The organism is Gilliamella intestini (assembly GCF_900094935.1).
In the GTDB taxonomy this organism is placed as follows: Bacteria; Pseudomonadota; Gammaproteobacteria; order Enterobacterales; family Orbaceae; genus Gilliamella; species Gilliamella intestini.
This window is the reverse complement of the sequence record NZ_FMBA01000008.1, coordinates 1-57,671: the sequence shown is the minus strand read 5'-3', so window position 1 is coordinate 57,671 and position 57,671 is coordinate 1. Positions and strand designations below refer to the sequence as shown.

Genomic DNA, 57,671 nt, shown 5'->3' with positions numbered 1-57,671 from the left:
ATTGTTGGCGGTTAAATTGATGTGATCGGTGATAAGCATTAAATCACCTGGTTTGAATCCAGTATTTACTGCACCACAAGCATTGGTAATAATCAGTTTTTCAACGCCAAGCATTTTCATGACACGCACAGGAAAGGTAACTTGATCTAAAGTAAATCCTTCGTAGTAGTGAAAACGTCCTTTCATCGCAACAATGGTTTTATTGCTACTTTTTCCTATTACTAATTCATTAGCATGACCAACAGCCGCTGATTTGGCAAAATGAGGGATATTGTCGTAACTGATATGCACAGCATCTTCAAGAGTGTCGGCAAAAGGACCTAAACCTGAACCCAAAATAATCCCAATTGTTGGTTTTTTGTCTGTTTGTTGTTGAATATAGTTAACGGCTTGTTGAATGTCTGATATTTGATGCATGATAGTACCCTTTTAAAAATTAGATGCTAAGATGAAACTAGATAATAAAAAATAATAACCAGTTGCTTAATTTTATTGAGCAATGGTTTATAAAATAATTAAAAAACAAAGCAATTGCTGTTTTTCGCATATATTATGATGATATTTGTCCAATAATGAAAGGTGTGAATTGCGATATCTTAGAGTGAACTAAATAAAAAATTGTTTTTTATTTATTATTCAATTTGTTATATTTAAAATTAATTTATTTTCCCAAATTATTCAAAACAAGAATAGTGATTAAACTAAACGATCATCACCAGAATAAATAACGCTGTTATTTCCTCTAAAGAATCCAACCAAAGTTAAATTACACTGTTTAGCCAAATCAACCGCCATTGAAGTTGCGGCCGAAACAGCTAATAAAAATTCCACGCCACAATTAGCTGTTTTTTGCACCATCTCGTAGCTAGCGCGGCTTGATACTAACACTACACCATGTTGATAATTGGGATGATTAGATAATTGTATGGCTCTAAATCCAAGTAATTTATCTAAAGCTACATGTCGACCGATATCTTCAAATCCAGCGATAAATTTTCCTTGTAAATCGAGCCATACCGCTGCGTGAGTGCATCCAGTTTGATTACCAACATGTTGAACTTGCGATAAATCATTTAGGCTATTGCTAAAATCAGCTAAATTAATTTGGTTCATTAGTGGCAAAGCAGGAATGGTTTGGCAGACTTGGTCTATCTGCTCACTACCACAAATACCGCAGCCTGTGCGTCCAGTTAAATTACGACGCTTTTCTTTTAGCTCACTAAAACGCCGTGATGAAAGTTCAATTTGTACTTCTATGCCTTTTGGGTTTTCAATAATATCAATACCATAAATATCAGTAACTGACTGAATAATATTTTCAGTTAACGAAAACCCAACTGCAAAATAATGCAAATCTTTTGGTGTTGCCATCATCACAACATGCGAAATTCCGTTATAAATTAAAGCAACAGGCTTTTCAACAGCTAGTTTATCAAGCTGAGGAACTTTAAATTCGCCGTTTTTAAATTTCCGTACTAGGATTGATTCAATGCCAACTGTCATGATTTGTCTCTTATTAATTGGAGTATTTTTATTAGGACTACGATAAACATAATCTTAAACGTTAATAAAACTAAAAAAATGTTAACACCTTGTAATGTTCTATCAATAAGTACCGTGCTGAGTCCTAAACGATTAGTATTATGGTAAAATAGCACGCCATAATCAATTAATAATTTACACACATAAACTTATGTCGCTACACGAAATCACAATAGCAATTATGCAATTTATTGAGCATCATCAAGTTTGGGCATTACCAATTATATTTCTATTGGCATTTGGCGAATCTTTGGCTGTTATTTCACTTTTAGTTCCTGCAACGGCGATTTTATTCGGTGTGGGAGCTTTGATAGGTAGCGGAGCGATATCATTTGTACCAGTGTTAATTACTGCTTCAGTGGGGGCTATTTTGGGGGATTTAGTCTCTTACTGGTTGGGTAAACACTATCACCAACAAGTTATTGCTTCATGGCCACTTAATAAGCACCCTAAATTAGTTTATCGTGCCGAGCAATTCTTTCAGCGTTATGGAACGTTAGGAGTATTTATAGGTCGATTTTTTGGACCATTACGAGCCATAGTACCTTTAATTGCTGGCACAATGCATATGCCAACCACCAAATTTAATCTAGCAAACATTGCTTCAGCGCCAGTTTGGGCTTTTGTATTGCTTGCGCCAGGAGCATTTGGTGTGCCTTGGTTAGAAACTCTTTTGGGTTAAAGCGTGCCAATGGTATAACTACGACGCCCACTCTTGCGACCTAAAGCTTCTAAATTGGTTTGCAATGGTGGGAATGGTAGTGTTAAATGATGCTTGCGATAAGCTTCAAGTATTAGTTTATGTATAGCGCTTCGTAGCAACATTCGGTGCCCCATTTCAGCAGCAAAAACACGTAATTCAAATAATTGAATTCCTTCTTGAATATCCACTAAAAATACTTGCGGTTCAGGATCATTAAGCACATATTCGCATTCATCTGACGCTTGTTGTAAAAGCTTGATAACTAAATCACTATCAGCATCAATAGTTGCAGGAATGGTTAATACAATTCGAGTGATCGAATCAGATAACGACCAATTCACCAATTGTTCAGTAATAAAGGCTTTATTGGGCATTACAATTTCTTTACGATCCCAATCAACAATGGTAATAGCTCGAGTATTAATTTTGGTGATGTTGCCAGTTAAATCACGAATTGTCACGGTATCACCAATGCGCACTGGTCTTTCAAATAAAATAATTAAACCAGAAATAAAATTCGCAAAAATTTCTTGTAAGCCAAATCCTAATCCCACACCTAGTGCAGCAATTAGCCATTGAATTTTTGACCAGTCGATACCAATAAATGAAAATGCAATCATACAACCAATCATCAAAATAATGTATTTTGAAACCGTTGAAATTGCATAACCTGTTCCAGGGGCTAAATCTAAATGTTGTAAAATACCTAGTTCTAATAAAGCAGGTAGATTTTTAACCAACTGGACGGTAATTGTCATCACTAAAATAGCAATACATACCGCACCAAGAGTAATATATTGCTCAATTTCAGTACCATTGACAATAACACTGGTTCCCCACAGTTTAATATTATTCATAAATGCAAAAGCTGAATGTAACTCGGACCAGAGTAAAATCATACTGATGAGTGCAATCATCATAATTATTGATCTGACTAAATGTAAAGATTGAGCGCTGATAGCATCTAAATCAATAACAGGCTCATCGACATTTTCATTCAGTGAATTAGAATCGTCTTCATGCGATTTAGCACGTTGTATACGCTCTAGACGGCGTTGTTTTGTGCGTTCAAATTCAATACGACGCTTTTGGATCCACATCCAACGGCGAATCATAAAATAAACGACTAACAGGGCAAACCAAATGATAACTGATGCCTCAAGGCGTCCTAGTAATACTTGGGCTGTTGATAAATAACCTAAACAAGCAGCAATAATGGCTAGCCATGGTGCACTTAATAAAATAAACCACAAGATGTGACTTAATAAATTATCACCTGATCCTTTTTTATCGATATAAAGTGGAACGCCAGCACGATGGATCGAATTAGTCATAAATACAAGTGCAAAGCAAAGAAAAATAAACGCAGTACGACCAATGGTGGCTGCAAATTGACGATTATTATATTCGTCAAAACTCATTACAATCATTGCCAAAGGAATTACAAGCCAAATTGAAAGACGATAATATTTCATTGCTGATCGCACACTACCTTCTGACCAACCAAAATGGGTAATAAAAAGCCCATTAGATGATGCAAAATGAGCTGAAATAATGAATACCCATAAAATTGGCGCGGCTGCATTCACACCATAACCTAAAGCAAATGCGACAGGATAATCGGAATTAATCTGTAAAGCATAACCAAACACAGCCCACAAAATTGGTATAGGTAATGCCATAATTAATGAAAATATAATTACTTTTAAAGTTAAAGAATAACTATCTTGCGTTACTTTACCCACACGGCTAGCTGATTTAATTAAAAAGGTATTATATTTAGTGCGCATCTTAAAATGTGCAAAAACAAACATTAACGATAAAATGATTAAAAACAGCGGTTTGGGTGCGCTTAATACTTCAATGCTAGCATTATAAAGCTGTGAAAGAGTATCGATCGAAAAAATCACATAAACAACATCTTTAGTTAAATCGATCGGATAACTCAATGATATAGGATTTACATTTGCTACCCAAAAAAAGTATCTATGAGCCGCATCGTTTACTTCGTCAATTGCATTGGTTAATTGTTTATTGGCAATTTTTAGTTTGGTCAATTCTAAAATAGTGGTATCTGTTCCTGAAATAAGCGTTTTAAGCAATTCAGTTTGTTCACGCAACAAGCGACGATATTGCGTTGCATCTTTAACGCTATTAAGTGGGCTTGTTAATGTTGGGTAATCATCTAAAGAAGTTAAAATATTACTATAATTAAGTTGCTGAGCTTTTGCTTCGGCAATTTCGGCATCAAGTGCTTGTGATTTTGGTTTTTCGGGTAAGCGCAATAATTGCTGACGTAGGGTTTCGCCCAATGTGGTCGAAAAGCTCAACCACTCGCCTTGCTCAGAAAGCGTTGCCAATGTATTTTGTACATGAGAAATCTGAGTGGTGATATTGTTTTGTTCATTAACAATATTAGTTAAATGATTCTTTTGCAGATCCATATTTTGGCGAAGCTCATCATTTTTATCACTTAACTGATGAACAACTTGTGAAAGATCATCTTCATTATTAATGATTGGTGCAGACTCTTCAGCAAAAGCTAATGAAGAAAACAACACAGCGACAAAACAAAAAACACCACGCATCCACATAACGTTATATCCTATCTGCTAATTTTTGACCTACGCGAGCAATATTACCCACTTTAAGGTGACGATCAAACTCAATTGCATTTGATGCAAATAAAGTAATTACGGTTGAACCCAGTTTAAAGCAGCCCATATCTTGCCCTTTAGTTAATTTTATTTCGTTGCCATAAGTCCAGCGTTTCATAACGCCTTCCCGTGGTGGGGTGATGATACCTTCCCATGGAACTTCAATACTTCCCACAATGGTTGCGCCCACTAAAATTTGAGCCATTGGGCCAAATTCAGTTTCAAATAAACAAATTACACGCTCATTACGAGCAAAGATATTAGGTATGCTTTCGGTTGTGGCTTTATTGACTGAAAATAACGAGCCGGGAACATAAATCATCTCGCGCAAAACACCATCACAAGGCATATGAAAACGGTGATAGTTTTTAGGTGACAAATAAGTGGTTACATAAGAGCCATTTTTAAAAAACTTAATCATCTCAGGATGACAAGCAAGTAATGATTCTAAAGAATAAAAATGTCCTTTAGCTTGTAACAACTGCGTATCTTGAACAGTACCAAACTGACTGATGATTCCATCGGCAGGCATTACAACGACATTATCGGCAACATCAACAGGGCGCGCATCCTCATTTAATTCGCGAGCAAAAAAGTCATTAAAGGTTTTAAACTCTTTTACATCACTAATTTTTGCTTCACTCAAATCCACTTTATACACTTTACAAAAAAACATAATCATCCATGTGGTCACTTTTCCAAACTGTTTTTTTGCCAGCCAACCAAAAATAATGGTTAATGCCTGTTTAGGTAGAAGATACTGAACAATTGCTTTTAATTGATTTAACATATATCACTCTCAAAATTATGGTACAAACGTTGCATTATACCAAGTTTTATATACAAAGTGTAAAATCAACACAAATCTATCATTTGTGCGTTTAATTACATATGCTTTTAAAATTTTGCTAATTTTACTTAATAACGGCAATCGCTTAAGCTATGCTTACCCTAGCCGTTGGTGACAATTACAATTTCTTTAAAGTTATAATATTTGTATCATGGTGAACCTTACTTTTTTTAAGCCACTTCGTTTAAAAAATCATTGATATCTAAATAAACACTAAACAACTTAATCTTTACAAAATAAAAATCCCAAAATTTTATCTTGTTGTAAATTATTATTTATGCTATTTTTTATCATTTTAATTGATTTATATCAAAAAATAAGGTGCTTATATGGAATTTTTACTTATTATTTTGCTACTTTGTGGGTCATTACTTATACGATACAATAGAGAAGTTTTGCTTCTCATTAAAATTTTAAGACACAAACCTTTTTCTCAAAATTTGAAAAAAAACGAACAACTGACAATTGAACAGCAAAATGCACTATCAGCCGGACTTATTATTGCTGAACAACATATGTTTTGTTGGGATAGCTTAGAAAGCGATGCTAGAAACTCCGGTAAAAGAGAACAGAAATATCGCTTGCGCACCGCTTGGGGTGTTTTTTCTTCAGAAAGTGCTACTGAATGTTTATCCTCTTTTGGAACACTTCACAAACTTATTGATGTGGCAATTGACATTTACCTTAACGTTCCTAAAGAACAGTGGCAAAGTTGTATTAATGAGCAAGTTCCAGAGGGTTACCGTGAGATTATTATGAGCTATTGCGCAAGCTTAGATCAAGCATCTTCATTGTTAATTGAAAACAAAGTAGCCGAAAACCAAGACGAATTGCATCAAATCTTACTTCGAGGCTCTATCGCATGGGATTTAGGTCGTCTTGTTTATATAGCCAGAGCAAGTTATGTGGCGGGCTATATCGATAAAGATCAAGCATGGCAATCGATTAACTCAGTTTTACCAACAGTAAAACAATATTTTGCCAACTGGAAAGAGTTCGGTCAAAGTTATATGCTAGGTCGTGCAGTGAGTCAGCCTGATGATGCCAATTATGGGTTATTTGATATTTACACACAATGTACCACTTCTGAAGAAAGTCCATGGCTGAAATACCCGTTAAATAATTAATTTAGTGCTTGTAACAATGTAAATTGTCACAAGCACTTAAACAAAAACATCCAATCTGTAGGAAAACCCGGGGTTATTTACACGTCATAATTAAAATAATTCTCTAAAAACTCATAAGGCGTTTTTCCTACAGTTAAGTTTATAAATTATTGTTTATCATTTTAATTAATGTAGTATTTTCAAACATTTGTTTATTAATTGACGTTTTTCAATTGCTTGATCTTTATAATTATAATGAATTATTTCCCCTTTATTTTTGAGGTAATTAAAGCTAAATTTATAAAAATTAGTTTGATAAGAAATTAATTTTTCATAAAAAACAACATCCATTATGAGATTGAGCTATTAATACTTTATTTCATATAACACCTTTGGGTTAATAATATTTATTAGACAATTGTTTAGAATAATGGTAAATGGATTTTTGGGGATCATAGAGAAAATAAGAGTAACTTATGTAAACATCGCCTATGAAGATCATGTCAATACATTAGTGGCTAAAATTTGTAAACCATACTTAAAAATAAAGAAATTTCGTAAATATACGGTAGAAGAGATGGAAAATTTAGCCGAAAATTTTATTAATGATTTAGATGATTTAAGTCAGGCACTATTTCGAGAGCTTATTTTGTTTAATTGGCACTCACCTCCGACGGTTTTGATTATAAACCTGGCGGCATCGGCTGCTGCAGGCAAAAGAACCTGCCCGATAAAAGAGCTTTTTAAACAAGCCGACCCAAGCCTAAAATCGATGAATGTTCGCGAACTGATGCTTGCCATATATTCCAACAGCCAAAAGGCAGACGAAATCAGAACTAAATTACAAGATAAAAAATGCATGGCCGGAAGCATACAACATGCCGGCGTGATAACAAACAACCACCGAAACTATTTTATCGAAAGAAAAAACTTACAACCCTTTACATTTAAATAAAACATGGAAAATTATTATTTTATACGAAGAAAATCAGATCAGGCATATCCGCTTATTAAAGAAGTAGGATATGAACCAGAAAACGACGACAGAAACGCAACATTAGTCTATTTAGAATTTAATGATCCGATCCCGCGAAGACCCGTAATGGCAGATTTTTTATCCGGCCCGGAAATTTATATAACCGATAAGATCGTTGAGGTGATTAAAACCTTTTCATCCAAAGTGGTGAGATTTATCGACACAGAACTCATCACTCCTAAAGGCGATCTGATTGAGGATTATTTTTGTTTAAAAACAGAACATAGATACCATGCGATGGATAAAGAAAAATCGGAATTTAAAAAAACCAGAAGAGTATATTTAATTAAAAAACTCGTTTTAGATAGAAAGGTATTAAGCAGATTCCGTTGGAAGAACGATTAATTTTTGTGTTAAGAGAATCTCCTTCAAAAAAACTATTCCATGAAAGCGTCGCGAAAGCCATCATGGCGGTAAACCCTACCGGTATGGTGTTTATTAATATAGAAACCGGTGGCAAACCGTTGTAGTAAGAGATTATGTTAGACCATGACAATATACGAACTTAGTATAGACGCGATAATGCCACAAGCTTAGACTTTCCCATACAAGAGGAGCAGGAACAATTCCTGCTCCTTGCTGAAGAAAAAATCACCAATAACCTATCGGTAAAAGCACAGTGGCAAGAATTTTTAGTATTAAAAAAGAGCCTAAAATAGATATGGATTTTAATGATATAAATGATATTGGCGTTCATATCATTAGCCCACGTGCCTATGAGCTACTCCAACCTTTATTCGATGATTCGGCCGAAGTGTTACCTTTAAAAAGTGATGACGGTACTTATTTTCTGCTCAACATCATTTAAACTATCGATTGCCTGGATAAAGAAAACTCAGTATGTAGAGATTTACCATTTGGTGTTTAAAATCATCATTAAATGTTCGTCTTTTGCGTTTAATCTGATTCATATTTGATCCTTTTTAGTTGTGATTAATTTACCTTGCCCCTTAAAAAAGTTGTATGAATTAGTGTAGCCGCTCCAGTTTATATCTTTTTAATAACCTAGAGCAAGCTAGGAGAATGGCTAACCATTTATAATACAGAAAGACTACATGAGGCATTAAATAATATGACGCTCATTGAATTTAAAATACAAAACAGGCAACGTTATTTTCTATGTGGTTTTGTACTAAAAATGGGGTATTTACAAACCATGATATATCCCCATAATACCAACTTTATGGGGAAAATAGTGACTTTGTCTATTAACGTCAATTACAAGCTATTTTAAATCAATTGTACTTAAATAGCCGTTGACGAATATAACACAGCAAGGCCCTCATTAAATAAGGCCTTGCTTTAAGCTTATTATTTTAATGGCTTGGCTAATCATGTATTTTTTCCGCTTATGCCAATTCATTAAAAAATAATAAATGATTAATAATAAACAGCGGTATTAAGATAGTGACAGACCATTTCATATAACCAAAAAAACTTGGCATGTTGATTTTGTGTTGAGTTGCAATGCATTTAATCATAACGTTGGGAGCGTTACCAATATAACTTAATGCCCCCATAAATACTGACCCCATTGATATGGCGAGTAATGTTTTTGCCATTGTTATCATTAAGATATTGGCATCACCTGAAGCCAAATTAAAAAATACCAAATAAGTTGGCGCATTATCTAAAAATCCTGATAATAATCCCGATAACCAAAAATATCGGCCATTAATGGGATTACCTTGTTCTGAAGTCACAAAAGATACCAAAGGAGCTAAGGCACCATTGCTACCTGCTCGTAATATCGCGATAACTGGGACTATCGTAATGAAAATACCAATAAATAGCTTAGCAACTTCGATTATGGCATCCCAATTAAATTCGTTACCTGCTCGCACTTGTTTTGGGGTGATTACTATTGATATCAGGCTGATTAGCATAAACATTCCATCACGAACTAAATTTTGTAACGCAATATTTACCCCTAAAAAGCTAAAACTTACCGATGATTGCCAAATACCCGACAGCAACACACCTATGACAATGGCGATCAATAAAATAATATTAAACTTGCCATAAACCTTAACTGGGTGTGGTTTTGACATTAGAATGTTGGCCTGTATTTTTCCATATTGTTGGCGGAAATAATAGTTATCAATCACATAATAAATGGCTAATAACAATATAGCGTTTAGTAATACGGGTAATAGCATATGCCTTACTGTCCAAGTAAAATTAACTCCTTTTAAAAAGCCAATAAAGAGCGGTGGATCGCCTAATGGTGTTAATCCGCCACCTATGTTAGCCACTAAAAAAATGAAAAAGATAATAGTGTGCGTGGCGTGTTGGCGTTGGCGATTGGCCCTAATTAAAGGACGAATCATCAACATTGCTGCACCCGTTGTACCCATAATTGAGGCCAGTAAGGTGCCTATAGCTAATAAACCAACGTTTAATTTAGGTGTACTAATAACTTCACTTTTAATCAAAATTCCACCCGAAACGGTAAAAAGCGCCAGCAATAATAAAATAAAAGGAATATATTCAACAATAATGGCATGTACGGTTAAGTCGATAGTCGGTTGTAGACCAAAGAAGTAAAACGTAAAAAATAAAAACAGTAAGGTCCAAATAGCAATGATTTTTCCGTAGTGATAATGCCAAAGTCGCGATAAAAAAAGCGGCATTAATGCAATGGATAATAAAATTCCGATGAATGGAATTGAAAAATAAAGCGATAAATCATGGCCATTTAAACCAGTAGCAAAAGTCCCAGATGAAAAGAGAGATAAGGTAATAAAAGTAAAAAATGTTTTCATATCAGATTAAAGACTTTATGGTGATAATATTTTTATATAAGGAACAATTATAGCAAAGTGTTTAAAAAATTACATTAAAATCAATTAATAAAGAAGAGTAAAATTAATTGTTTATCTGAAATATTTTACAAAATCAATGGTGAGTGTGATGATGACTAAAAATACTGGCCAATTCAACACAATATTGCTATAGCATAGGCAATGGTTTTTTCGCATATTACAGATAAAAGCGTTATAATAGCGTGCTATTTGATTATAGAGAGTTTTTCATGCCGACACCGTCATCCATAAAAAAGTCCCAATTACATTGCCGAAACAAACATCAAGACGGTTATGATTTTGCAAAGCTTATCAATATACTACCCGAGCTATCTCACTATGTAAATCGAAATTCCTATGGTAATTTATCGATCGATTTTGCCGATCCGATGGCGGTTAAAATGTTAAACAAAGCTTTGTTGTTTAGCTATTATCAGATGAGTTATTGGGATATTCCAGACGGTTATTTATGCCCGCCTATTCCTGGTCGAGCGGATTATATTCACTATTTAGCTGACTTATTAGCACAAGACAATCAAAACCATGTCCCAACAGGTAAACAAATTCATGTATTGGATATTGGTGTTGGTGCTAATGTGATTTACCCTATTATTGGTTGTGCCGAATATGGTTGGTCATTTGTCGGGAGTGATATTAATTCAGTTGCGATCAAAGTTGCTTCGTTAATAACACAATCCAATGCGTTATTAAAAGGTGCTTTGCGGTGTCGATTACAAAAAGACAATAAAGCGATTTTTAGGCATATTATTAAGCCTAACGAGTTTTATACCTTAACGCTGTGTAATCCACCTTTTCATGCTTCGGCACAAGACGCGTTGGCAAGTACGCAAAACAAACTGAAGAAGTTAGGCAAGTTAACGTCTTCCACTCAAAAAACTGTGCTTAATTTTGGTGGGCAACATGCCGAACTTTGGTGTCAAGGTGGTGAAAGTACTTTTATTAGTAATATGATTAACGAAAGTACTCAATATAAAACTCAATGCTTGTGGTTTACTTCATTAGTGTCGAAAAAAGAGACCTTGTCGGTAATCAACAAAAAATTAAAACAAGCTAATGTTGTTGAAAGCCATATTGTTCCTATGGCTCAAGGGCAAAAAATCAGCCGATTTGTTGCATGGACTTTCTTTAATCAACATGAACGCCAACAACTTTTATCAAAAAACACCTTAAGAACAGAAGTTTAAAAATTATAACTAAATATTTTTAAATAATTTTTTAATGAAATATTACTTGAGTGCGTTTAGTTCATTTCTATAAATATTTCGATAGCTTATTGTCTTGCTTTTGGTTAAGATGGGTGATTATTTAATCACCACCGTTAACTCACCTAAATCTTCAATAAGCATAGGAAATACCGATATGAATAGTAATCAAACAGCTCAGCTCATTAAGCAGCTACAAGGTATTGTTGGACAAAAATACACGTTAACTAATCCTAACCATACGCTACCTTATCGCCAAGGTATTCGTTTTGGTGAAGGTGATGCATTGGCTGTTGTGTTGCCTGGAACGTTAGTTGAGCAGTGGCTGGTGTTAAAGGCATGTGTTGAAGCGGATGTTATTGTTATTACACAATCTGCAAATACAGGCTTAACAGGGGGCTCAACACCGGATGGTAATGATTATGATCGTCCTATTGTGATTGTCAGTACTCGCCGTTTGGATGGCATTAACGTGATTGAAAACGGCGAGCAAGTTGTTTGTTTGCCGGGTAGTACGTTATTTCGGTTAGAAAAAGAGTTAAAAAAATATCATCGTGGTCCTCACTCAGTTATTGGGTCATCTTGCATTGGTGCATCAGTGATGGGTGGTGTATGTAATAATTCAGGTGGGGCGCTTATTCAGCGTGGCCCGGCTTATACGCAAATGGCGGTGTTTGCACAATTAGATGCGCAAGGTCAGTTGCACTTAGTCAATCATTTAGGTATTGAATTAGGTGATGAACCAGAAACGATTTTGCAAAATCTGCAAAATCATGCTTATAGTGATAAAGACATTAAGCGTGATGCAGGCTTAGGTCATGATCATCATTATTGTGATCATGTTCGTGAAATTGATGCCGATACGCCTGCACGGTTTAATGCCGATCCAGCTCGTCATTATGAAGCTTCTGGCAGTGCAGGGCGTTTGATGGTTTTTGCTGTGCGGCTTGATACATTTCCGTTAGAGAAAAAATCAGCCGTATTTTACATAGGTACAAATGATATCAATGAATTAAATGGTATTCGTCGCCATATTTTAGGCCAATTTAAAACATTGCCTGTGTCGGGTGAATATATACACCGTGTGGCATTTGATATTGCCGCGGTTTATGGTAAACCGTCCTTTTTAGCTATTAAAAAGCTAGGTACGGATATGATGCCACGCATGTTTGTGTTTAAGAACTTTGTTGATCGTGTTACCGCTAAAATTCCATTTTTTCCAAAGAACTTTTCAGATCGGTTTTCTATCTTTGCTTGCAAATTTTTGCCAAATCATTTACCCAAGTCATTGCGTGATTATCGTGATCGTTATGAACATCATCTTATTTTAAAAATGGCCGATGATGGGATTGCAGAAGCCGAGGCTTTTTTAAAAGATTATTTTCAAAATAAAAATGGTAATTACTTTTTATGTGATGAAAAAGAAGCCGAAGCAGCAATGCTACACCGTTTTGCAGCAGCAGGTGCTGCAACAGCTTATCGTAATGTACATAGCAAAACGGTAGAAAACATCGTTGCATTAGATATTGCATTAAAGCGTAATGATACCGATTGGTTTGAAACACTGCCAGAAAGCGTTGATCAAAATTTCGTTTACAAAATGTACTATGGGCACTTTTTTTGTTATGTGTTTCATCAAGATTATATTGCTAAAAAAGGGGTAGATTGCGATAAAGTTAAGGAAGATATTTTAGCATTACTTGATCAGCGTGGTGCGCAATACCCAGCCGAGCACAATGTTGGGCATTTATATCATGCCAATGCGGATTTGAAAAAATTCTATCAAGAACTTGATCCAACAAACAGTCTTAACCCAGGTATAGGTAAAACTTCTAAGAAAAAAAATTGGGTTTAATTCTTTTTTGTTAGCATTAAATTTTAGGGTTATAAACAATAAAAAAACCGCTAGGAATCCATCTAGCAGTTTTTTATTTCAGTATCCTAATGTAATAAATCCACTATCACACTATTTAATTACAGTAATTTTTTTAATTGATATAACATTTCTAACGCTTGTTTTGGCGTTAATGCATCAGGGTCGATCTGTTTTAAGGCTTCTTCAACTTCTGATGGTTCACGATCGTCAATGAAGGAGAGTTGCGATTTGTCGACATGGCTGTTAGCCGATTGTTTTGAGATCACTTCTAACTCTTTTAGTTTTTGTTTAGCACGTTTTAAAATCGGTCTTGGTACACCAGCCAGCCCAGCAACGGCAATCCCAAAACTTTTACTAGCAGCGCCTTCTGAGACTTCGTGAATAAAAGCCACTGTGTTGTCATGTTCAATGGCATCAAAGTGGATGTTATAAACGCCTTGCATATGCTCAGGAAGTTGTGTCAGTTCGAAGTAGTGCGTGGCAAATAGTGTCATTGATTTGATCTCATTGGCAAGATTTTCAGCACAGGCCCAAGCAAGCGAAAGCCCATCATAGGTTGAAGTCCCTCGACCAATTTCGTCCATTAAAACAAGGCTTTGCGCTGTCGCGTTATGCATAATGTTGGCTGTTTCGGTCATTTCTACCATAAAGGTAGAGCGCCCCGAAGCTAAATCATCAGAAGCCCCAATACGGGTAAAAATACGATCAATTGGCCCAATTACTGCTTTCGATGCAGGAACAAAACTACCAATGTAAGCAAGTAAAACAATTAATGCTGCTTGGCGCATGTAAGTGCTCTTTCCGCCCATGTTAGGGCCAGTAATAATTAGCATTCGCCTTGCTGGTGAAAGGTGTAGCGAATTACGAATAAACGGTGTTTGTAGAACTTGTTCAATAACAACATGACGCCCGTCTTGGATTTTAATACCTGCCTGTGTTGATAATGTCGGGCGTTGATAATTAAGCGTTAGTGCTCGCTCAGCAAGGTTAGTTAAAACATCAAGCTCTGCAATTGCCTCGGCACTCGTTTGCATATCAGCCAAGTCTGGCATTAATTGATCAAATAGTTGTTCGTATAGCTGTTTTTCAAGTGCTAATGCTCGGCCTTTTGAGGTAAGTACTTTATCTTCGTACTCTTTGAGTTCAGGGATAATATAACGTTCTACATTTTTCAATGTTTGGCGTCTAGTATAATGAATCGGCGCAAGGTGGCTTTGTCCACGACTAATTTGGATGTAATAACCATGCACTGCATTAAATCCAACTTTTAATGTATCAATGCCGAGTGTTTCACGCTCTCTTATTTCAAGTTGTTCAAGGTAATTGGTTGCGCCATCAGCAAGATTACGCAGTTCGTCTAATTCACTATTGTAGCCTGTTGCAATCACACCACCATCACGAATAATAGCGGGTGGTGTTTCAACAATTGCACTGTTTAATAACGTGGCAATATGATCGAATTGGTTAATTTTGGTTCGTAAAGTTTGTAAATAAGGCGAACTAAATTGTCCTAATAAAAAATGTAATTGTGGCAATAAATTATAGGCATCACGCAAACGCGCAAAATCCCGTGGGCGAGCTGTGTGTAGCGCCAGTCTTGCTAAAACACGTTCAAGATCGCCCATTTGTTTTAATAATGGTAATGCGTCATCAATATGTTGTTGTAATTCAGCAATGGCATCTTGGCGGTTTTGCAAAGTTTCAATATGACGAATTGGCGAATGCAACCAGCGTTTAAGCATTCGACTACCCATTGGAGTTTGTGTTTTATCTAATACCTCGGCAACCGTATTTGATGTACTGCCCGATAAGTTTTCGGTGATTTCTAAGTTGTGACGAGTTGCGGCATCTAATACCACAAAGTCATAAGCTGACTGTTTAATAATTGAACGTATATGAGGTAGAGCTGTGCGTTGGGTATCTTTAACATATTGCAATAAGCAACCAGCGGCACAAAGTGCATATTGGCATGCTTCTACGCCAAAACCGACTAAATCATTCGTACCAAATTGTAAATTGAGTTGTTGTTTTGCTGTTTCTAGATCAAAATCCCATTGTGGGCGACGACGCAAACCATGGCGATGTTCAATTAAAGGCATTGATTCAAAATCTTCAGGATATAACAATTCAACAGGGCTTGTTCGTTGCAGTTCAGCTTGCATTGCTTCAAAGCTATCGCATTCAAAAACATAAAAGCGACCAGAACTCATATCAAGCGTGGCATAGCCATAATGTTTTTTATGTTGCCAAATTGAAGCCAGTAAATTATCTTTGCGATCTTCTAGTAATAATTCGTCACTGACTGTTCCGGGTGTCACAATACGGACAACTTTTCGTTCAACTGGTCCTTTACTTGTCGCAGGATCGCCAATTTGTTCACAAATAGCAACTGATTCGCCAAGTGAAATTAACTTAGCTAAATAACTTTCAACCGCATGATAGGGCACTCCTGCCATAGGAATTGGTTCACCATTTGACGAACCACGTTTAGTAAGTGAAATATCTAAAAGCTGAGATGCTCGTTTAGCATCATCATAAAACATCTCATAAAAATCACCCATACGATAAAACAATAAAATATCAGGGTTTTCAGCTTTAAGTTTTAAATACTGCTGCATCATTGGGGTGTGGTTGGCTAAATTGTTTTTATTAGTCATGGTGGTTTTTCTTTTTTTTATCTCTCAACGTAATAAGTAAATTCATTAGTCTAACAAAGAACCATTAAAATGCATAAATTTGCACTGGTTCTTATTTTTAGTTTAATCATAAATTATGATAAATGTAAGTTGTATAATGTAATCATCTATATAATAATTTTATTATAACTGATTATTGGTTTATTACAGAGGTTATTTGGGCTTAATATAAAATGGATACGCTTGCATTTAATTAAAGAATTGAACTCATTACGAGCACATTATTCTAAATTATATACTTTTTATGTGTTTTTTATATTCAACATATTAAAATCTATTATAATCGTATCGGTTGTTATTGGGCTAATGGTTGGGTATTGCTACAACAATGTGAACAACAATATTACCAAAACAGTAAAATGATAGATATAGGCACTGTCTAGTATTTTGGTCAGGAACAATCAGCTAAAAGAAAAATACGCCAATAAATTATTTTATACCAATGTGCCTTATAATTATGAGTTAATAAGTTTTATTTTTAAGGGAGTCAAGCATGTTTGAAAATCCTCGATGGGTACGAGATTTGTTACGTTTTTTACCACTTAAAAGTCAATTTGTCTTATCCGGTAATATCCGAGATTTACAAGCTTGCGAGATAGTCCCTTCTGTTATTACACCACAATCTTTTGAATTAACTGTTTATCGTTGCTTAAAACAAGTCGGTTATGAGCATGTTGTGATATGGGATCCCTTGTCGGGCTTTCGATGTTTACAAACAGCCGACTTTCCTGCCAATAATACCGATCAATTATTACAAAAGTTAGGTTTAACACCAGAAAATGGCAAAGCCGCAGGTGGTGTTGATTTATTGAGTTCTGTATTAGAACGGCTTGTTAATTTTGTTGGAGATCCCATTGCTTTATTGGTGGATTTTGCTTCTCAATTAAGTGTGCGCACCGATAATTTAACGCCAGCTGAACATCAATTATTTACACGAGCATTGATTTTGTCTCATCAGGCAAAAGTACGTCCTGCAGGGGAAAATCGCCAACCTTTTTTTAATACAGTGCTATGGGTCGTGGAAAAGGAGGGGGATTTACCGGATTGGTTCTTGGTGAATAATCCTAAAGTAAGATCTATTTCTGTCGCTAAACCAGATCATATTGCTCGCCGAGCTTTGGCAGGTGCATTAATTAAGGGAATTTCTCATGCCCAACAATTACCAGATGAGATTTTAACTCAAGCCGAAAAAACATTCGTAAATAGTACAGAAGGTATGCTGTTATTGGATATGAACGCAATTGCTACATTGGCACGAGTAGAAAATATAGGTGTTAACGTAATTGCTGATGCTGTACGGCGTTATAAGGTGGGGGTGACAGAGGATCCTTGGCAAAAAATAGATAGAGAAAAAATACAGCAGGCAGAAACCTTTATTTCGCAGCGCGTAAAAGGGCAAATGCATGCTGTGACACATATGTTAGATATTGTTAAGCGTGCAATTACGGGAATCGGTGTTAACCGTAAGGGGAATCGACCTCGAGGGGTAATGTTTTTAGCTGGGCCTACAGGGGTTGGTAAAACAGAGTTAGCAAAAACTATCACCAGTCTATTATTTAATGATGAGAGTGCATATATCCGATTCGACATGTCTGAGTTTAGCTCAGAGCATTCAGATCAACGTTTAATTGGTGCACCTCCTGGTTATGTGGGGTATGACGTAGGCGGCGAGCTGACTAATGCAATTCGAGAAAAACCTTTTAGTGTTGTGTTATTTGATGAAATTGAGAAAGCGCATCCCCGTATTTTGGATAAATTTTTGCAGATTTTAGATGATGGTGAGTTGACTTCAGGAAGAGGAGATAGAGTTTATTTTTCTGAAGCGCTGATTATTTTTACATCTAACTTAGGCATTTATAAAATGACAGAAACCGGAAAACGAGAGGTGAATGTTAGTGCCGATGATTCTTTTGATGTGGTACAACTAAGAGTAAAAAATGAGATAGATCATTATTTCAAGGTGGTACTAAATCGTCCTGAAATTTTGAACAGGATCGGGGAAAATATTGTGGTATTTGATTTTATCCGCCCAGAAATTGCTGAACAGATTTTTCAACAAATGGTGGCTAATATTTTAAATGATTTTAAGCAAACAGGACTGACATTAACCTTTAGCCCTAATGCCATGCATAGCCTAAAAATGTTAGCTTTAACTGATCTTTCTAATGGTGGGCGAGGTATTCGTAATCAATTAGAAGCACATCTTTTAAATCCACTGGCACGTGAGTTGTTTGCTTTAAATCCTCAAGCTGGGCAGCATGTAACTATTACCTCAGTGCAAGCTAATGCAATAACATTGGAGTTGTAGAATGGTAAAATTAGGTTTATCTCGTATCCATTTTCCGGTGACGACACTAGGACCAGGTAATAGAATAGGTATATGGTTTCAAGGATGTCGTTTAAGGTGTAAAGGTTGTATTTCAGCTGACACATGGGGCACTGCCAAAGAGTTTGTTGATGTTGATGAATTAGTCGATAAACTAACACCTTGGTTAGCACAAGCTGATGGCATTACTATTTCAGGTGGCGAGCCTTTTGATCAAGTGAATGCCTTATCTACCTTACTACAACAGCTTAAACAAAAAACGGCCATTGATATTTTAGTGTATACCGGTTATTCATTAGAGCAAATAACCGAACATTTAATTACGATTAAACCTTATATAGATGCATTGATAACCGATCCCTTTCAATACCAAACAGCACAAACGTTACAACTTAGAGGTAGTGATAATCAACGGCTACACTTTTTCACACCTTTAGGAGAAAAACGGTTTAGATCTTATCAAACCACCGTGAACGAACAAGAAAAAGCACTGGATGTAATGTTTGATGAAGATGGAACGGTTTGGTTGGCAGGCATTCCTAAAAGAAATGACATGCAGCTATTACAAGATATGTTAGCACAACAAGGCCACCGTATAGTATTAACAATCGATAAACCCCGAGATTAAGGAAAAACAATTATGGCAATGATGCGTTTTTGTCCTCATTGTGAAACAGAAAGATCACTTTATGAGATTTTTTGCGAAGGAACTACTGAGACAGGAGTTTGCGGTTGGGATTTGTCGAACGAACCGATTCGTGAATCAGGTTGGCGACCGTTGTCTATTGTTACAGCCGAGGAGTTAACCGAGCAAATAAGCTCATTGCCACATTGTGTTAATGGTCACCCGATGGATGAGGGGGATTTGATGTGCATGGTGTGTGGTGCAGATTTAGCCGAGTTAGATGTTATAGAACAAGAGGTAATATCTGCGACAACTCAAACATTAGAGCCTGCGTTACAAGCAGTGGAAACCACAATTGATAACTGGCGAATATTAAATACATTAAGTACCACAGATGGGACTAGAGAGCGCTATTTAGCCGAGAGAATAGAAGATAAAAAAAGAGCCGTCTTAACACTTTATCATGCTGGTGCCGAGCCTGACGTGGCGATTTATGATGTATTAAAACAACTACCTAAAGAGCACGTTCCTGAAATTATTACCGCAGGTCGTTGGAATGCTCAAGCTTATGTGGTGGCGGAAGAACTAACAGGAGGAAGCTTATCAGACCTTGGCATTGTTATGACAGATCTTGTTAGCATTAAGCATGTTATGGCAGAGTTAGGTCAAGCTTTAAAGGCGTTTACCGAGGTAGGATTAAGACACTGTGATTTAAGACCTGAAACATTGTTAGTAAGAACTAAAGATCCTTTAGATTTGGTGATTACAGGCTTTGGATCTGCTCGTTTATCAGAATTTGATTTAGAGGTTATATCGCCTTTAAAAACAACTCGCTATATGGCACCTGAAGTTATTGCTGGTGGCGTTAGTGTTGCATCGGATTGGTGGAGTCTGGGGATTATTCTATTAGAGCAATTAACCCAAGGGCAATGCTTTGCTGGTGTGAATGATCAAGCTTTTTTAATACAAATATTAACCAATGGAGTAACAATTCCTGATAACTTACCAACACAGTTACAACAATTATTAAAGGGGTTATTGGCTAAAAGTCATCATGAACGTTGGCAATGGCCACAAGTGCAGGCATGGCTACAAGGTCAAATGGTTGCCGTGCCAGAAGCCTTATCAAGCACTCAACACGAATTAGGTTCAACAATTCAGCTAGGAGAGCGACATTATTCCGATATTAAATTATTTGCCTTAGCTGCAGCTGATCCGCTTTATTGGCAAGAAGCATGTGATCACCTTGTAAGAGGTTTAGTCACAACATGGTTAGAAAAGGCTGAGTTTGATGAGCAAATACTAGCTAAAGTAAGAGAAGTTCTACGTCAACTTGATTTAAGCGACGACTTAAAGTTGATGTTAGTACTTAAGATATTAAATCCTGATATGCCATTGGTACTCAAAGGCGATATTATTACACCAAGTTGGCTATTACAGCATCCATTACAAGGGTGTCTATTTATTGAGGGATTTATCCCCCATGTTTTACAAGATTTGGAGATTTGGCTGTGGCGTTTACAAGAAAGAGCAAATACAGTTAGAAGACGAGCTGATAATTTGCAAATTCGCTTGGATGAAGAAACGCTAAAAATTCATCTGCTTTCTACCTCGCGCGCTCAATTAACTGCATTATGGGAGGAGCGATTAGCTATTTTTCCTGACGCCAATAATGTTGGAATTTTATCATTAATTGAGCGAAGAGCAATCAGTGAAGAAGATTTGATTGTATTGCTAAGCGCTCAGATCGGGCAATTCAAATCGATAGATAATGTAACACAAGAAGTTTTAAAATTAAGTGATCAACATTCAGTAGTAACGGTGGATGAGCAAGAATTAAAAGAATTAATGCGCCAACCTAGATTAGCACTTTATCAAATGCTTAATGAGCGTATTGAAGGTTTTGCTTGTATAGGACATGAGCAGCTAGATGCTTGGACTGAGCAATACCGATTAGAAAAAAGAATGCCTTTTCACCAGTTGTTACTGTTATTAAGTGTGCCGGCAGAGCAATGGATAAAACCGCATAAACAGCAATATATTTCACAGATTATTGATTTCTTCCATAAAAAAGTTTCTGCTTCAGTATTGCAAGGACCTTTAGTTCGAATGCATTTAGGGCTGTACATGCCACGAATCGATATTTATTTACTAGGTACAGAGCGTAAGCCAGCAGAAGCATTATTAGATCATCTTGTTGCACGTAATAGCCGTCAAATAAGTATCGATCTGATGGTATTTCAACAAGATCAATATTTAGAGCGTAGATTAAGTAATTTATATAGACAATCTTCTTTGTACAAAAGAGATACCGGCATTGATGATTTGTATATGGGGTTTCCTTTCTTAATTTATCAAGAACCCACAGCATATAGATTACCTCGCATTGCACCATTGCTATTATGGCCGATAAAACTTCATTACGAGCTTGGTGCAAGAAATCATATTGCCTTTTCTTTCGATCATGATCGGGAAGAAATTAGAATTAATCCTGCTTTGGAAGGAATATTAGGTAAGAGCTTATATCAAACATGGAAAAATGCATTAGATGAATTATTAACCCGTTCCGCTTTATCTACACAGGAAATTATTGATGCTCTTAGTATATTGGGGAACCCTTTATCAAGAAAAGTACAAGCCTTACCATTTAAGCAAGAGATAGAGCGAGGAAAGCTATACTTAAGTTGCTCAGCTGTGTTTTTTAATGTTAATTTTATGGGGCAATCGATAGGTGAAGAATTAAATAAACTGAAAAAAATATCTCCTATTGGCACTGCATTAGAAACCGCATTACGATTAAAATCTTACCAAACTTTAGCGGATATTCCTGAAAAAACACCCGAGCTAGAGCGCTATTTTACCGTTGCAAGCGATCCCTCTCAAGAAAATGCAGTACTTCAATCAAGACAATATCCTGGACTATTGATTGAAGGACCTCCAGGCACAGGAAAGAGCCAAACCATTGTCAATATGATAGCTGATGCGATTGGTCGTAATAAAACAATTTTGCTTGTCTGCCAGAAAAAAGCCGCGCTTGAAGTTGTTTATAAAAGACTTGTAGCTGAGGGGCTTAATAATCGCGCAATAATGATCAATGATGTGAATGCTGACCGCAATATAGTGATTAGTAGTATCCGAGAGCAACTTGATAGACTATTTAAGTCACCAGTAGATACTCAATGGGAAGCTAAAAGAGAACAAATTGCAAACCAAATTACTCAGTTAGAACATCAACTCGATAGTTATCATCAAGCTTTGCATCATGTAGATGAACAGACAGGATTAACTTATAGAGAATTAATAGCTGAATTGATCAGTTTAAATAAGCAGCTGAGTACATTTGTAGCACCACAACTTAGATCCGTATTAAGTGCATTAAATAAAGTACAATTAGCCGAGCTAGAAGATGAATGTGCATTACTGATACGTTATTGGCTACCAGCGAATTACGAGCATACGGCATTAAGTGAGTTGCGTGCTTTTTCGCATGAGCCAGCAACCCTCAGTGATTTTAATCATTTCTTTACTGATTTTATGGAAGCGGAACATAATCGTACAGTTGTATTAAACATTAACCAAGCACGATTTGATTTAAATGATCCTACCCCCTATCAACACTGGATAGAAACTGATGGACAGATGTTTTTAGCAATTTCTGACAGTATAAGAATACAACTAAATAAATGGTCTTCGCTTTTTAAAGTCGACGCTGCTAAACAACAAAGTTCATCAGAAGGTTATACACTGATAACAGAGCTAAAGTGGCTTGAAGAACAATTGGCCGTTATTAGTAATGCTTCGTGGTGCGATTTATCGCCTAAGCTATGTTTGTTAGAACAGCAACAGCTCGATAAATTAACAAAGCAAGCTAGCCGCATGATGACACCAACTTCTTGGTATAGCTTTTTAAGTATTACGCGATATTCTGCAAAGAAAAATTTAACACATTTCTTAATGCAGCAAGGTGAAATATGTGATGAAACACGCTTCCCAATGCTTTTTCATGCATTGATTTTAGAGCAACAATATCGCCCTATTCGTAATAAATTACAGTGTATTTTTAAACAATTACAATTACCGATACCTGATAATACAATTGGCATTAAAATGGCTGGACTCATTAATGAAACGATAGTTGCTTTAGAAGAAGTAATGCAACTATTTAACAAAATAATGATCGCCCCGAGAACCGAAGAGGTAGAAGCAGCGTTATTAAATAGCAAACCGGCCTTTGAACAACTTTTAGCTGATTATACAACGGCTTTTAATCGTTACTTTGCTCGAAAAGAAGCACTAGAAAAATTAGCTAGGATTGAACACTATTTAAGCCCTTCGCTTTATCAAAGCTGTAAAACAGCGATAGAAAACAATGTGTCAACGGAACCTAAACTATTAGACATCAAGCAAGCTTTACCTAGCTTGGCTGACTACCAATATTTTAGAAAAAGAGCCGAACAACTTTCAGCCACTTCCTTACAGTTGCTAGCTAAATTGCGTAGTTACCAAGAACCATTGAAACAAATAGCGGTAACCGATTTAGAAAAAGTATTTAGGCAATTGGTCAATGGAGAAGCTTATCAAGCATGGAAAGAAAGAATAGAATTAGCCTATCCAATCTTATTAATTAATGATGAAGAAACACAAAAACGAATTAAATTATTAGCCGCAGCTGACCTTGAAATGCGAGCTTTGAACCGCGTATTACTTGAACAAAATATTCCTATTAAAGAATTAGGATCATTAAGACAGTGGGAAGATATTACAAGGCTAACAGGTGTTAGAGCTAGGCGTTTAAGAGAATTTATAGAACAAGGTGAAAAATTAGGCTTAATGAAACTTAGATCTATCTGGTTGATGAATCCTGATGTGGCAAGTCGTTTATTACCTTTAAAAGCAGGCTTATTTGATACGGTTATTTATGATGAAGCTTCTCAAATGCCGATACAATACGCTATTCCAACCCTTTACCGAGGTAAAGTATTGGTAGTAAGTGGTGATGAAAAACAAATGCCACCTAGTAATTTTTTTGCAAATCAAATAGAAATAGAAGAAGCTGATTTAAATCTGTCTTATGATGAATTAAGCGATGAAGAACAAGAAGAATTACAAACCGGTCAATGGAATTGTAAAGAAATTATGGATTGCCCTGATTTATTGCAATTAGCACGTTCAGTATTACCAAGTACAAGCTTACAAATTCATTATCGTTCTGCTTATCGTGAATTAATTGCTTATTCTAATGCAGCTTTTTACAATAATCAGCTTAATGTGCCAGTACGTCATCCAAAATCGACAATAAAACAAGTTCAACCTATAGAATTTTTACAGGTTAATGGAATTTATCACAATCAAACAAACCTCATTGAGGCAGAACAAGTGGTGGAAAAGGTTGCAGAGATTTGGCAATTACCGAAAGAACAACGTCCTTCACTCGGTGTTGTTACATTTAATAAAAAGCAGGCTGATTTGATTGAAGACTTATTTAATAAAAAAGTCCGAGAAAATGAGATATTTCGAACCCTTTATCTCGAAGAGACTCAGCGTGTAGAGTCGGGTGAAAACATGTCTTTTTTTATTAAAAATGTAGAAAATGTACAAGGTGATGAGAGGGATATTATCATATTTTCTACGACATTTGGTCGAAACAAAGAGGGCGTGTTCCGTCGTAACTTTGGCGTGCTTGGACAATTGGGAGGAGAACGTCGACTCAATGTTGCCATCACACGGGCAAGAAAAAAAGTAATATTACTTTGCTCTATGCCAATTGAAGATATATCAGATATGTTAGCATCACAACATCAACCAATAAGCCCAAGAGATTACTTACAATGTTATCTGGCATATGCTAGAGCCTTGTCGGCTGGAGACTTCGTTACAGCACAAAGCCTTTTAAAAGGTATTATTGCCACTACTGAAACTCAAGCAACAAAATTAATCGAATCTCGACAAGATGCGCTTTTAAATGATGTAGAAATGTTTATACAATCACTAGGAGTGTCTTATACCAAAAATTCAGGAACAGGCGTTTTTGCTTTAGATTTCGCAATAGAAGATCCTAAAACACAACTTTATATAGTGGGCATTGAGTGCGATGCTCCAACACATCCTTTATTGGCTAATGCTAGGGCTAGAGATATTTGGCGTACGGCGGTGCTAAAAAGATCTATTCCTCATATCATTCGTATCACATCGCATGAATGGTATGAACAAAATGAACAAATTAAAGCCAAGCTTAGGCAATTAATAAATGAAACGCTTGCCACAGGAGAAACCCATGAGCGGTCCTAAAGTTGTACACATAGTGACACGAGAAGAAATAATAGCTACTTGCCAAGGAATATTAGCCCAACTTGATCAAGCCATTAACCAATGGCAGCATGCGATGCAAAACTTAGCAATTACCGATGATACGTTTTTGCAAGGCATCATCAACACACGAGAAAAATTTAATAAATTATTGGCTGAAGATAAATTTTCAGATATTCAACGACTAGTACCTATAGAAATTAAACAGCTGCAAGCGAATATTATTGAACGTAAGCAAGTCATAATAACAACATTAGCGAAGCAACGCGAAGAAGCAAGACAAACCAAAGAAAATGCTCAGCTGTTGATAAATGCAATAGCACAAAAAGGGCTGCACCTACCAAAAGCATTACACAATGAACTGACACAAATAATACAAGGAAACTACCAAGGCTCAGCAACAGCTGTACTTAACCAAGTCTTTGGTTATTTAGTACCTGAACAACAAACGAATGTGTTGACGGCAAAACAACAAGCAATCTTAAATAGCATGAATGTAGATAAATCAACACAAACTTATACGGATTGGCTAACTAAACATCAAACCTCACAAAGGGATCCGCGCTTTAACCAAATAGATCATTACTTAAGTGAACTCGCATTAGAAAATAAAAATGTTTATCAATCTTTTATACAACGATTAAACATAGCAGAAACAGAAACAATAAAACAACAACAAAATTTATTACTAGATAGTATTTTATTAGATTTATCAAAAACCGTACAAGAAGCTAAAAAGCGTACCCAATTATTGGCTAAATTAGAACTTATCGTAGCGGAGTTGAAACAAAAATCAGTAGAACCTTTAAAGTTAGATATTCAGCAATTCGATCAATTAACTATAGATGAATTAACAACATTAGTTGAAAATTGCGAGCAGCAACTTATAAAAGTAACCAACACCATAACCGCAACTTACAGGCAGCAAACTTTACTTCAATGCTTATCTAAACTAGGTTACGAAGTAAGGAGTGACATGCAAACTCAATGGATTAAAGACGGGCGATTAGTCATTCGCAATCCTGCCACACCAGGATATGGTATTGAATTTACAGGACAAGCTGAAAACCAACGGGTGCAAGTTAGAGCGGTCAGATTTACTCAACAAGAAGATCGACAACGAGATAAAGATATAGAAACACTATGGTGTAGCGATTTTGCTAAATTACAAGCATGGCTTGCTAAGCAAGGAGATTCATTAATACTAGAAAAATCACTCCCTATTGGACAAGTTGCTATAAAACAAGTTGAAGCAGAACAAAATAGTACAATAATAAAAGAAAACGTAAAAAAATATTTTTAGTAAATAAAATATATTATCTGTAGGAATTCCTTACGTTGTTTACAGTAATTTAAGAAACACCGTAATAAATATCCTTAAAAAACAAAATTAACGCCTTACCACAGACAGGTGATAGGGCGCTGATATCATAAAGAAAAATTATTATCACCAATTTAGCTAAACACTTTATAGTCAGTGGCTAAAGCATTTATAACATACTAAAAAAAGTCTGATAAAAGTTTTTATCCCTTAAGTTGTGAAAATGAATGTTATAAAACCATCAGTTAGGGTGTTAACCATCTGATTAAAATCTAAAAATCATTGAAGATAAATTAAAAAGGCAAGCTAAAGGTAATAACAAAACTTATCTGAGAAAAATACGACAGGTTGATACCAAAGGTTTACTTTTACTTAAAAATCAAACTAAACCGCAAATTAGAGAATATTCGTCTTTTTATATAATATTGATTTTTAATAATTTTATACATAAACGTAGTGCACTCCTGAAACTTTTTGACAAAAATGACGCTGTTTTTGATGGTATTAACTATCACTACGATATTAATAATGAAAAAAATATAATAATTCAATTAAAATCAATGTGTTGTTAAATTTAGTAACTATTTTATTTCATTTGTTATAGCTAGCTTAGTTAATTTTAATTTGCTACACTAAATCCAGTAAAAAATTATACAACGTTCATGGCTTTGACATGACTATTTTTACTGTTCTCACCAAGCCCACTCAAAGCCAGCTTTAATGAATTTTAGTTCTTATTTTTAATTTTTTTGAAAATTTAGAAGGTGTTACTAAGTAGCAAAATTCAGTTTTAAAAGTAAAAGTCTTTAAAAAAGTCCCAATCTTAAGCTATATAATTTATTGAATTGATTAAGTATTTTAAACATTGATATAAGTACACATAGGAACTTGTGAGTCTTAATCAATTTTTACTTAAATTATATTGGTAGTTTCGTAAAAATATAGATTAACTTAGGAGCAAATTATGCGTAAACAAATCAATAATCCACTTACCAAATATCATCATGATAAGTTCCCAAAACAAACACAAGTTGCACCAGCTTTACAATGCGAAATGACCCCTATTCCTGATTGTGGTGAAAAAAGTTATCAAGGTCATGGTCGATTAGAAGGACGTAAAATGCTTATTACTGGTGGCGATTCTGGTATCGGGCGGGCAGCAGCGATTGCTTATGCTAAAGAAGGTGCTGATGTAGCAATAAATTATCTTCCTTTCGAACAAAAAGATGCAGAAGAAGTTGCTAAAGTTATCGAAGCCTTGGGGCGTAAAGCCGTTTTAATTCCTGGTGATTTAAGTGACGAGGATTTCTGTAAAAAATTAGTTGATGAAGCACACAATAAATTAGGTGGATTAGATAATTTGACGCTAGTTGCAGGTAAGCAAACTGCAGTTGAAGATATTATGGAACTTACTACCGAGCAAATTAAAAAAACGTTTGAAGTGAATGTGTTTTCGCTCTTTTGGGTGACTAAAGCGGCTTTAGGATATTTAAAACCAGGTTCGACTATTATTACAACGTCATCTGTTCAAGCTTATCAACCTAGTGGTAATTTATTAGATTATGCTTCAACTAAAACAGCTATTATTGCCTTTACGCGTGGCTTATCTAAGCAGTTAGCCCCTAAAGGGATTCGGGTAAATTGCGTAGCACCAGGCCCAGTTTGGACACCACTGCAAATTTGTGGTGGTCAACCAAGTGATGTGATTCCTGAATTTGGAAAACAAACTCCATTACAACGAGCAGGACAACCGGTTGAACTTGCTGGTGTTTATGTGCATTTAGCATCAGAAGAGTCAAGCTATACAACGGGTGAAACGTATGGCATTACAGGTGGTATGCATATTAACTAATGGGTATTTGTCACTGTAAAAGTGCTTTTTATGCATTTTTACAGTGATTTATTGGTAATCAATTTTTAAAATCAATGGACTATTGCGAATTCATATCACTATAGCCAATATAAATTAAAAAATAGAAGGGAAATAATATGAAACTTTTTAAAGTAATCTCTTTAGTAGTATTAGGGCTTTTTTTAGTTAATTGTGATAATTCAAAACAAAAAGCCGATGATATCAAGCAACAAGCTGAGCAAACAAGTTCAGAAATGAGTGATAAGGCCAATCAAGTAGGGGCTCAAATTAGCGAACAAGTTAAGCAAGTAAGCTCAGCAGTTAGTGATAAAGTAAAAGATTTGTATGAACAAACCAAATCAGAAAAAGATGATATGCTTAATAAGGTTAAAGAAGGTAATTATAGTGTTGCCCAAAGTTTAATGATCAAGGCGATTAAAACAAAATTACCTGCATCTATTGATCCGAGCATAACTTTAGTTGATGTATCAACAGATAGTAATGCAATTGATTATAAATATGTCGTGAATAATATTACTAAAGACGCATTACTAGCTGAAACCAATCAAAAAAATTTACAAAACAAATTGGTTGCGTTTTATTGTGGTGATGATGCTAGTATGAAGACGCTAAGATTAGTATTCCCTAAAGGTGCTAATCATAATTATTATATCAATAATGATAAAGTTCTTTCAGTGGATGTAAAACCAACTGATTGTGATGATAATGATTAAATATATTTTTATTAATTTGAATAAATAACTAAATTTTATTAGTATAAAAGGGCTGATTGAAGCCCTTTTTATTTTGGACGCTTTTTCTTAATAGTGTTCATTTACAGCTCTTTAAAGGTTAATTAATATTTATTATTACTGTTTTTGTATTTTTATAGTTTATCTTTTATAAGATATCAGGTAGTGATGAATTAGCTTGGGTAGGAATAAACATGAAAGACATGAAAGTAACATTTGCGATGTTAATGGGAATAATATTATTTGGTTTTAACAGTTCAGATGCAAAAATTATAGATACTCAGCGAACTGATATTCAAGAGAATATGGATATTGTTGAAAGAGGACAAAATATTATTGCTCAATCGACACCTGAAAAAATCAAACAATTTAATGATCAAAAAGATGGTGATTATAGTTTTGCTCAAGATTCGGTTGTTGCAGGTATAAAAGAAAAGTTACCCATTGTGGTTGATAAATTTACGATGTTCGATGATATATCAAAAGATAACAATAAACTTATCTATAAATATATTATTAAAGGTATACCTAAAGAAATGATATTGCTAAAGCAAAATCAGCTTTCTGTATTAAACTCGCTAGTTACTTTATATTGTGGTAATGACCCAAATGTTAAAGCGTTGAAACTCTTGTTCCCAAATGGAGTAAGTCATAATTATTATTTTGCAAATGAAAAAATTATGTCGTTTGATTTGAAACCAAGTGATTGTGATTCTAAATAATCATTGATCAATTTAAAAAATAGTAGAAATCATCGGTACTAAATCGGGCTTATTAAAGCCTCTTTTTAGGGATGCTTTCCCAAATGGTGTTATTCATAATTATTATATTCATGATGAAAAATTGTTTAGTGTTCAATTGACGCTAGCTTCTTGTACTACTCACTAAAGGTAGTTTGATTTAGTTTTTTGATATAATTTATATGAGATAAAAAACAGGGCAATTACCCTGTTTTTTTGCGTAATTTTATTCGAGCTCTTTGCCTTTGCTTTCGGGTATTAAAAAGACAAATGCTGCAGCCGATAATAAATAAGCGGCTGATAGTAAAGCTAATGCGTAGCTAATTGAGTAAACGGTGGCTAAATAAGCAATTAGTACTTGTGATACACCGGCAATGCCTCGACCGACATTAAAAATGATATTTTCAGCACTTGAGCGAGCATCTGTTGGATAATGCTCAGCAAGTAGAGCGCCATATCCGCCCATCATGCCATTGACAAAAAAGCCAATCACCGAGCCAAATATGATGAGTATAACCATATCTGTTTGTTGAAAATAGAACCAAATAGAAACGGCCGAGACAAATAAAAATAGAATATAAGAAGGGCGACGACCAAATTTGTCGCATAACCAACCAAAAATTAGAATTCCTAATGACATACCTATAGTGGTTGAAATAGTCCAAAACATGGTATCTTTAAATGGCAATTTGAGCTCAGTTGCAATCATATTTGGCATCCAAACTATAAGTCCATGAAAACCGAAGTTTTGTACTGCACAAGCAATGGTTAATCCTATTGTTGTTGCTACTGTTCGGGGGTCTTTAAATAATTTGCCAATGGCAATTTTATTTTTGTTTTGGTTTTTAAGGTTTTGCCAAATTTCAGGTTCTTTTAGACCTTTACGAGTCCATGCAACAAATAGTGCTGGCAGTACGCCCACGGCAAAAACCCAACGCCAACCATAAATTTTACCAATAAAATAGACGGTTAATGCGGCTAAAATGATACCTACTTGAAAGCCTAATGCAACAATGGATGTTGCTCTTGAACGTTTATTTTTAGGCCAGCTTTCAGAAACTAAAGTCATGCCAATCCCAAATTCACCACCCAGGCCAAGTCCACTTAAAAAACGAAATATTAAAAAGCATTCGTAATTAGGTGAAATTGCACATAATCCAGTAAAAAGAGAGAATATCAAAATAGTCCATGAAAAGACTCTTACTCGACCATATTTATCGGCAAGGATACCAAATAAAATGCCACCTAATACGGCGCCAAGTAAGGTTACTGAGGTTAAAGTGCCTAAATCTGTTTTGGTTAGATTAAAACTACCCGAAATCAGGCTAAAACATACACCTAAAATCATCATATCCATGCCATCTAGTGCGTAACCAACGGTGGATGCAAATAGAGTTCTTTTTTGATATGGGGTTGTGCATTTGCTTTCACTTTCTGCTTGCAGGGCTGCGTTTGCTTCGGTTTTCATGTATACCTCTAGTTTTTAAAATTAGATAGTTACTTAAAATTTCCATTTTATGATGTTTAATTTGCGATTAAACGGCGGGTAAATTAAAGCGGGGCAAGTATATCCTTAAAAGTTAAAAAAAGCCAAGCTTAAAGCACTAAATAGTCGTTTTATCTGCCGACTTTATTATCGGCAGAGATGTTATGTTATTCTTCGGCAAAGTACCAACAGCCTTTGTTAACAAGATCAAGCATGACTTGAAGTGTGTCTTTATCTTGTAACTGCTCGTAATAGATTGTTTCAGTTTTACAAAGAAGATCAATGGCGGGCATTGGTAGATTAATTTGTTCGCCATGGATGTAGCCACAATCGCCCACCTTAAGGATTCGAATACTTGGTACTCGGTGTAGTTTTGCTCCAGTTTTTAGCAGTGATTCAAATTCGTTATAATCGTATGGTGGTTCAACTGGCACAATATTTAAATCGTGCATTGGTAGTGTAATGTGTTTCCCGAACCAATCGTTAAATAACTCAGGTGTTTTGATTAAATCGATGATTTGATCTTGTAGTTTTGCTAGTTCATAAGGTTGAACTTGGTATGGATCATTAGGTCGTTTTAAATCTGGATCTTGATAATAAATACCATTTGGCAGATTATCAATGACATAATCTGCAAAGCTACTTAATAGCTCTTGGGATGTTCGCGTCATAAAGCCCACAGAATAACTGAGTGATTCACCAATGGATGTGCCATTATGTGGGCAACCTAGTGGAATGTATAAGATGTCGCCAGTAGTGATTTCCTCGTCAATGATGGGTTGATATTCTTCAACATGCAATAATGCTTTGTGTGCATTAAATTGTTTATAATGTTGGTTACGATCGCCAACTTGCCAACGTCTGCTGCCCATACCTTGAATGATAAACACATCATAATTATCGATATGGGGCCCAACACCAGCACCTTGTGTTGCGTAAGAAATCATTAGATCATCAAATTGCCATTGTGGAAGGCATTTAAACGGTTTGAGTAAGGTCGCTGCTTGTTCATGCCAATGGTCAACGGCTTGTACTAGCAAACTCCAATGATCTTCACCTAAGTTATCGTATTGAGTAAATGGCCCGAATTTAGCATCCCAAACACCATCTTTATTAGAAACAATTCGGCTATCAATTTCGTCTTCCATTGCTAAACCAGCTAGTTCGTCTGGTGTTATAGGATCAATAAAATTAGCAAATGCTTTGCGTAAGATTACCGGTTTTTTTTGCCAATAGTTTGTTAAAAAATCATCCCAATCAATAGTTAATTTATAATTCATTTAATTTTCCTTGAAGATTAAATAATTGGCAAAAATTATGAGTGGTTTTTTTTGCTATCACATCTAAAGAAACACCTTTTAAAGCAGATAAATATTGCGCAACTTCACGAACATACGCTGGTTGATTTTCTTTACCTCGATATGGTACGGGAGCAAGATAAGGAGAGTCAGTTTCGACCAAGATACGATCAAGCGGAACATATTTCGCAACTTCCCGTAGCGCCTCGGCATTTTTAAAGGTTATAATCCCTGAAAAGGAAATATAAAAACCAATATCCAATAGTTGTTTGGCTGTTTCGATATCTTCTGTAAAACAGTGTAAAACACCTGAATGGACATGCTCATCTTTTAAGATTTTTAAAGTGTCTTGTTTGGCATTACGGGTATGGACAATAATTGGTTTATTTAATTTACGACCTAATCGAATATGCGCTTTAAAATTTTCTTGTTGCTGTTCCAAATTATCTTGTTGATAGTAGTAATCAAGGCCTGTTTCGCCTAGCGCTATAACGTTATCCTCTTGCGCTAAATTTTGAAAACGATCGGCATCATATTTTTCATCGTCTAAATTAAGTGGATGAATCCCACACGAAAAAGAACATTGATCTTTATAAGGAGTAAGTTGATGTTTCATCGATTCATAGCCCGACAGTGTTGTTGCTACACTTAAGCAATGTTTGACATCATTATTGGTAGCTTCTTGTAAAACATCTTTAATGGATTTAGTACTAAAGTCTAAACTATCTAAATGACAGTGAGAGTCAATTAAAAACATAGAAATCTCTTTTTATTTATCTTAATGTTGTTCAAAATCACGAACAGGTTTTATTGTTGACCACGAACGACAAGCAGGGCATAACCAGTAGAGCGAGTTAACTGTGAATCCACATTTTTTGCATCGATAATTGGGGACCGATTTTATTTGTTCGCCAACCATGTTGCGTAAAAGTAAAAGACTTTCTTTGGCTTTACCTTGTTCTGCATCAGCAACGTGATAGTTCATTAATCGATAAAATCCTTTTAAGTTAGGATGTTTCAGTAACTCACGGTACATGTAATGTTGTGCTGCGTCTAAACCTTTGTGTTTTTCAATAAGATCGGCAAGCATTAATTCAGCTACATTACCAGTATCTTGATCGACACATGTTTGTAGAAATTCCTGAAATTCATGCCGATTATTTAGTTTTAGGTAGCACTCTTTTAATGCAGGTAATGCTTCGCCAATAAAAGCTTTATCTTGTTGTAATATTTGTTGAAAAGATTTGATAGCTTGCTCAGTTTTACCTTGTATCATAAGAACCTGACCCAACATGAGCGAAGTACGAGCACATTTAGTATCTGCTGTTGCTGATTTTTGTAATAAGCTATTGGCTTTATCGAGATCGTCATTAGCAATCGCTAGTAACGCCAATTCACAATAAAATTGCGCAATATCGGTTTTATATTTTTCATTACCAAGTTTGACCAGTTTAATCGCCATGTTGATGGCATTTATCCATTCACTGGTTGATTGATATATGGTGATAAGCTGCTGTAATGCATGCTGTTGAAAGTCTTCTTCGTCAATTAATTGCAAAAATGTTTCTTCGGCACGATCGTAAAAGCCTGCTACCATGTAATCGCGACCTAGTTGTTGAATGGCTAATAATCGCTGTTCAAATGTTAAAGATGAGCTTTCTAACAATGCTTGGTGAATACGTATTGCTCTGTCAACTTCGCCTCGAGATCGAAATAAGTTACCTAATGTTAAGTGAGCTTCAAGTGTACCATCATCTTCTTTTAATAGATCTAAAAAAAGATCAACGGCTTTATCTTTTTGGTTGGATAAAAGAAAGTTTAAACCATCTACATATTCACGAGATAGCCGATTAGATTCATTTAAATATTTTTGTTTTGCATTTCTGTTACCCATATACCAACCATATCCAGCGGCGATAGGAAGTAACAGAAATAACAGCTCAAACATAATAAATTATCTTAATTGGTTTTAGTTAAGGTTGTTTGTTGATGATTTGCTACACCTTCATCGTATTTTTGTTGTAATTTGTTCAATTTACGTTTTGTTGATGAGTGTTGGAATTTAGCTTTTAAAAAGAAAATGCCCGTTAATACCCAACCAATAATAAAGCCTGAACCAAATAAAATGGCTAATAATACCGATAGGCGGATTTCAGTTTTTGCAACTAAATAATTAAATATTACAAGTTGATCATTTGCTGAGCCTATCGCTATTGAGATAGCAAAAACGATAATTATCAATAAAATTGATATAACAAATTTCATAATGTTGACCTTTTTGTTTTAGTTAAATATTTTTATTATATCCATCTGTTATAAATGAAACTTCTTTCATTTTCATTTAATAGCTATTTGTCTACTATATGCCATTTTTTAGCATAAAAATAGCATATTAATGAAATTATCCAAGCAATTAATATGCTTGTTATTAGATCAATAGGCCTGTGCATCCCTAGCAATAATCGACTAATTTCAATTAATATTGACCAAATAATGGCGCTTGTTATTATTATATAATGTTGTTTGAATTTTAGTAACATTAAAGCTAAAAATGCCCAAGTTATGGCAAATAAAGTATGGCCAGAAGGAAAGGAATATCCAGTTTCATGTTGCCAGTGCTTAGATAACCAACTTGGGATTTTTGTTGAATTATTTAATAGTTGGTGGATAAGTTCTTTTTTTTCTGAATCTGTTAGTGAATAAAACTGTTGGTCAGTAATATTAAATTCGCCTGCCATCCAAAGTACGTAAGGTCTTGATTCTGTTGTATGCGATTTTAAAATACTTTTAATTATTTGCCCACTTAATATTGTACTAACAAGTAGCAGCCATAATAAGATAATTTTTGTTTTGTTGGGTAATAACAAATAAAACACTAAAAATAAAATTGCCGATGTTATTATTGCCCAAGGAAAACTTGCCGTTTCGGTTACTAAGAATAAATATTTAGATGTATTATTTAATGATGTTGGCTGCCAATGCCAATTTATGGCTATAATAACTAAAGGCACAACTAAGAAAATAGCTAGTATAGCTATTGTTTTTTTTATTACTAACCCCATTTATGAGCTCAATTAAGTACATATTACTTAATATTTTAGCATAGAATATAATTTTATTTTTATAAAATATTATCTATGTTTTATTTAAAACGGAGAAAATAATGCAATTAAAACGTATTGCACAAGCAAAACTGCCAACGCCATGGGGATGTTTTACTATTGTTGGATTTGAAGAAATTGCAACAAAAAAAGATCATGTCGCATTAGTATTTGGTGATATATCTAGTGATACACCAGTTCTTACAAGAATTCATTCGGAATGTTTAACAGGTGATGCGCTTTTTAGTTTACGCTGTGATTGTGGTTTTCAGTTAGAAGCTGCCTTAAAACAAATTGCAAAAGAAGGTAGAGGGATTTTAATCTATCATCGTCAAGAAGGTCGTAATATTGGTTTATTGAATAAAATTAAAGCTTATGCATTACAAGATCAAGGATTAGATACAGTTGAAGCTAATGAACAATTAGGTTTTGCAGCCGATGAACGCGATTTTACTTTATGTGCTGATATGCTTAATTTATTAGGGGTATCTCAAATCCGTTTATTAACCAATAATCCAGAAAAAATAAGAGTACTTGAAAACTCAGGTATCAAAATTACGCAACGAGAGCCACTGGAAGTGGGTGAAAATCCAAATAATGAACATTATTTAGAAACAAAAGCGAATAAAATGGGTCATTTGCTTCATTTACATCACTGCAATTGTAAGCATTAAGTGATTTAGCTAAATTATGAGCAATTGATTTATGATTTAAGTTATCTAAAATAGTGAACCATGTTGGAAAATCTCAAAATAAATCTATTTTGAGATTTTTTATCAGGCTTGATATATAGTGAAAAAGATTTTAACTTGTTTAAGTAATTATTTTTATGTAAAAATCAATCTTTATCACTACTGTTTATCACTACGTAGCACGCCACCATTGGCTATCTGATCTTTTGATATTTCGTGCATGATGATTTGTACCGCTTCGGCTTTGCAGTTAAGCGTTTCGACAATTGCATCTGTTACACGTTTTGCCATTTCTCTTTTTTGCTCTATAGTGCGACCTTCTAAAAAGTCTATGACAACGTTTGGCATAGAGGACTCCTAGTGATTAATTTGGGCTAGCTGTTCATCAGTCAATGCGATTTCATCATTATGGCATACGCTAATACCTGATTTTATAATCTGTCTAGCAATAGCTTTGGCTTCATCTAATGAATGCATTTTGTAGGTACCACATTGATATTCGTTTAATTCTGGAATTTGATTTTGTGATTTGACATTTAATACATCATGCATTGATTTGAGCCATGCATCAACGATTAATACTTCGTTTGGCTTGCCAATTAAGCTCATGTAAAAACCTGTACGGCATCCCATGGGTGAAATATCAATTATTTCAACTTTATCGTTGTTTAGATGATCGCGCATAAAGCCGGCAAATAAATGCTCTAATGTATGAATTCCTTTTTCTGGTAGATTATCTTTGTTTGGAATAGTAAAGCGTAGATCAAACACTGTAATATCGTCTCCTTTTGGGGTTGCCATAGTTTTTGCAATTCGTACAAAAGGTGCTTTCATTTTGGTATGATCAACTTTAAAACTATCGAGTAAAGGCATAATGTCCTCCTGTTTTTGGTACTTGTTATTGTAATCAATCAACTAACAAGTACCAATAGATTTTTATTGCGTAAGTAAATTTAGCATTTCTTGTTCGTCAATAACTTTGATTCCCAATTCTTGGGCTTTGTTGAGTTTCGAGCCAGCGGCTTCTCCTGCAATGACTAGGTCGGTATTTTTTGATACGCTGCCAGTTACTTTTGCGCCTAATTGTTTTAATTTATTTTTGGCTTCATCTCGTGTTAAAACTGATAGAGTGCCAGTTAATACTACTTTTTTACCAAAAAAAGGTGAGTTAGTATCAACTGATTGTATTTGCGGATTAACATCTTGCCAGTGAATACCAATTTCATTGCTGGTTAGTTGTTCAATGATATGGCGATTATGAGGCTCTTGAAAAAAATCGATAATACTTTCTGCAATGACAGCACCGATATCTTTTACTGTTTGTAATTGCTCAAGTGAGGTGTTTTCAATTGCTGATAAGTTGCCTAATTGGTTAACTAGATTTTCGGCAGTAACTTCGCCGACATTTGGAATGCCAAGAGCAAATATAAATCGGCTTAATGTTGTATTTTTAGATGTCTCTAGTGCATTTAATAAATTATTGGCAGATTTTTCCCCAATTTTATCTAAGCTACATAGCATTGGTAGATTTAGTTTATATAAATCTACTGGAGTTTTGACATAGTCTTTATCAACCAGTTGTTCAATGATTTTATCACCCATACCTTCTACATTCATTGCTTTGCGTGAAACAAAATGTTTTAAAGCTTCTTTTCGTTGTGCAGGGCAAATTAGTCCACCTGCACAGCGTGATATAGCTTGACCTTCATCTCGAACGATTAGCGATCCACAAATAGGGCAGTGTGTTGGAAATACGATCTCTTTTGTATCTTTAGGTCTTTTATCTAATATTACGGCTACAATTTTGGGAATAACATCACCAGCTCGACGTATTGTAACGTAATCGCCTTCACGCACGCCTAGTCGGGCTATTTCATCACTGTTATGTAATGTGGCATTGCTAACAATAACCCCCGCAACTGAAACAGGTTCTAATCTTGCAACTGGTGTAATAGCACCTGTTCGCCCAACTTGAAAGTCTACTTTGTTTAATTGTGTAATTTGCTCTTGAGCAGGAAACTTAAATGCGGTAGCCCATCTTGGTGCTCTAGCTACAAAGCCAAGTTTGTTTTGTTGTTCAATGCTATTAACTTTTATAACTACTCCATCGATATCAAAGCCTAACGACATGCGTTGTTCGCCAATTTTTTTAAAGTAGTCTAAAGCAGCCTGTGCACCTTGATGTTTTTCCACCTTATCGCTAACAGGTAATCCCCAAGTTTTGAATTGCATTAAACGATCGTAATGAGTATTAGGTAATGTAGCACCTTCAACTATACCCACACCGTAACAAAAGAATGTTAATGGTCGTTTTGCTGTAATTTTAGGATCTAATTGTCTTAATGAACCAGCTGCTGCATTACGAGGGTTGGCAAAGATCTTTTCGTTATGCTTTTGGGCATCAGCGTTTAGTTTTTCGAAGCCTTTATGTGTCATAAATACTTCCCCTCGAACTTCTAATCTAGAAGGGATGTTATCGCCTCTTAGAACTAGTGGAATTGTTTTGATGGTTTTTACATTGGCTGTTATATCTTCCCCTGTTGTGCCATCACCTCGAGTTGCTGCTTGTACAAAGCGGCCATTTTCGTAAAGTAAACTGACGGCAAGGCCATCAAGTTTTAGCTCACAGCAATATTCCACCTGCTCAGTGTCATTTAGGTGAAGACGATCTTTTACGCGTTTATTAAATGCAATAAAGCTTGCATTATCAAAAACATTATCAAGTGATAACATAGGTATTTCATGCTTGATTGATGCAAATTGTGCTAATGGAAAACCGCCAACACGCTGAGTTGGTGAGTCGGGTGTAATAAGAGCAGGATATTGTTGCTCTAATGTTTGCAGTTGTTTTATTAATTTGTCATATTCAGCATCGGGAATTTCTGGCGTATCAAGTACATAATAACAGTACTCATGATGCCTAATTTTGTTCTGTAATGAAGTCAATTGTTCTGTTACATCTTCAATTGATTCAGGTAAATCTGTTGAATTTTCGGTTTTATTCGATAGTGACATGATAATAGGCTCTTAAACTAAAACGTCGGTTTGGGAATATTATTAAAATTGCATTCATTCTAATACTAGTTAATGCATAACTAAATAAAATTATTTAAATAAATAGGTTATAGTAATATGCAGTTATAACCACCAACTTAGTTGGTGGTGTTGTGAAAGAATCGCTGAAAATATGGTAATTAAGTTTCGTTACAGGCTTTTTTTATGCGGTTTTTATAACTGTCTATTTTTTGTGGTGTTAGCATATGATGTTCATCGTCTAATACCACACCATTAACATCATCAGCAATGCGTTGTGCCGTTTGTAACATTAATTTGAAGTTTTGTTGATTATTGCCTTGTGTTGGTGCAACCATAAAAATAGATACGCCAGGTGTTGTAAACTCATGCATAGTTTCAGGATCTAAATATCCCGGTGTAACCATATTAGCTAAACTAAATAATGTTGGGCCATTACCAGCGGGATCCTCATGTCGGTGAAAAATTTGCATATCACCAAACTGAAAACCTGATTGCATAATGCTTGCAAGTAGCACATCACCTTGTAATAATTTTCCATTGAGGCCAGTGACATTTAAAACGATAATTTCAGTTGTAGTTTGTTTGTCATCAATATTTAGTTCTTTAGGTTTGTCGTTAGGGAGGGGTTCACTATTACTATTAACTTGTTTATCTGTTATGGGTTGGGGTAAATTAAGTTGTTTTTTGTCTGTTTTTTCATCATCGAAAAGATCACGGTTAATGTCAATAACAGGTTCTTTTGTTGTTTCAGTATTAATATCTTGTTGGCTATCGTTATTAATAAATAAATCATCTTGTTGAGGTGTTTTTTCTTGCTCTTTTTGAGCCTCATTAATAATTATGCTATTTTCAATTTGTTCATTATTTTTTGAAGTTTTAGGTTTAAGTAAAATTACATCGTCTATATCATTCATAGAAAAATTTTGGTGTTGTTGAGTATTTTGCCCGAATTTCTCTTTTTTATTTGAACTAAAAAGCGAAGAACGTTCTTTTTTATTGATCCAAAATCCATGGATAAGCAATGCAACAATAACTAAGGATGCAACAACAATTAGAACAATACGTAAATTATCCATAATAACCATCTCTGTATTAAATTAAATATACACTCAAATTATCCAAATCATATTTTAAAAAACGATTACGGAGTAGTGCAATGTAAATTTTTACTCTTTATTTAAAGCAACCATACTTAATGTTTATAGTATAGCATTTTATTTATGATACTTTATAGCACAAAAAATCAATTAGTCTATATTACTTTATTTCTAGTAATAATCATAATTAACAACATTATTTTTTAACATTATATTTTAACTAGCCATTTTTTAGAACTCTGTGCTATTGAGTTGTAAAGATACTTACAATCTATGCATATTTTTTGTAAAATCGCCGACTACTTTTAAATAAGAACTATTATTAAAAATAAATAATTATTAAGTTTATTGAGGTCATTTTTATATGAGATTTAACAAGCTATTATTAGCCTTGCCTGTAGCATGTGCCGGCCTGCTTTTATTAACAAGTTGCGATAATGGTAAATCACAAGATGGTAATCAATTACCAAAAGTAACTGTATTTAAAGTTCAACCATTAAACTATACATTAAAAATTAGTTTACCAGGCAGAGTTGTTGCATCTCAAATTGCTGAAATTAGACCTCAGGTTAGTGGTATTGTTTTAAAACGTGAGTTTGATGAAAGTTCTAATGTTAAAGCAGGGCAATCGCTATATCAAATAGATCCTGCTATTTATCAAGCTAATTATGATAGTGCTGTTGCTAGTGTTGCTAGCGCCAAAGCAAATGCAAATATTGCACAGCTTACCTTAAAACGTTATGCTGGATTATTAAATACTAAATCAATTAGCCAACAAGATTATGATAAAGCAGCTGCCGATGTTAAACAGGCAGAAGCTGCTGTATTAGTTGCACAAGCCGCTGAGCATACAGCTAAAGTTAATTTAGACTATACGAAAGTGTACTCACCAATTGATGGATATATTGGTAAATCAAGTGTGACTGAAGGTGCATTAGTCTCTGCAGGTCAGCCAACACCGCTTGCGCTAGTTCAACAATTAGACCCTATTTATGTTGATATGACAGAAGCGGCTACTCGTTATAATAAATATCTTCAAGATGAAAATGTTATTTATGAACCAGCAAAAGGAAATAATGTAGAATTATTTTTTAACGATGGTTCAAAATATGCTCTACCTGGTAATATTAAATTTTCAGATATGACTGTAAACGAAACGACAGGTACAGTGACATTACGTTCTCAATTCGCTAACAATGAAGGCAAAATTTTACCAGGTATGTTTGTTAAACCTCAAGTGACATTAGGTTATATTAAAAATGCCATACTTGTGCCACAGCAAGGTATTACCAGTAATAGACAAGGCCAGTACACAGCAAAAATTTTGAAACCTGATAATACAATTGAGTATCGACAAAATATTGAGGTTTACACGGGCATAGGTGGTTATTGGGTTGTGACAAAAGGTATTGATGTTGGTGAACAAGTCATTGTGACTGGCTTACTTAATTTGACGGCTGTTGAAATGGGAAAACCTATGAAAGGTCAAATAGTTGGCGATCCGACAATACTTACTCAAGGGCAGTTAGATAGTATCATCCAAAAAAGCATGAAATAAAACAGGGGTAGATTTAATTATGGCTAAGTTCTTTATTGATAGACCTGTTTTTGCATGGGTAATTGCTATCATGATGATGCTAGGAGGGGCTCTATGTATAAAGCTATTAGCTGTTGAGCAGTATCCTGATATTGCACCACCAGCTGTTACTGTTAGTGCTGTTTACCCTGGTGCTGATGCACAAACTATTGAAAATACTGTTACTCAATTGATTGAACAGAATTTAACTGGATTAGATAATCTTATTTATATGAAATCAACCAGTAGCGCTCAAGGTGTTGTGCAAACAACGTTAACTTTTGCTCCTGGAACTAATCCCGATTTTGCTCAAGTGCAAGTGCTAAACAAAGTAGAAAGTATAAAATCTCGACTTCCTGAAAGCGTGCAAAAGAACGGCGTGTCAGTTGCTAAAAATAATACTAACTTTTTAAAAGTTATTGGGTTTTACTCGACAAACCCTCAAAAAACACAAGCAGACATTGCTGACTTTGTTTATTCCACTGTACAAGATCAGATTCGACGTGTACAAGGTGTTGGAAATACTCAATTATTTGGCTCTGAATACGCAATGCGCATTTGGCTCGATCCCAATAAATTAACTTATTACAATTTATCCATTGAAGAAATCATAGCCGCTATTCAAGCACAAAATGCACAAGTAACAGCTGGGCAATTAGGCTCTTTACCGTCAACGGATGGCCAAGAGCTTAATGCGACAATTACAGCTCAGTCACGTTTAAAAACACCAGAGCAATTCCAAAATATTTTAGTGAGGGTGAATACTGATGGTTCTAATCTTTTATTAAAAGATGTAGCAAAAGTTGAAATTGGCGCTTCTGATTATAATTTTATTTCTCTTTATAACGGTAATGAATCAACAGGCCTTGGAATATATTTGGCAACAGGTGCTAATCAATTAGATACGTCAGATAAGGTAGATAAAAAACTAGAAGAATTATCTAAAATCTTCCCAGAAGATATTAAATATGATTTTCCATACGATACAACTCCATTTGTTAAATTGTCGATTAATAATGTAATTCATACGTTAATTGAAGCAATTGTTTTGGTTGTTATTGTAATGTATGTATTTTTACAGAACCTGCGTTCTACACTTATACCGACTATTACTGTACCTGTCGTACTATTAGGAACATTTGTAATTCTTTATATTTGTGGATTCACCATTAATACCCTATCTATGTTTGCAATGGTACTTGCTATTGGCTTGTTGGTAGATGACGCCATTGTTGTTATCGAAAACGTTGAGCGTATTATGCATGATGAAGGATTATCGCCTTATGATGCAACCGTTAAGTCGATGGAGCAAATTACTTCAGCATTGATAGGTATTGCGGTTGTATTATCTGCTGTATTTGTGCCGATGGCATTTTATGGTGGTGCTGCAGGTGGAATTTACCGCCAGTTTTCAATTACCATTGTAACAGCGATGGGGTTATCAGTATTGATAGCCATTGTATTAACACCAGCTCTTTGTGTGCAGATTTTGAAAGCGCCATCTAAAAGTAAAATTAGAAAAATTTCATTGGGTGAAAAATTAGAATCAGTACCGCCATTTAGTTGGAGTTCAAAAGGAACTAAAGCTTTCTTTAAATGGTTTAATAGTTTTTATGATAAAAGTTTACGTTCTTATGAAAAGGGTGTTATTAAAGTTATTCGTAACCCAATCATTGCTTTTGTTTGTTATGCTTTAATATTGGTTGCGGTATTATTCGGATTTAATCGTTTACCTACTGGTTTTTTACCAAATGAAGATCAGGGGGTTCTTTTTGTTATTGTTGAATTGCCATCAGGTTCGACATTAGAAGAAACGAAGTCAGTGTTAAATAAGATAGCTGATTATTATACAAAAGAAAAATCTGATTCTGTTAAAGAAATTTTTACCGTTTCTGGCTATAGCCCTATTGGTCGTGGGCAAAATATGGGGATGGGTTTTATTCGATTAAACGATTGGGATAAACGTAAGCGAGCTGATCAAAAAATTAATTCGTTAGTTGGAAGTGGTAAGGAATTTGCTTCTACTATAACTGAAGGACGAGTAATTATTGCCAATTTGGCTGCGGTACCTGCATTAGGCATGACCGATGGTTTTTCTTATGTGCTGAAAGATACGGCTAGTTATGGGCATGATGCGTTGGTAGGTGCATTTTTCCAAATGTTGGGTCAAGCTTCTCATCATCCTAAACTGCAACAAGTTAGACCGGGAAGTATGCTAGATGTTCCACAATACAAAATTAATGTTGATTTTGAAGCCGCACAAGCATTGGGTGTTTCGCTAAACTCAGTAAATACTGTATTGTCGACAGCTTTAGGTTCGGCTTATATTGATGATTTTGTTTATAATAACCGAGTTAAAAAAGTGTATCTGCAATCAGATGCCCCATACCGTATGCTTCCAGATGATTTTGGTTATTGGCATGTTAAAAATAAAAATGGTGAAATGGTTCCATATGATGCCTTTGCTACTACAACAAAAACTTATGGCTCGCCATCACTAGTTCGTTATGATGGTGTAGCAGCAATGGAAATAAGCGGTTCAGCAGCTCCAGGTCTGAGTTCTGGGCAAGCAATGGCTGTTATGGAAGAATTATCAAAAAACTTACCAAAAGGATTTACGTTTGACTGGACAGATATTTCCTATCAAGAACGCCAAACGGGATCACAAACAACAACGCTTTATATTATTTCGATTATTGTGGTCTTCTTGTCGTTAGCTGCTTTATATGAAAGTTGGACAGTACCAATTTCGATCTTATTTATTATTCCTCTTGGGATTTTAGGTACTGTGTTTGCAACTATGTTTAGAGGGCTTGATAATGATATTTACTTCATTGTAGGCTTATTAACTACCATGGGATTATCTGCTAAGAATGCTATTTTGATTGTAGAATTTGCCAAAGATGCGATTGAAAAAGAGGGTAAATCGTTAATTGATGCCACACTTGAGGCTTGTCGTCTTCGGTTGCGTCCGATTTTAATGACTTCGTTTGCCTTTATTTTAGGGGTATTACCACTAGCATTAAATAGCGGTGCTGGTTCTGCTAGCCAAAATGCGGTAGGTACCGGTGTAATCGGTGGTATGTTAACGGCAACGTTTTTAACCATATTTTATGTGCCGCTATTCTTTTTGTTTATTACAAAACTATTTACTAAACATAAAAATAAAGTGGTATTGCTAGTAAACCGTTCAAAAATAAAGCCTGAATAGTTGGTCTTATATGCATGAGTTAGATTATATAGCTAATGCATTGAAAATTAATATATTAAGAGATAAAAATGCACCAATTTAGTGGTGCATTTTTGTTTATAGATATTTATTATTAAAATGATGTGGTTATTTTACTTACGAGATTGTATTCGCTGTTGGCAGCTGTGAGCATGAGTGATTGCTATAGCTAATGCATCTGCTGCATCAGCTTGAGGACTAGCAGGTAATTTTAATAATAACTTTACCATATGTTGCACTTGTTTTTTATCAGCAGCGCCTGTTCCCACTACACATTGCTTTACTAAACGTGCCGCATATTCAAAAACAGGTAAATTACTATTTACTGCTGCGACAATTGCAGCTCCCCTTGCTTGGCCTAGTTTTAATGCTGAGTCGGCATTGCGAGCCATAAAAACTTGTTCAATGGCAAACATATCAGGTTGGAATTGTAAAATAATTTCACTGACACCGGCGTATACCCGCTTTAACCGAGTAGGCAAATCATCAACAGCTGTTCGAATACAACCACTGCCAAGATAGGTAAGTTGACGCCCCGTTTGATGGATTACACCATAACCCGTCAAACGAGAGCCTGGATCAATGCCAAGAATAATGGCCATTAGAGTGTTGCGGCAACCTCATCAGAGACTTCACCATTATGATAAACTTCTTGAACATCATCACAATCTTCAAGCATATCAATTAAACGTAATAATTTTGGCGCTGATTCAATATCAAGATCAACTTTGGTTGCTGGAATCATAGAAACTTCTGCTGATTCAGCAATTAATCCTGCAGCATCAAGCGCATCTTTTACTTCACCAAATGATTCAGGTGTAGTAAATACATCAATTGCACCATCATCATAAGTCACAACGTCGTCTGCTCCTGCTTCAAGTGCTGCATCCATAACTTGGTCTTCATTAGTTCCTGTTGGATATGAAATAACGCCTTTTTTGGTGAATAGATATGAAACAGAACCATCAGTACCTAAGTTACCGCCTGTTTTTGTAAACGCGTGGCGCACTTCTGATACGGTACGATTGCGATTGTCACTTAGGCATTCTACCATCACGGCTGTGCCAGCAGGTCCGTAACCTTCATAAATGATTGTTTCCATGTTGCTGTCATCTTCACCACCAACACCACGGGCAACAGCTCGATTCATTGTGTCTCGAGTCATATTATTCGATAATGCTTTATCCATTGCGGCTCTTAATCGTGGATTTGACGCTGGATCGCCCCCACCTAGTTTTGCTGCGGTTACTAATTCACGAATAATTTTGGTAAATATTTTACCACGCTTTGCATCTTGTGCGGCTTTACGATGTTTGGTATTGGCCCATTTACTATGACCTGCCATAAAAATCTCCAGATAAATAATTTAGAATTAGAATCTGCCGTATTTTATCAAACTTTTACTTAAAATTCATTATCAATATAATGATAAGTTTTTATTTTATGTAAAATAGTATAGGAAAACACGAATTGTTTACACTTTATGATTAAAATAATCCTTTGAAAGTTCCTATACATTAAATATAAAAAAGCACCTAATGAATAGGCGCTTTTTAGTTATCTCATAAGGTGTCAATATAGGATTGACTAACTCATTCCATATCGTTTTAATTTTTTGCGTAGTGTACCGCGGTTAATACCAAGCATATTTGCAGCTCTAGTTTGATTGCCACGTGTATATTGCATAACCATATCAAGGAATGGGTGTTCAACTTCAGCTAACACTAAGTCATAAAGATCTGTAGGATCTTCACCATTTAATTGTGATAAATAGTTTTTTAAAGCTTGCTTCACTGAATCACGCAATGGCTTTTGTGTTATTTGGTCTTGAGAATTTACAGTTGTAAATTTAAGTGCTGCAGCTGTAACGCGTTGTTCTGACATAGTATTCTTAACTCTTTGGGTTGTTTCTAATTTTATTAAAAAATGCTTTTAGAGTGTTTACTTGCTCACTTGTATTGCTAAGTACACTAAATAAGCGCCTGAATTGATCGCTGTCAGCATAATTCTTGGTGTACCAATTTACATGCTTTCTGGCAATCCTTAATCCTTTGTATTCTCCATAGAATTGATAAAGATCATCAAGATGTGATAGTACAACTTGTTCTACTTCATCAATACTTTTATTTTTCTGTAACTGTCCATGTGTTAAATAGAATGCAATTTCTTCAAATATCCAAGGTCGCCCCTGTGCCGCTCGCCCGATCATTATAGCATCAGCCTGCGTATATTGAAAAACATCTTTTGCCTGTTCAGGTGTACAAATATCTCCATTGGCAATTACAGGAATTGTAACGTTTTCTTTAACTGCTCTAATAGAGTCATATTCAGCGACACCGTTAAATAAGCAAGCACGTGTTCGTCCATGAATAGTAATTGCCTTTATGCCACAATCCTGTGCAATTTGTGCGATTTCTATGCAATTTCTATTTTCTTTATTCCATCCAGTCCGAGTTTTTAATGTTACCGGAACATCAACTGCACCGACAACTTTCTGCAAAATTTTTTTAATAAGTTTCGGATACTGCATTAAGGCCGATCCAGCCAATTTTTTATTGACCTTTTTAGCTGGGCATCCCATATTAATATCAATCAACTGAGCACCGTGTTTGACATTAAATTCAGCAGCTTTTGCCATTTCGTCGGGATCAGAACCAATAATTTGTACGGCACGAATACCAACATCATCACTTGCTATCATTCGCAAAGCTGATTTATCGGTATGCCAAACATCAGAATTTGCTAGAAACATTTCTGAAACGGTCATACCAGCACCAAATCGATGACATAGATTACGAAATGGCTTATCACTTATTCCTGCCATTGGCGCAGCAATTAAATTATTCTTTAATTTTATTTCACCAATGTTAAGTAAATTAAGGTCGGCTATATTACGCATTTTTTTTCAAACTTAAAAGGGGGTAGCGTTAATTTTTTTATTTTTTTACCAGTGATACGACACCATTCATCCAGTTCAATAACAGGATCTAATACAAAATTAGGTTGGTAAGCCATGCAAACACTTGATGATTGGGTAGTTAAAATACCGGATAAACCTAGTTTACCTTCAGGTTTTACTAATTTACTTATATGTGGTTCAAGTTCTTTTAACGGTCCAGCTAAAATATTGGCGACAACTATATCTGCTTGCAAATTTTCTGGGATATCTTTTGATAAATAAAGATCTAGTTTTTCACTGACATTATTACGCTGTGCATTGTCTCGGCTAGCTTGAATGGCTTGAGGATCGATATCAATACCAATTACACGTTTTGCACCTAATTTTAAAGCTGCAATAGCTAAAATGCCAGAACCACAACCATAATCAATAACTAATTTATCTTTAAGATCTAAACTATCAAGCCATGTTAAGCATAGTGCTGTTGTTGGATGTGTTCCTGTACCAAATGCTAAGCCAGGATCTAACATAACATTAACTGCGTTTTTATCTGGTTCTTCGCGCCAACTTGGGCAAATCCAAAGTCGCTCACCAAATTTCATAGGATGAAAGTTGTCCATCCATTCACGTTCCCAGTCTTTATCTTCTAATTGTTCAATTTTATAAGAGTATTGTTCTAAATTTAATATTGCTTTTAATTCATCAATATCTACTTGGGCATCATATAGACCAATGACATCGGTATTACCCCAAAGTTTAGTTTCGCCAGGTAATGGTTCAAAGATAGGTGTGTCAAAAGTATCTTGAAAAGTGACTGATACTGCACCAGACTCCTCTAATTGTTCGCTAATTTGTTCAGCAAGGTCGTTAGTTGTATTAATTTTGAGTTGAATCCAAGGCATAATTTTTTCCTGTGTTACCAAACATATTGGCAATCATAAACACTACCAATCCAATAATTAAGGATGGGATAATTTGATGGAGTGAATAAAGTTTAATATTATATGCAACAAAGAGCGTATAACTTATTGCACCGGCAAACATTGAGCATATTGCGCCTGTTGCATTGGCTTTTTCCCAATAAAGACCAAGAACTAAAGGCCATAAAAAAACCGCCTCTAATCCTCCAAAAGCAAGTATGTTGAGCCAAATAATCATTTCTGGAGGATTCCAAGAAGCAACAATAACAATCCCACCAAAAATAAACGTAATAGCAATAGATATACGTGTTAATATTTTATCGTTGTACTTTTTAGTCGGTTTAATGCTTAAAAATAGATCTTTAATAATAACGGATGATACTTGCAATAATTGAGCGTTAATGGTCGACATAATAGCTGCAAGTGGTGCAGCTAGAAAGATTCCTGCGGCAAATGGAGGTAATACATTCACAATTAATGTTGGAATAATCAGATCAGGTACCGTCAAATCATCAATGATTGCTCTCCCTAGTACACCAGATAGATGCATCGTTAGCATAATTACAGTAACAACAATAGTGCCAATAATGATACCTTTATGAACAGCTTTGCTATCTTTATAAGCCATGCAACGTACTGCTGTATGGGGAAGACCGATTACGCCAAAGCAGACAAGAACCCAAAATGATGCCATAAAAGGAAAGTCGAGAAAATTATTTGGTCCTTGTGGTGTTAGTAATGCGGGATCTATTTCCTTCAAGCGATAAACAATTGAGGTTATTCCTCCACCATTATAAATAATTGCAATTAATAATAAAACAGCACCAATAATCATCACTAAGCCTTGAAAAGCGTCGTTTAAAATGCTAGCTCTAAACCCTCCAAAAGCGGTGTAAATAACAGTGCCGATACTAAATATTAATAAACCACTGTGATAAGGAATATTTACTGAAGATTCAAGTAAATGGGCCCCAGCAATAAATTGTGCGCTCATCCCTATAATAAAAGCAATAATTAAAGCGACACTTGCTAGCCAAACGACCATTTTGCTTTTGTAATGAGCATAAAGTATATCACTTAAAGTTATTGCGTTATATTTTCGAGCTAAAATAGCAAATTTCTTACCTAAAATACCGAGTGAAATAAGCACTGTTGGTATTTGAATCATCGATAATAACACCCAACCAAGGCCATATTTATATGCTGCGCCTGGCCCACCGATGAATGAACTTGCACTAATATATGTTGCTGCAAGTGTCATGGCGAGTAAAAATCCGCCCATAGTTCGATTGCCAATAAAATAATCAGTAAACTGGTTTGTTTTTTTTCGTTTTGCATATGCATAAATGGATAAAGCAAAAACAAAAATAAGATAAATATAAATAGGTATTGTGATGTTAGAGATCATTAATTAATCACTTTTGTTCTAATGAAATATTTTTGAATTGAAATTTGACAACCAACCAACAAAGCAATATAAAACCTAAAGGAACTATAATGCAAGATAGTTCAAACCACAATGGTAATCCTAAAAATCCTATTTTATCGCTAATGCAGTAAGCACAAATAACCCATCCAAGAAGATAAATAAAAGTTAACAATAATGAAAGTTTAGCCTCTTTATTTGCTTGTTTATATCGAGCATCCATATTGATTTATTCAGAATTAAGGGTGGTTTAGATTAAAAGAAAGCATTGAACTTAGCAAGCTTATTGCTATTTATGCAATATTATATTTCAAATATATCAATTTTAGCAATATCAAAAGTATTATATAGTGTTTTATTGTTGATTATGAATACTAAACTCTTGGAGAGAAAAATGTCAAACTATTTTAATACATTGAATTTACGTGAAAAATTAGAACAATTAGGTCAATGTCGTTTTATGGCTCGTGATGAATTTGCATCAGAAGCTAATTTTTTAAAAGGTAAAAAAATTGTAATTGTTGGTTGTGGAGCACAAGGTCTTAACCAAGGTTTGAATATGCGAGATTCAGGTTTAGATATATCTTATACATTACGTAAAGAAGCTATTTCTGAAAAACGTACATCATGGAAGAAAGCAACTGAAAATGGTTTTAAAGTAGGAAGTTATGAAGAATTAATTCCAACAGCGGATCTTGTTATTAATTTAACTCCTGACAAACAACATTCTGCTGTTGTTCAAGCTATTCAACCGTTGATGAAAAAAGGCTCTGCGCTTGGCTATTCTCACGGATTTAATATTGTTGAAGTAGGAGAAAAGATTCGCTCTGATATTACAGTAGTGATGGTAGCACCTAAATGTCCAGGTACAGAAGTTCGTGAAGAATATAAAAGAGGTTTTGGTGTGCCAACACTAATTGCAGTTCATCCTGAAAACGATCCAAAAGGTGAAGGGCTAGCCATCGCTAAAGCATGGGCAGCGGCAACAGGCGGACATCGTGCAGGTGTTTTACAATCGTCATTTGTAGCCGAAGTTAAGTCAGATTTAATGGGCGAACAAACAATCCTTTGTGGTATGTTACAAACAGGATCATTACTTTGTTTTGATAAGCTAGTGGCAGATGGTGTTGATCCTGCTTATGCATGTAAATTACTCCAATTTGGTTGGGAAACGATCACTGAGGCGCTAAAACAAGGTGGAATTACCTTAATGATGGATCGCTTATCAAATCCAGCTAAATTGAGAGCAAATGCTTTAGCAAAAGAATTAAAAGTGATCATGACAGATCTTTATCGTAAACATATGGACGATATTATATCAGGCGAGTTTTCATCAACTATGATGAAAGACTGGGCAAATGATGATGCGAACCTTCTTAAATGGCGTAAAGAAACAGGTGAAACCGCCTTTGAAAAAGCTGCTGACTATCAAGGTAAAATTGATGAACAAGCTTACTTTGATCAAGGCATTATTATGGTTGCAATGGTTAAAGCAGGTGTTGAACTTGCTTTCGAAACTATGCTTGAATCCGGTATTTTAGCTGAATCAGCTTATTATGAATCATTACATGAGTTACCACTTATTGCTAATACTATTGCGCGTAAACGTTTGTATGAAATGAATGTTGTTATTTCTGACACAGCAGAGTATGGCAACTATCTATTTGCTAATGCCGCTGTACCACTATTGAAAGAAAAATTCATGCCAATGTTACAAGCTGGCGATCTAGGTAAAACGATCCCTGAAGGTAGTGTTGATAATGCACAATTACGTGATGTGAATGAAGAAATCCGTAATCATCCAATTGAAACAATCGGTCGTAAATTACGTAGTTATATGACTGATATGAAACGCATCAATGTTGCAAGCTAAATAGCTATTTATAATTATAAAAAAGGTGCTGAAAAGTACCTTTTTTATAGTCAAAAATTGTCACTAAAATTTATTGTAAAAAACTTTCAGGTAAGTATGTGTTTTAGTATAAAATAAATTGTTCTAAATTAGATCCAGATTAGAATTTTTTGAACTTTAGTTTTTATAATAAAATTTCTAAAAATTACATAATTAAATATTTGTTATATTAACTTTTTTATTTGTTTTTTTTATAATTTATGTTATCTTGCTTGGCTAATTTTAATTCAAATAATAAGGATAACATATTAATGAAAATGACTTTTCGACCAACAGATTGTTGGCGATGGTATTTTGATAGTGAATACGATAGTTTAATGCTTGAAGTTTCACCTGAAATGTTATTTCGTTGTTGTTATCCAAGTAAAATGTTAGTTCCTGATGTTTTTGGTGAGTTTCCATTTTCTGTTAGTGACGCAACGTCTTATTATCAATTTTATAATAGTTGTCAATTACTTAATTTAACAGATTCACAAAAAATTGAACTAGCTATTAACGCTATTGTTGCAGCTAATTTTTTAAAGCCTCAAATGCCTAAAAGTTGGTATTTTTCACAACAGCCAAAGCTTTATAGACCTAAAGTGGCTGATATTGTTGAAGTAAATTTGCAAGAAGATGGGCAAAAGGTTTGTTTGATGGTCGTTGAAGTGGGTGAGAATGCCTCTCTTTGTATTATTGCACAAGCTTCGTTTACAGCAATGAGCAAAACGTTTGTTTTTTCTGAAGCGATTAAAGTCATGAATGACAGATTAAAGCCTATTGAACACAATATTGCACGGCATTCAGAACATCTGAAATTAGAAGCCATTTCATAAAATTAAAACCACGCCTTATCGGCATGGTTTTAAATTATTTAACCTGAAAAATTAATCCAATGGCGATCTTTATTTATAAGATAAAGTATTTGGGCCTCTTCATGGCCTTGATCAGCGGCCAGTGCAAGATAATATAGCCCTATCTCATAGAGTTGTCCTAGAGCAACTATTTTCTCTCCTAGTTTATATTGTGCATTCTTATCACCGCTGTCAGCTTTTGCAAGTAAATCAAACATTTCTTTATTACCGTAAAGAAAAGTTTCACAAAATTCTTCAAAAGAAAATCCAATTTTAATTGAAATACTGCAATAGCTACCATACCAATACAGTGCTTTAGAATAGTCTTTGGTCAAATAATTTCCAGCTTTGAATCGCTCTGCCATTTCTAATCTTGCCCGGGCAGATCCTCCTTTGGCAGCTTTTTCCAACCACTCTAGACCTATTTTATTTATTTCAGAGGTAGGATCATCATAGTTCATTGAAGGATAGTAAAGTAAAAAAATTTCATATTTAATATCAGCATTATCAACATAACTATCATACTTAGTATAGGTTTTAATTAGTGCATCCTTTAATTTGTACGAAGATTTTATATTTGCTTTTTTAAATAATTTGGCTATTTCAAGTAATAACTCAGGATCTTTATCAACAACATATGAATAGTAATTAATTGCTGTTAAATTTTTACCTAAATCTTCATACCATTTAGCAATTTCTACAGTTAGCTTAATGTCTGGATTATCTTTGTCAAATTTACGAAACAATGAATATATTTTATTTTTCTTTGGCTGTTTTAACTGCTGTTTATAGATATCGCAAGCTCTAGATACGTCTAAGTTACAAGCTTCTTCAAAATATTCGATCGCTTTATTTAATTTTCCATCATTAGAATAATAAAAACTAAGATGCAGTGCAGATGAAACATCACTAGACGTTGATATTTTTTCAATTTGTTTTATAACTTCAGTATGGTTTGTATTATCTTTATATTACATCATGTAAAAAAGAAATTTTATTAATATTTTCACCTAGCGATTCGACCATTTCTTCCATTTTTGCAAATGCAAGAAAATACCATAAATCATGATGTTGAATATCTTTAGCCTGATTAAAAAATTCTATCGCTTTTTCAGGATTGTTGGTGAAGAAGTAATCATCAATATATAATTAACCAAGTAGAAAATTAGCATAAGGATTATCATTTAAATCTTCATCTTCCATACTAGCAATTGGAATAAGATAGACATATGGAATTTCTTGGGATTTAAAGCGATTTAATAATATTGAAATAGATTCAATATCACCACCTAATATTGCAGTTTTATATAACGAGACACCTTTACCAATTAATTTAGGTAACAAAATATAATTTATCTTATCATCGCTTAATGTTTTACAGCCAAATTTTTTATAATTACTCTCTGAATCGCCTTCTTCGTCATAATCTGATTCAGGATCATAATACAAAGTAAACTCGGTTTTCTTAGTTGTGATAAGATTATAAAGTTTTTTTAACTTGTTACAGTCTTTAGATGAAAGATTATTGGCTAAATCAACATAAGCTGTTGCTAATTTTCTAATACTAAGTAAATCATCCTTAACTTGATTTAATTCTTTCTAATTGGGTTTATTTTGGTTCTTTTCAAGGCTGTTCATCACGATACTAAAATCATTAGATGAAAAAACAGCAGGTGAAAATATAAATACTAAAACAAACAAACATATTTTTTGAATCATTAATATTAACCTTATATTTCTATTTTAATTATTGACATTATGGTCATTGTAAAACAATTTTACATGATATAGTTAATAAACAAATTGTTATATTACTTTTTTAACATTATTACGATATCGCTTTTGGGCACACAACTACAGGCTAAAATTTGATTATTTCTTTTTATTGCTGATTGTGTTAGTGGGTTGACTTTGCCTTTTTTCAACGCAACTAAGCAACGCCCACATATACCAGTACGGCAAGAATAAGGTAATGTTATTTTATTTTGTTCTAATTGTTCTAAAATGGTTTGTTTATTATTACCTTTAATAGTTTTATCTTCGAAAGTAATTGAATAACACAGTTCTTCACCTCTTGCTTCAGGTGGGAAAGCTTTAACGTAGTTTTTGGCTGGTTGCCGTTCCAATACTTCTATTTTATCATCGACTGAAATTTTTCCATGGTTTCGAGCAATCATATTTATGCCAAAATCGATTTGTCCTTGTTCATCGCTTCTAAAATACCCTAATGTTTTAAGCGGTTCATTATTGTTTAATGACTTTCCTGTATTAACATTAATTGTGGTTAACATACAACGAGTACAAGGTTTAACAATATCAAAGATTACCTCACCAATTTTAATTGTTTTCCAACCATCTTCGGCAAAAGGTAGTGCACCTTGAATAATAATATTTGCACGAAACTGCCTAATATCGAGTTTTTCTGGGCATTGATGTTGTAAATAATCAAATGAGGTTACGTTTAATAACAAATAAGGATAACCATCAGCAAAACTGACAGGTATTTCTTGATAGCGTTTTGTGCGTCGTGATAATTGATGGCCAACCCAACGTAATTGTACATCTTTTTGTAAAAACTGGCTTACGAATTGGTTAACTTTAATTGGCGCTATATATGAAGTGAAGCGATTTCCAAAGACTTCGGTCGGTTCAGCATTATTCGAAAAATCGTCCAAATTTATTATGATCTTTTCTCCTGATGGAAGTGTGACATGGATATCATTTTTTATAATAGCTGTTTCAATTTTTAAAAGCTCAGGATATTGTCTTGCAGTAATGAATGAGCCATCAGGTTCAGTAATCATTAAAATGCGATCATTCTCAAAACCACCTTGAACGGTGTTTGCTTTTGTTAATGGTATACCTCGCATTGATTTGATTGGATATATATAGATCTGATTAATAGAAATCATAATATGTTAAGTTAATTATAGATGTGTTGATATTATTATATAAATATTAATTAATAATTTATGGATAATAAGGTAACTCTACTGATTTATAAAAATATGTTATTTAATTATAATTTTAAAGTGTAAGATTTACTAGTGCTGTTTACAGTAATTTAAGAAACAACTGTAATGAATATACATAAAAAATCAAAACTAACGCCTTATTGCAAGCAAGTGATAGGGGGCTTATATCATAAAAATACTGTCACCAATTGGTCAAACACTTTATGGTTATTCGCTAGAATATTTATAATATACTAAAAAAGCCATTGAAAATAAATTAAGGCGGCAAGCTAAAGGCGATAATAAAACTTATCCAAGCGAAATGCACAGGCTGATATCTAAAGTTTGACTTTACTTAAAAATCAAACAAAGCAGCAAACTAGAAAATATTCACCAGATTGTATCAATTTGATTTTTAAGTCTTTTATACGTAAACGTAGTGCACTCCTGAAACTTTTTAACAAAAATTCTACTTCTTTTATTTATTTAGATAAACTGTGTGATAACCGGTATATCAAGCAAAAATCACCTGCCCACAAACCAATAAAAGCCGAAAGCGTGATACGAACTTTGAATTGAAATGCGGCATAAGCAGCCAATATTTAGCGATTCAAAAGAGTGAAAACAAAAGCTCAAACGTTTGATTAATTTTTATCATATCGTTAAACCGCATAAAGCGATTTCAGAAAAAACGCCTTATGTATAATAGTCTTTACTTAATCTGACATTTAAGTTGTTTTATAACACAAAAAGGAGAGTCAGAAATGAATCAAACCGCCAAAATCATTAAACCTAAA

Annotated in this window: 45 protein-coding genes (1 of these 45 running past the window's edge); 19 read left to right on the top strand and 26 right to left on the bottom strand. The window is 34.7% G+C overall.

Features of this window, described 5'->3' with window-relative positions:
* Positions 1–417, bottom strand: partial view of a purine-nucleoside phosphorylase gene (locus GA0061080_RS03570; protein WP_091121167.1) — the 5' portion only. The gene continues 402 nt to the left of window position 1, outside the view; only the first 417 of its 819 coding nucleotides appear in the window; its start codon is at positions 415–417; the stop codon falls past the left edge of the window.
* A gap of 279 nt (positions 418–696) precedes the next feature.
* Positions 697–1,503: a formate dehydrogenase accessory sulfurtransferase FdhD gene (gene fdhD, locus GA0061080_RS03565; protein ID WP_091121163.1), complete on the bottom strand. Its 807-nt coding sequence runs from the start codon at positions 1,501–1,503 to the stop codon at positions 697–699.
* A 190-nt stretch (positions 1,504–1,693) separates the two neighbouring features.
* Between fdhD and GA0061080_RS03560 the strand changes: the two genes are divergently transcribed.
* On the top strand, positions 1,694–2,224 hold the full coding sequence (locus GA0061080_RS03560; RefSeq protein ID WP_091121160.1) for a DedA family protein: 531 nt from the start codon (positions 1,694–1,696) through the stop codon (positions 2,222–2,224).
* Here GA0061080_RS03560 and mscM read toward each other — a convergent pair.
* Both mscM and asd read right to left on the bottom strand, forming a co-directional pair.
* Complete coding sequence (gene mscM, locus GA0061080_RS03555; protein WP_167349173.1) at positions 2,221–4,833, bottom strand: miniconductance mechanosensitive channel MscM; 2,613 nt, start codon at positions 4,831–4,833, stop codon at positions 2,221–2,223. The two genes, GA0061080_RS03560 and mscM, sit on opposite strands and share 4 nt — an antisense overlap.
* 10 nt (positions 4,834–4,843) lie before the next feature.
* Positions 4,844–5,692, bottom strand: a complete 849-nt coding sequence (asd, locus tag GA0061080_RS03550; RefSeq protein WP_091121152.1) for an archaetidylserine decarboxylase — start codon at positions 5,690–5,692, stop codon at positions 4,844–4,846.
* A gap of 389 nt (positions 5,693–6,081) precedes the next feature.
* On the opposite strand from asd, the gene GA0061080_RS03545 reads away from it, so the two are divergent.
* The 4 genes from GA0061080_RS03545 to GA0061080_RS03530 all read left to right on the top strand — a co-directional run bounded on the left by GA0061080_RS03545 (position 6,082) and on the right by GA0061080_RS03530 (position 8,702).
* Complete coding sequence (locus GA0061080_RS03545) at positions 6,082–6,879, top strand: DUF1266 domain-containing protein (RefSeq protein WP_091121148.1); 798 nt, start codon at positions 6,082–6,084, stop codon at positions 6,877–6,879.
* Between the two features lie 409 nt (positions 6,880–7,288).
* Entirely contained in the window at positions 7,289–7,813 is a 525-nt protein-coding gene (locus GA0061080_RS03540) for a hypothetical protein (RefSeq protein WP_091121145.1), read from the top strand.
* Positions 7,814–7,816: 3 nt separating this feature from the next.
* Positions 7,817–8,239 carry a hypothetical protein gene (locus GA0061080_RS03535; protein ID WP_091121143.1) on the top strand — a complete coding sequence of 141 codons (423 nt, stop codon included), beginning with the start codon at positions 7,817–7,819 and terminating at the stop codon, positions 8,237–8,239.
* Between the two features lie 274 nt (positions 8,240–8,513).
* On the top strand, positions 8,514–8,702 hold the full coding sequence (locus GA0061080_RS03530; RefSeq protein ID WP_091121140.1) for a hypothetical protein: 189 nt from the start codon (positions 8,514–8,516) through the stop codon (positions 8,700–8,702).
* Positions 8,703–9,243: 541 nt separating this feature from the next.
* Here the strand turns inward: GA0061080_RS03530 and GA0061080_RS03525 are convergent.
* Complete coding sequence (locus GA0061080_RS03525; RefSeq protein ID WP_091121137.1) at positions 9,244–10,659, bottom strand: sodium:proton antiporter; 1,416 nt, start codon at positions 10,657–10,659, stop codon at positions 9,244–9,246.
* 269 nt (positions 10,660–10,928) lie between these two features.
* On the opposite strand from GA0061080_RS03525, the gene rlmF reads away from it, so the two are divergent.
* The gene (rlmF, locus tag GA0061080_RS03520) at positions 10,929–11,903 is read left to right on the top strand and encodes a 23S rRNA (adenine(1618)-N(6))-methyltransferase RlmF (RefSeq protein WP_091121133.1); all 975 of its coding nucleotides are present in this window, start codon (positions 10,929–10,931) and stop codon (positions 11,901–11,903) included.
* 175 nt (positions 11,904–12,078) lie between these two features.
* Positions 12,079–13,776, top strand: coding sequence for a D-lactate dehydrogenase (dld, locus tag GA0061080_RS03515; RefSeq protein ID WP_091121130.1), 1,698 nt, complete (start codon positions 12,079–12,081; stop codon positions 13,774–13,776).
* A 119-nt stretch (positions 13,777–13,895) separates the two neighbouring features.
* Here the strand turns inward: dld and mutS are convergent, their stop codons facing one another.
* Positions 13,896–16,454 carry a DNA mismatch repair protein MutS gene (mutS, locus tag GA0061080_RS03510; protein WP_091121127.1) on the bottom strand — a complete coding sequence of 853 codons (2,559 nt, stop codon included), beginning with the start codon at positions 16,452–16,454 and terminating at the stop codon, positions 13,896–13,898.
* 532 nt (positions 16,455–16,986) lie between these two features.
* Here mutS and GA0061080_RS03505 point away from each other — a divergent pair.
* The 7 genes from GA0061080_RS03505 to GA0061080_RS03475 all read left to right on the top strand — a co-directional run bounded on the left by GA0061080_RS03505 (position 16,987) and on the right by GA0061080_RS03475 (position 30,397).
* A complete protein-coding gene (locus GA0061080_RS03505) occupies positions 16,987–18,801 on the top strand; it encodes an AAA family ATPase (protein WP_091121126.1) in 1,815 nt (604 codons plus the stop codon).
* Between the two features lies 1 nt (position 18,802).
* On the top strand, positions 18,803–19,447 hold the full coding sequence (locus tag GA0061080_RS03500; protein WP_091121122.1) for a 4Fe-4S single cluster domain-containing protein: 645 nt from the start codon (positions 18,803–18,805) through the stop codon (positions 19,445–19,447).
* Positions 19,448–19,459: 12 nt separating this feature from the next.
* Positions 19,460–25,732 (top strand): protein kinase domain-containing protein, encoded by a 6,273-nt coding sequence (locus tag GA0061080_RS03495; protein ID WP_209435720.1) that lies wholly within the window; start codon positions 19,460–19,462, stop codon positions 25,730–25,732.
* Positions 25,719–27,053, top strand: a complete 1,335-nt coding sequence (locus tag GA0061080_RS03490; RefSeq protein WP_091121119.1) for a hypothetical protein — start codon at positions 25,719–25,721, stop codon at positions 27,051–27,053. Before GA0061080_RS03495 ends, GA0061080_RS03490 begins: the two co-directional genes overlap by 14 nt.
* A gap of 982 nt (positions 27,054–28,035) precedes the next feature.
* Positions 28,036–28,923: an SDR family oxidoreductase gene (locus GA0061080_RS03485; RefSeq protein ID WP_091121115.1), complete on the top strand. Its 888-nt coding sequence runs from the start codon at positions 28,036–28,038 to the stop codon at positions 28,921–28,923.
* A 137-nt stretch (positions 28,924–29,060) separates the two neighbouring features.
* The gene (locus GA0061080_RS03480) at positions 29,061–29,657 is read left to right on the top strand and encodes a hypothetical protein (RefSeq protein ID WP_091121111.1); all 597 of its coding nucleotides are present in this window, start codon (positions 29,061–29,063) and stop codon (positions 29,655–29,657) included.
* A 212-nt stretch (positions 29,658–29,869) separates the two neighbouring features.
* Complete coding sequence (locus tag GA0061080_RS03475; RefSeq protein WP_091121108.1) at positions 29,870–30,397, top strand: hypothetical protein; 528 nt, start codon at positions 29,870–29,872, stop codon at positions 30,395–30,397.
* A gap of 244 nt (positions 30,398–30,641) precedes the next feature.
* Here the strand turns inward: GA0061080_RS03475 and GA0061080_RS03470 are convergent, their stop codons facing one another.
* The 6 genes from GA0061080_RS03470 to GA0061080_RS03445 form a co-directional block, all read right to left on the bottom strand.
* Positions 30,642–31,883 (bottom strand): MFS transporter, encoded by a 1,242-nt coding sequence (locus GA0061080_RS03470; protein ID WP_091121104.1) that lies wholly within the window; start codon positions 31,881–31,883, stop codon positions 30,642–30,644.
* 185 nt (positions 31,884–32,068) lie between these two features.
* Positions 32,069–33,181, bottom strand: a complete 1,113-nt coding sequence (locus GA0061080_RS03465; protein ID WP_091121100.1) for a ribosomal protein uL16 3-hydroxylase — start codon at positions 33,179–33,181, stop codon at positions 32,069–32,071.
* Positions 33,171–33,956 carry a YchF/TatD family DNA exonuclease gene (locus GA0061080_RS03460; RefSeq protein ID WP_091121097.1) on the bottom strand — a complete coding sequence of 262 codons (786 nt, stop codon included), beginning with the start codon at positions 33,954–33,956 and terminating at the stop codon, positions 33,171–33,173. The genes GA0061080_RS03465 and GA0061080_RS03460 overlap by 11 nt, the downstream gene beginning before the upstream one ends.
* Positions 33,957–33,977: 21 nt before the next feature.
* Positions 33,978–35,147: a lipopolysaccharide assembly protein LapB gene (gene lapB, locus GA0061080_RS03455; RefSeq protein WP_091121094.1), complete on the bottom strand. Its 1,170-nt coding sequence runs from the start codon at positions 35,145–35,147 to the stop codon at positions 33,978–33,980.
* Positions 35,148–35,158: 11 nt separating this feature from the next.
* Positions 35,159–35,464 (bottom strand): LapA family protein, encoded by a 306-nt coding sequence (locus GA0061080_RS03450; protein WP_091121091.1) that lies wholly within the window; start codon positions 35,462–35,464, stop codon positions 35,159–35,161.
* A gap of 83 nt (positions 35,465–35,547) precedes the next feature.
* The gene (locus GA0061080_RS03445) at positions 35,548–36,261 is read right to left on the bottom strand and encodes a phosphatase PAP2 family protein (RefSeq protein ID WP_091121087.1); all 714 of its coding nucleotides are present in this window, start codon (positions 36,259–36,261) and stop codon (positions 35,548–35,550) included.
* A gap of 101 nt (positions 36,262–36,362) precedes the next feature.
* Between GA0061080_RS03445 and ribA the strand changes: the two genes are divergently transcribed.
* Entirely contained in the window at positions 36,363–36,974 is a 612-nt protein-coding gene (gene ribA / locus GA0061080_RS03440) for a GTP cyclohydrolase II (protein ID WP_091121084.1), read from the top strand.
* Between the two features lie 177 nt (positions 36,975–37,151).
* Here ribA and thmT read toward each other — a convergent pair whose 3' ends face one another.
* The 4 genes from thmT to zipA form a co-directional block, all read right to left on the bottom strand.
* Positions 37,152–37,340, bottom strand: a complete 189-nt coding sequence (gene thmT / locus GA0061080_RS03435; protein WP_091121080.1) for a 2-hydroxymuconate tautomerase — start codon at positions 37,338–37,340, stop codon at positions 37,152–37,154.
* Positions 37,341–37,349: 9 nt separating this feature from the next.
* A complete protein-coding gene (gene luxS, locus GA0061080_RS03430) occupies positions 37,350–37,865 on the bottom strand; it encodes an S-ribosylhomocysteine lyase (RefSeq protein ID WP_091121077.1) in 516 nt (171 codons plus the stop codon).
* A gap of 63 nt (positions 37,866–37,928) precedes the next feature.
* Positions 37,929–39,959, bottom strand: a complete 2,031-nt coding sequence (gene ligA, locus GA0061080_RS03425; RefSeq protein ID WP_091121226.1) for an NAD-dependent DNA ligase LigA — start codon at positions 39,957–39,959, stop codon at positions 37,929–37,931.
* 227 nt (positions 39,960–40,186) lie between these two features.
* Complete coding sequence (gene zipA / locus GA0061080_RS03420) at positions 40,187–41,104, bottom strand: cell division protein ZipA (RefSeq protein WP_167349172.1); 918 nt, start codon at positions 41,102–41,104, stop codon at positions 40,187–40,189.
* A gap of 385 nt (positions 41,105–41,489) precedes the next feature.
* Between zipA and GA0061080_RS03415 the strand changes: the two genes are divergently transcribed.
* Positions 41,490–42,683 carry an efflux RND transporter periplasmic adaptor subunit gene (locus tag GA0061080_RS03415; RefSeq protein ID WP_091121070.1) on the top strand — a complete coding sequence of 398 codons (1,194 nt, stop codon included), beginning with the start codon at positions 41,490–41,492 and terminating at the stop codon, positions 42,681–42,683.
* A gap of 19 nt (positions 42,684–42,702) precedes the next feature.
* On the top strand, positions 42,703–45,912 hold the full coding sequence (locus GA0061080_RS03410; protein ID WP_091121067.1) for an efflux RND transporter permease subunit: 3,210 nt from the start codon (positions 42,703–42,705) through the stop codon (positions 45,910–45,912).
* Positions 45,913–46,043: 131 nt separating this feature from the next.
* On the opposite strand, the gene ruvC is transcribed toward GA0061080_RS03410, so the two are convergent.
* From ruvC to GA0061080_RS13090, 7 genes are all read right to left on the bottom strand, one after another.
* Positions 46,044–46,532 carry a crossover junction endodeoxyribonuclease RuvC gene (ruvC, locus tag GA0061080_RS03405; RefSeq protein WP_091121064.1) on the bottom strand — a complete coding sequence of 163 codons (489 nt, stop codon included), beginning with the start codon at positions 46,530–46,532 and terminating at the stop codon, positions 46,044–46,046.
* Positions 46,532–47,275, bottom strand: coding sequence for a YebC/PmpR family DNA-binding transcriptional regulator (locus GA0061080_RS03400; protein ID WP_065636818.1), 744 nt, complete (start codon positions 47,273–47,275; stop codon positions 46,532–46,534). Before GA0061080_RS03400 ends, ruvC begins: the two co-directional genes overlap by 1 nt.
* Positions 47,276–47,517: 242 nt before the next feature.
* Positions 47,518–47,814 carry a DNA-binding transcriptional regulator Fis gene (gene fis / locus GA0061080_RS03395; protein ID WP_091121060.1) on the bottom strand — a complete coding sequence of 99 codons (297 nt, stop codon included), beginning with the start codon at positions 47,812–47,814 and terminating at the stop codon, positions 47,518–47,520.
* A 7-nt stretch (positions 47,815–47,821) separates the two neighbouring features.
* The gene (gene dusB / locus GA0061080_RS03390; protein ID WP_091121056.1) at positions 47,822–48,829 is read right to left on the bottom strand and encodes a tRNA dihydrouridine synthase DusB; all 1,008 of its coding nucleotides are present in this window, start codon (positions 48,827–48,829) and stop codon (positions 47,822–47,824) included.
* Complete coding sequence (prmA, locus tag GA0061080_RS03385; protein ID WP_091121053.1) at positions 48,817–49,731, bottom strand: 50S ribosomal protein L11 methyltransferase; 915 nt, start codon at positions 49,729–49,731, stop codon at positions 48,817–48,819. Before prmA ends, dusB begins: the two co-directional genes overlap by 13 nt.
* The gene (gene panF, locus GA0061080_RS03380; RefSeq protein ID WP_091121049.1) at positions 49,706–51,157 is read right to left on the bottom strand and encodes a sodium/pantothenate symporter; all 1,452 of its coding nucleotides are present in this window, start codon (positions 51,155–51,157) and stop codon (positions 49,706–49,708) included. Before panF ends, prmA begins: the two co-directional genes overlap by 26 nt.
* A gap of 7 nt (positions 51,158–51,164) precedes the next feature.
* The gene (locus GA0061080_RS13090; RefSeq protein ID WP_091121045.1) at positions 51,165–51,398 is read right to left on the bottom strand and encodes a YhdT family protein; all 234 of its coding nucleotides are present in this window, start codon (positions 51,396–51,398) and stop codon (positions 51,165–51,167) included.
* A 171-nt stretch (positions 51,399–51,569) separates the two neighbouring features.
* Here GA0061080_RS13090 and ilvC point away from each other — a divergent pair, with 171 nt between their 5' ends.
* Together ilvC and GA0061080_RS03365 are read left to right on the top strand one after the other, a co-directional pair.
* Positions 51,570–53,048, top strand: a complete 1,479-nt coding sequence (gene ilvC, locus GA0061080_RS03370) for a ketol-acid reductoisomerase (protein ID WP_091121040.1) — start codon at positions 51,570–51,572, stop codon at positions 53,046–53,048.
* A 290-nt stretch (positions 53,049–53,338) separates the two neighbouring features.
* Positions 53,339–53,902 (top strand): cell division protein ZapC, encoded by a 564-nt coding sequence (locus GA0061080_RS03365; protein ID WP_167349171.1) that lies wholly within the window; start codon positions 53,339–53,341, stop codon positions 53,900–53,902.
* A gap of 38 nt (positions 53,903–53,940) precedes the next feature.
* Here GA0061080_RS03365 and GA0061080_RS03360 read toward each other — a convergent pair whose 3' ends face one another.
* From GA0061080_RS03360 to GA0061080_RS03350, 3 genes are all read right to left on the bottom strand, one after another.
* Positions 53,941–54,666: an SEL1-like repeat protein gene (locus GA0061080_RS03360; RefSeq protein WP_091121033.1), complete on the bottom strand. Its 726-nt coding sequence runs from the start codon at positions 54,664–54,666 to the stop codon at positions 53,941–53,943.
* Positions 54,667–55,069: 403 nt separating this feature from the next.
* Positions 55,070–55,369 (bottom strand): hypothetical protein, encoded by a 300-nt coding sequence (locus GA0061080_RS03355; protein ID WP_091121028.1) that lies wholly within the window; start codon positions 55,367–55,369, stop codon positions 55,070–55,072.
* Positions 55,370–55,731: 362 nt separating this feature from the next.
* Complete coding sequence (locus tag GA0061080_RS03350) at positions 55,732–56,832, bottom strand: YcbX family protein (RefSeq protein WP_091121024.1); 1,101 nt, start codon at positions 56,830–56,832, stop codon at positions 55,732–55,734.
* Positions 56,833–57,671: the final 839 nt, after the last annotated feature.

What these genes read in the sequence shown, in the direction of transcription:
- GA0061080_RS03525 (WP_091121137.1), bottom strand. Translation starts at nt 10,659, where the DNA reads ATGAAAACATTTTTTACTTTTATTACCTTATCTCTCTTTTCATCTGGG.
- GA0061080_RS03470 (WP_091121104.1), bottom strand. Translation starts at nt 31,883, where the DNA reads ATGAAAACCGAAGCAAACGCAGCCCTGCAAGCAGAAAGTGAAAGCAAA.
- thmT (WP_091121080.1), bottom strand. Translation starts at nt 37,340, where the DNA reads ATGCCAAACGTTGTCATAGACTTTTTAGAAGGTCGCACTATAGAGCAA.
- GA0061080_RS03495 (WP_209435720.1), top strand. Translation starts at nt 19,460, where the DNA reads ATGGCAATGATGCGTTTTTGTCCTCATTGTGAAACAGAAAGATCACTT.
- fis (WP_091121060.1), bottom strand. Translation starts at nt 47,814, where the DNA reads ATGTCAGAACAACGCGTTACAGCTGCAGCACTTAAATTTACAACTGTA.
- GA0061080_RS03500 (WP_091121122.1), top strand. Translation starts at nt 18,803, where the DNA reads ATGGTAAAATTAGGTTTATCTCGTATCCATTTTCCGGTGACGACACTA.
- GA0061080_RS03465 (WP_091121100.1), bottom strand. Translation starts at nt 33,181, where the DNA reads ATGAATTATAAATTAACTATTGATTGGGATGATTTTTTAACAAACTAT.
- GA0061080_RS03505 (WP_091121126.1), top strand. Translation starts at nt 16,987, where the DNA reads ATGTTTGAAAATCCTCGATGGGTACGAGATTTGTTACGTTTTTTACCA.
- prmA (WP_091121053.1), bottom strand. Translation starts at nt 49,731, where the DNA reads ATGCCTTGGATTCAACTCAAAATTAATACAACTAACGACCTTGCTGAA.
- GA0061080_RS03410 (WP_091121067.1), top strand. Translation starts at nt 42,703, where the DNA reads ATGGCTAAGTTCTTTATTGATAGACCTGTTTTTGCATGGGTAATTGCT.
- GA0061080_RS03490 (WP_091121119.1), top strand. Translation starts at nt 25,719, where the DNA reads ATGAGCGGTCCTAAAGTTGTACACATAGTGACACGAGAAGAAATAATA.
- GA0061080_RS03475 (WP_091121108.1), top strand. Translation starts at nt 29,870, where the DNA reads ATGAAAGACATGAAAGTAACATTTGCGATGTTAATGGGAATAATATTA.
- GA0061080_RS03485 (WP_091121115.1), top strand. Translation starts at nt 28,036, where the DNA reads ATGCGTAAACAAATCAATAATCCACTTACCAAATATCATCATGATAAG.
- asd (WP_091121152.1), bottom strand. Translation starts at nt 5,692, where the DNA reads ATGTTAAATCAATTAAAAGCAATTGTTCAGTATCTTCTACCTAAACAG.
- dusB (WP_091121056.1), bottom strand. Translation starts at nt 48,829, where the DNA reads ATGCGTAATATAGCCGACCTTAATTTACTTAACATTGGTGAAATAAAA.
- ruvC (WP_091121064.1), bottom strand. Translation starts at nt 46,532, where the DNA reads ATGGCCATTATTCTTGGCATTGATCCAGGCTCTCGTTTGACGGGTTAT.
- GA0061080_RS03365 (WP_167349171.1), top strand. Translation starts at nt 53,339, where the DNA reads ATGAAAATGACTTTTCGACCAACAGATTGTTGGCGATGGTATTTTGAT.
- GA0061080_RS03460 (WP_091121097.1), bottom strand. Translation starts at nt 33,956, where the DNA reads ATGTTTTTAATTGACTCTCACTGTCATTTAGATAGTTTAGACTTTAGT.
- mscM (WP_167349173.1), bottom strand. Translation starts at nt 4,833, where the DNA reads ATGCGTGGTGTTTTTTGTTTTGTCGCTGTGTTGTTTTCTTCATTAGCT.
- GA0061080_RS03400 (WP_065636818.1), bottom strand. Translation starts at nt 47,275, where the DNA reads ATGGCAGGTCATAGTAAATGGGCCAATACCAAACATCGTAAAGCCGCA.
- GA0061080_RS03560 (WP_091121160.1), top strand. Translation starts at nt 1,694, where the DNA reads ATGTCGCTACACGAAATCACAATAGCAATTATGCAATTTATTGAGCAT.
- GA0061080_RS03535 (WP_091121143.1), top strand. Translation starts at nt 7,817, where the DNA reads ATGGAAAATTATTATTTTATACGAAGAAAATCAGATCAGGCATATCCG.
- zipA (WP_167349172.1), bottom strand. Translation starts at nt 41,104, where the DNA reads ATGGATAATTTACGTATTGTTCTAATTGTTGTTGCATCCTTAGTTATT.
- GA0061080_RS03545 (WP_091121148.1), top strand. Translation starts at nt 6,082, where the DNA reads ATGGAATTTTTACTTATTATTTTGCTACTTTGTGGGTCATTACTTATA.
- mutS (WP_091121127.1), bottom strand. Translation starts at nt 16,454, where the DNA reads ATGACTAATAAAAACAATTTAGCCAACCACACCCCAATGATGCAGCAG.
- rlmF (WP_091121133.1), top strand. Translation starts at nt 10,929, where the DNA reads ATGCCGACACCGTCATCCATAAAAAAGTCCCAATTACATTGCCGAAAC.
- GA0061080_RS13090 (WP_091121045.1), bottom strand. Translation starts at nt 51,398, where the DNA reads ATGGATGCTCGATATAAACAAGCAAATAAAGAGGCTAAACTTTCATTA.
- GA0061080_RS03350 (WP_091121024.1), bottom strand. Translation starts at nt 56,832, where the DNA reads ATGATTTCTATTAATCAGATCTATATATATCCAATCAAATCAATGCGA.
- GA0061080_RS03450 (WP_091121091.1), bottom strand. Translation starts at nt 35,464, where the DNA reads ATGAAATTTGTTATATCAATTTTATTGATAATTATCGTTTTTGCTATC.
- lapB (WP_091121094.1), bottom strand. Translation starts at nt 35,147, where the DNA reads ATGTTTGAGCTGTTATTTCTGTTACTTCCTATCGCCGCTGGATATGGT.
- fdhD (WP_091121163.1), bottom strand. Translation starts at nt 1,503, where the DNA reads ATGACAGTTGGCATTGAATCAATCCTAGTACGGAAATTTAAAAACGGC.
- GA0061080_RS03445 (WP_091121087.1), bottom strand. Translation starts at nt 36,261, where the DNA reads ATGGGGTTAGTAATAAAAAAAACAATAGCTATACTAGCTATTTTCTTA.
- GA0061080_RS03480 (WP_091121111.1), top strand. Translation starts at nt 29,061, where the DNA reads ATGAAACTTTTTAAAGTAATCTCTTTAGTAGTATTAGGGCTTTTTTTA.
- luxS (WP_091121077.1), bottom strand. Translation starts at nt 37,865, where the DNA reads ATGCCTTTACTCGATAGTTTTAAAGTTGATCATACCAAAATGAAAGCA.
- dld (WP_091121130.1), top strand. Translation starts at nt 12,079, where the DNA reads ATGAATAGTAATCAAACAGCTCAGCTCATTAAGCAGCTACAAGGTATT.
- ilvC (WP_091121040.1), top strand. Translation starts at nt 51,570, where the DNA reads ATGTCAAACTATTTTAATACATTGAATTTACGTGAAAAATTAGAACAA.
- GA0061080_RS03415 (WP_091121070.1), top strand. Translation starts at nt 41,490, where the DNA reads ATGAGATTTAACAAGCTATTATTAGCCTTGCCTGTAGCATGTGCCGGC.
- GA0061080_RS03540 (WP_091121145.1), top strand. Translation starts at nt 7,289, where the DNA reads ATGGTAAATGGATTTTTGGGGATCATAGAGAAAATAAGAGTAACTTAT.
- panF (WP_091121049.1), bottom strand. Translation starts at nt 51,157, where the DNA reads ATGATCTCTAACATCACAATACCTATTTATATTTATCTTATTTTTGTT.
- ribA (WP_091121084.1), top strand. Translation starts at nt 36,363, where the DNA reads ATGCAATTAAAACGTATTGCACAAGCAAAACTGCCAACGCCATGGGGA.